43 protein-coding genes (2 of these 43 running past the window's edge) are annotated in these 57,671 nt (G+C 46.9%); 20 read left to right on the top strand and 23 right to left on the bottom strand.

Annotated features, from left to right (window positions below; translation table 11 throughout):
- The 4 genes in view from BUB19_RS05580 to argH are tightly spaced (at most 29 nt apart) and all read left to right on the top strand, a layout consistent with a single transcriptional unit that may run on beyond the window.
- Nucleotides 1-714, top strand: the 3' portion of a protein-coding gene (locus tag BUB19_RS05580; protein WP_073093428.1) for a Rossmann-fold NAD(P)-binding domain-containing protein. It extends 228 nt beyond the left edge of the window; the window shows 714 of its 942 coding nt (coding positions 229-942); its start codon lies off the left edge, out of view; the stop codon is at nt 712-714.
- A gap of 14 nt (nt 715-728) precedes the next feature.
- The gene (gene argB, locus BUB19_RS05585) at nt 729-1,529 is read left to right on the top strand and encodes an acetylglutamate kinase (RefSeq protein ID WP_073093433.1); all 801 of its coding nucleotides are present in this window, start codon (nt 729-731) and stop codon (nt 1,527-1,529) included.
- 29 nt (nt 1,530-1,558) lie between these two features.
- Nucleotides 1,559-2,644 carry a M20 family metallo-hydrolase gene (locus BUB19_RS05590; protein WP_073093437.1) on the top strand — a complete coding sequence of 362 codons (1,086 nt, stop codon included), beginning with the start codon at nt 1,559-1,561 and terminating at the stop codon, nt 2,642-2,644.
- Nucleotides 2,641-3,969: an argininosuccinate lyase gene (gene argH, locus BUB19_RS05595; protein WP_073093440.1), complete on the top strand. Its 1,329-nt coding sequence runs from the start codon at nt 2,641-2,643 to the stop codon at nt 3,967-3,969. The genes BUB19_RS05590 and argH overlap by 4 nt, the downstream gene beginning before the upstream one ends.
- A 331-nt stretch (nt 3,970-4,300) precedes the next feature.
- Here argH and BUB19_RS05605 read toward each other — a convergent pair whose 3' ends face one another.
- Nucleotides 4,301-5,581, bottom strand: a complete 1,281-nt coding sequence (locus BUB19_RS05605) for an MFS transporter (protein WP_073093449.1) — start codon at nt 5,579-5,581, stop codon at nt 4,301-4,303.
- 307 nt (nt 5,582-5,888) lie between these two features.
- On the opposite strand from BUB19_RS05605, the gene BUB19_RS05615 reads away from it, so the two are divergent.
- The 4 genes from BUB19_RS05615 to BUB19_RS05630 all read left to right on the top strand — a co-directional run bounded on the left by BUB19_RS05615 (nt 5,889) and on the right by BUB19_RS05630 (nt 10,098).
- Nucleotides 5,889-6,320, top strand: coding sequence for a hypothetical protein (locus tag BUB19_RS05615; protein WP_073093455.1), 432 nt, complete (start codon nt 5,889-5,891; stop codon nt 6,318-6,320).
- A gap of 6 nt (nt 6,321-6,326) precedes the next feature.
- Complete coding sequence (locus BUB19_RS05620) at nt 6,327-6,542, top strand: DUF3820 family protein (protein WP_073093458.1); 216 nt, start codon at nt 6,327-6,329, stop codon at nt 6,540-6,542.
- Nucleotides 6,543-6,692: 150 nt separating this feature from the next.
- Entirely contained in the window at nt 6,693-9,011 is a 2,319-nt protein-coding gene (locus BUB19_RS05625; RefSeq protein ID WP_073093790.1) for a TonB-dependent receptor, read from the top strand.
- Between the two features lie 118 nt (nt 9,012-9,129).
- Nucleotides 9,130-10,098, top strand: a complete 969-nt coding sequence (locus tag BUB19_RS05630) for a DUF4625 domain-containing protein (RefSeq protein ID WP_245802782.1) — start codon at nt 9,130-9,132, stop codon at nt 10,096-10,098.
- 106 nt (nt 10,099-10,204) lie between these two features.
- On the opposite strand, the gene BUB19_RS05635 is transcribed toward BUB19_RS05630, so the two are convergent.
- Both BUB19_RS05635 and BUB19_RS05640 read right to left on the bottom strand, forming a co-directional pair.
- Entirely contained in the window at nt 10,205-10,411 is a 207-nt protein-coding gene (locus BUB19_RS05635) for a hypothetical protein (RefSeq protein WP_073093462.1), read from the bottom strand.
- Nucleotides 10,412-10,681: 270 nt separating this feature from the next.
- Nucleotides 10,682-11,206 (bottom strand): hypothetical protein, encoded by a 525-nt coding sequence (locus BUB19_RS05640; RefSeq protein WP_073093467.1) that lies wholly within the window; start codon nt 11,204-11,206, stop codon nt 10,682-10,684.
- A gap of 569 nt (nt 11,207-11,775) precedes the next feature.
- Between BUB19_RS05640 and BUB19_RS05645 the strand changes: the two genes are divergently transcribed.
- The 7 genes from BUB19_RS05645 (at nt 11,776) to BUB19_RS05675 (ending at nt 22,751) form a co-directional block, all read left to right on the top strand.
- Nucleotides 11,776-13,368, top strand: coding sequence for an ATP-dependent DNA ligase (locus BUB19_RS05645; RefSeq protein WP_073093472.1), 1,593 nt, complete (start codon nt 11,776-11,778; stop codon nt 13,366-13,368).
- The gene (locus BUB19_RS05650; protein WP_073093477.1) at nt 13,358-15,802 is read left to right on the top strand and encodes a ligase-associated DNA damage response DEXH box helicase; all 2,445 of its coding nucleotides are present in this window, start codon (nt 13,358-13,360) and stop codon (nt 15,800-15,802) included. Before BUB19_RS05645 ends, BUB19_RS05650 begins: the two co-directional genes overlap by 11 nt.
- 83 nt (nt 15,803-15,885) lie before the next feature.
- Nucleotides 15,886-17,010 (top strand): PQQ-dependent sugar dehydrogenase, encoded by a 1,125-nt coding sequence (locus BUB19_RS05655; protein ID WP_073093482.1) that lies wholly within the window; start codon nt 15,886-15,888, stop codon nt 17,008-17,010.
- A gap of 104 nt (nt 17,011-17,114) precedes the next feature.
- Complete coding sequence (gene betA, locus BUB19_RS05660) at nt 17,115-18,785, top strand: choline dehydrogenase (protein ID WP_073093487.1); 1,671 nt, start codon at nt 17,115-17,117, stop codon at nt 18,783-18,785.
- Nucleotides 18,785-20,260: an aldehyde dehydrogenase family protein gene (locus tag BUB19_RS05665; RefSeq protein WP_073093490.1), complete on the top strand. Its 1,476-nt coding sequence runs from the start codon at nt 18,785-18,787 to the stop codon at nt 20,258-20,260. The genes betA and BUB19_RS05665 overlap by 1 nt, the downstream gene beginning before the upstream one ends.
- Nucleotides 20,245-21,792, top strand: a complete 1,548-nt coding sequence (locus BUB19_RS05670; protein WP_245802783.1) for a high affinity choline transporter 1 — start codon at nt 20,245-20,247, stop codon at nt 21,790-21,792. Before BUB19_RS05665 ends, BUB19_RS05670 begins: the two co-directional genes overlap by 16 nt.
- Nucleotides 21,789-22,751, top strand: coding sequence for a nucleoside hydrolase (locus BUB19_RS05675; RefSeq protein WP_073093494.1), 963 nt, complete (start codon nt 21,789-21,791; stop codon nt 22,749-22,751). Before BUB19_RS05670 ends, BUB19_RS05675 begins: the two co-directional genes overlap by 4 nt.
- A gap of 809 nt (nt 22,752-23,560) precedes the next feature.
- Here the strand turns inward: BUB19_RS05675 and BUB19_RS05685 are convergent.
- From BUB19_RS05685 to BUB19_RS05775, 19 genes are all read right to left on the bottom strand, one after another.
- Nucleotides 23,561-24,259, bottom strand: coding sequence for a DUF3307 domain-containing protein (locus BUB19_RS05685; protein WP_073093500.1), 699 nt, complete (start codon nt 24,257-24,259; stop codon nt 23,561-23,563).
- Nucleotides 24,256-24,870, bottom strand: coding sequence for a hypothetical protein (locus tag BUB19_RS05690; protein ID WP_073093792.1), 615 nt, complete (start codon nt 24,868-24,870; stop codon nt 24,256-24,258). The genes BUB19_RS05685 and BUB19_RS05690 overlap by 4 nt, the downstream gene beginning before the upstream one ends.
- Nucleotides 24,871-24,957: 87 nt before the next feature.
- A complete protein-coding gene (locus tag BUB19_RS05695) occupies nt 24,958-26,661 on the bottom strand; it encodes an L-lactate permease (protein ID WP_073093502.1) in 1,704 nt (567 codons plus the stop codon).
- Nucleotides 26,662-26,684: 23 nt separating this feature from the next.
- On the bottom strand, nt 26,685-28,571 hold the full coding sequence (locus tag BUB19_RS05700) for an aldolase/citrate lyase/malate synthase family protein (protein ID WP_073093505.1): 1,887 nt from the start codon (nt 28,569-28,571) through the stop codon (nt 26,685-26,687).
- 196 nt (nt 28,572-28,767) lie between these two features.
- Nucleotides 28,768-29,703 (bottom strand): RraA family protein, encoded by a 936-nt coding sequence (locus BUB19_RS05705; RefSeq protein WP_143155918.1) that lies wholly within the window; start codon nt 29,701-29,703, stop codon nt 28,768-28,770.
- 114 nt (nt 29,704-29,817) lie between these two features.
- The gene (locus tag BUB19_RS05710; protein ID WP_073093507.1) at nt 29,818-31,293 is read right to left on the bottom strand and encodes a mandelate racemase/muconate lactonizing enzyme family protein; all 1,476 of its coding nucleotides are present in this window, start codon (nt 31,291-31,293) and stop codon (nt 29,818-29,820) included.
- Between the two features lie 29 nt (nt 31,294-31,322).
- A complete protein-coding gene (locus BUB19_RS05715; protein WP_073093509.1) occupies nt 31,323-32,600 on the bottom strand; it encodes a mandelate racemase/muconate lactonizing enzyme family protein in 1,278 nt (425 codons plus the stop codon).
- Between the two features lie 102 nt (nt 32,601-32,702).
- Nucleotides 32,703-33,554 carry an RraA family protein gene (locus BUB19_RS05720; protein WP_394333876.1) on the bottom strand — a complete coding sequence of 284 codons (852 nt, stop codon included), beginning with the start codon at nt 33,552-33,554 and terminating at the stop codon, nt 32,703-32,705.
- 300 nt (nt 33,555-33,854) lie between these two features.
- A complete protein-coding gene (locus tag BUB19_RS05725; RefSeq protein WP_073093511.1) occupies nt 33,855-35,435 on the bottom strand; it encodes a SusD/RagB family nutrient-binding outer membrane lipoprotein in 1,581 nt (526 codons plus the stop codon).
- Between the two features lie 5 nt (nt 35,436-35,440).
- On the bottom strand, nt 35,441-38,974 hold the full coding sequence (locus tag BUB19_RS05730; RefSeq protein WP_073093513.1) for a SusC/RagA family TonB-linked outer membrane protein: 3,534 nt from the start codon (nt 38,972-38,974) through the stop codon (nt 35,441-35,443).
- 86 nt (nt 38,975-39,060) lie between these two features.
- Complete coding sequence (locus tag BUB19_RS05735; protein ID WP_084096993.1) at nt 39,061-40,068, bottom strand: FecR family protein; 1,008 nt, start codon at nt 40,066-40,068, stop codon at nt 39,061-39,063.
- Between the two features lie 139 nt (nt 40,069-40,207).
- Nucleotides 40,208-40,792, bottom strand: a complete 585-nt coding sequence (locus BUB19_RS05740) for an RNA polymerase sigma factor (protein WP_073093517.1) — start codon at nt 40,790-40,792, stop codon at nt 40,208-40,210.
- Between the two features lie 245 nt (nt 40,793-41,037).
- Nucleotides 41,038-42,351 (bottom strand): enolase C-terminal domain-like protein, encoded by a 1,314-nt coding sequence (locus tag BUB19_RS05745; protein WP_073093519.1) that lies wholly within the window; start codon nt 42,349-42,351, stop codon nt 41,038-41,040.
- Nucleotides 42,352-42,384: 33 nt separating this feature from the next.
- Nucleotides 42,385-43,263: a 2-hydroxy-3-oxopropionate reductase gene (locus tag BUB19_RS05750; protein ID WP_073093521.1), complete on the bottom strand. Its 879-nt coding sequence runs from the start codon at nt 43,261-43,263 to the stop codon at nt 42,385-42,387.
- A 64-nt stretch (nt 43,264-43,327) separates the two neighbouring features.
- Nucleotides 43,328-44,488, bottom strand: coding sequence for a mannonate dehydratase (locus tag BUB19_RS05755; protein ID WP_084096995.1), 1,161 nt, complete (start codon nt 44,486-44,488; stop codon nt 43,328-43,330).
- Nucleotides 44,489-44,513: 25 nt separating this feature from the next.
- Nucleotides 44,514-45,944, bottom strand: a complete 1,431-nt coding sequence (locus BUB19_RS05760) for a GntP family permease (RefSeq protein ID WP_073093796.1) — start codon at nt 45,942-45,944, stop codon at nt 44,514-44,516.
- Nucleotides 45,944-46,717: an HpcH/HpaI aldolase family protein gene (locus BUB19_RS05765; protein WP_073093523.1), complete on the bottom strand. Its 774-nt coding sequence runs from the start codon at nt 46,715-46,717 to the stop codon at nt 45,944-45,946. The genes BUB19_RS05760 and BUB19_RS05765 overlap by 1 nt, the downstream gene beginning before the upstream one ends.
- 63 nt (nt 46,718-46,780) lie before the next feature.
- Entirely contained in the window at nt 46,781-48,304 is a 1,524-nt protein-coding gene (locus BUB19_RS05770) for a SusD/RagB family nutrient-binding outer membrane lipoprotein (RefSeq protein ID WP_073093525.1), read from the bottom strand.
- 149 nt (nt 48,305-48,453) lie between these two features.
- Nucleotides 48,454-51,765, bottom strand: coding sequence for a SusC/RagA family TonB-linked outer membrane protein (locus BUB19_RS05775; protein ID WP_394333877.1), 3,312 nt, complete (start codon nt 51,763-51,765; stop codon nt 48,454-48,456).
- Between the two features lie 581 nt (nt 51,766-52,346).
- Here BUB19_RS05775 and BUB19_RS05785 point away from each other — a divergent pair.
- Genes BUB19_RS05785 through BUB19_RS05805 form a run of 5 tightly spaced genes read left to right on the top strand, consistent with a single transcriptional unit; the run spans nt 52,347 to nt 56,421 of the window.
- Nucleotides 52,347-52,586: a MoaD/ThiS family protein gene (locus BUB19_RS05785; RefSeq protein WP_073093529.1), complete on the top strand. Its 240-nt coding sequence runs from the start codon at nt 52,347-52,349 to the stop codon at nt 52,584-52,586.
- 1 nt (nt 52,587) lies between these two features.
- The gene (locus tag BUB19_RS05790; RefSeq protein ID WP_073093533.1) at nt 52,588-53,001 is read left to right on the top strand and encodes a molybdenum cofactor biosynthesis protein MoaE; all 414 of its coding nucleotides are present in this window, start codon (nt 52,588-52,590) and stop codon (nt 52,999-53,001) included.
- A 30-nt stretch (nt 53,002-53,031) separates the two neighbouring features.
- A complete protein-coding gene (gene moaA, locus BUB19_RS05795) occupies nt 53,032-54,021 on the top strand; it encodes a GTP 3',8-cyclase MoaA (protein WP_073093537.1) in 990 nt (329 codons plus the stop codon).
- Nucleotides 54,022-54,069: 48 nt separating this feature from the next.
- The gene (locus BUB19_RS05800) at nt 54,070-55,263 is read left to right on the top strand and encodes a molybdopterin molybdotransferase MoeA (protein ID WP_073093540.1); all 1,194 of its coding nucleotides are present in this window, start codon (nt 54,070-54,072) and stop codon (nt 55,261-55,263) included.
- Between the two features lie 9 nt (nt 55,264-55,272).
- A complete protein-coding gene (locus tag BUB19_RS05805) occupies nt 55,273-56,421 on the top strand; it encodes an XdhC family protein (RefSeq protein ID WP_073093544.1) in 1,149 nt (382 codons plus the stop codon).
- Nucleotides 56,422-56,438: 17 nt separating this feature from the next.
- On the opposite strand, the gene BUB19_RS05810 is transcribed toward BUB19_RS05805, so the two are convergent.
- A protein-coding gene (locus tag BUB19_RS05810; RefSeq protein WP_073093798.1) for a hypothetical protein crosses the window boundary here: on the bottom strand, nt 56,439-57,671 show its 3' portion. The gene runs 99 nt beyond the window's last position; 1,233 of the gene's 1,332 nt are visible here — the last part of the coding sequence; its start codon lies off the right edge, out of view; it ends in the stop codon at nt 56,439-56,441.

Genomic DNA, 57,671 nt, shown 5'->3' on the forward strand with positions numbered 1-57,671 from the left:
CTGGAGATGCAGGATGGAGCATTAATGAACAAAAACAAAGTGGAGCACATCAAGGATGCAGCAGCAGTATTAGGTGGCTACTTTGACATGCTGGCTATTCGGGCATTCCCCACGCTAACCAACAAGCAGGAGGATACGGAAGATTTCATCATCAACCAATTTATAAAGTATGCAGGTATCCCAGTGATAAGTCTGGAAAGCGCCATCAGGCACCCGTTACAAAGCCTGGCTGATATGGTCACTATCCGGGAAAACTTCAAAGAAAAAAGGAAGCCGAAAGTAGTACTTACCTGGGCTCCGCATATCAAATCCATTCCCCATGCAGTGGCCAATTCCTTTTCCGAATGGGCCCTGGGTTGCGGACATGAACTTACCATCACCCATCCGGTAGGATATGAACTTGACGAACAGTTTACAAAAGGAGCCACGATAGAGTATGACCAGAAAAAAGCACTACAGGATGCTGATTTTGTGTACGTAAAGAACTGGAGTGCTTTTAATCCGTATGGCAAAATTCTAAAAGTGGATGAAAACTGGTTGTTGAAGGAGAATAAACTAGGCACCAACGCTAAGGCCAAAATCATGCATTGTCTGCCGGTGAGGCGAAACCTGGAACTGAGTGATGAAATGTTGGATGGAGAACGCAGTCTGGTACAGGTCCAGGCAAAAAACAGAATATATGCAGCACAAGCTGTCCTGGACAGCATGCTTTAAATCCGCTTGAGTCAATGGAGATCAGTGTAATCAAAATAGGAGGAAATGTCATCGATCATCCTGAGAAATCCACCCGGTTTCTGAAGCTATTCGCAAAGTTTCCGGGCACGAAAATACTGGTTCATGGAGGAGGAGTATTGGCCAGTAGAATCGGAACATCTCTGGGCATTACACCCAACATGCACCATGGCAGGAGGATTACCGATAAGGAAACACTGGATGTGGTGACCATGGTATACGCCGGCCTGATCAATAAAAACCTGGTGGCCAGCCTGCAAGCCTTTGGGCAAAATGCTATCGGCCTCACCGGTGCTGACGGGAATGCGATCAAATCCATCAAAAGACCGGCTGGAGAAGTGGACTACGGTTTTGTCGGTGATGTGGAAAGTGTAAATACCGGCTTATTAGAGACGCTGTTGAAGCAAAACATCGCGCCTGTATTCTGCGCCATCACCCATGACAGGAAGGGGCAACTGCTCAACACCAATGCAGACACCATCGCATCGGAAATTGCTACTGCTTTGGCGAAAAAGCATCAGGTAAAACTATATTTTTGTTTCGACAAGACAGGAGTGCTGATGGATGCCGAGAATGAAGCTTCTCTGATTCCACTGATCAATGAGGATATATACAAAGAGCTGATAAAAGATAAGATCATACACTCGGGTATGATCCCCAAATTGGAAAATGCCTTCAATGCAATAAACAAAGGGGTGAACCATGTTTGGATGGGATTGCCGGAAAACCTACTTCTGGCTTCCAGGGGAAAAAATGCGGGCACCATCATCGAATCCCTGAAATACGATTTGTACTGAACAATGATCATCTTAAAGCAATTGCTGCCTTGGAAAACCTGGATAAACTAACGAGTGAAGCCTTAGCATTATTGAAGGAACTGATCCGTACTCCATCATTTAGCAGGGAGGAAGACAAAACAGCCGATCTTTTGGCAGGCTTTATGGAGGAAAAAGCCATATCCTGGCATCGAAACGGAAATAATGTCTGGGCCTGTCATCGTGAATTTGACCCGGACCTTCCCACTATCATGCTCAATTCTCATCATGATACCGTGCGCCCCAATCAGGGATATACCCTTGATCCCTTCTTACCCGTAGAAAAGAACGGTAAGCTTTTTGGGCTGGGGGCAAACGATGCTGGTGGCTGCCTGGTGAGCCTTTTGGCCACCTTTATTTATTTTCAGGGAAAAAAGTTGCCGGTTAATCTCCTTTTTCTTGCATCCGCTGAAGAAGAGATCAGCGGAAAGGCCGGCATGGAGTCCATGATTGCCGAATTGCCTGAATTGGCTTGTGCTATTGTAGGAGAACCCACGAAGCTGAAAATGGCAGTGGCGGAAAAGGGCTTGCTCGTCATTGATGGGGAGGTAAAGGGCAAGGCAGGCCACGCGGCAAGAGAAGAAGGCATCAATGCCATTTACGAAGCACTGGACGATTTAATCCTTATCAGGGACTTCGAATTTAGCAAAACCTCTGCCTTTCTGGGACCGAATAAGGTAACGGCGACCATCATACAGGCGGGCAGCCAGCACAATGTGGTTCCGGATCTTTGCAGTTACACCCTGGATGTACGGGTTACGGATGCCTATACACTGGAAGAGGCCCTGGCAGAACTGCAGCAAAAGCTAAAAGCAAAACTCCAGCCCCGGTCCATGCGATTGAGATCCTCACGGATAGATGTGGAGCATCCCCTGGTGAAAGCAGCAGCATCATTGCATATTGCAACCTTCGGAAGTCCTACCCTGTCTGACCAGGCGCTTATTCCCTATCCTTCTGTAAAAATCGGCCCCGGAGACTCCGCCCGATCCCATACTCCTGATGAATTTATCTATACCACAGAGCTCGGTGAGGGGATTACCACCTATATCCAGCTGCTGGAAACCTATTTTTCGCTATTAACCGATCCTAAAAAATGAAACTTTGGCAGAAAGACAAAACCAGTAAAAAGGAAGTAGAAATTTTCACCATCGGCCGGGATCCGGAATTTGACCTCCTCCTGGCTCCCTTCGACCTGAATGGCTCTATGGCCCATGCGGTCATGCTGAACAGTATCGGGCTTTTGACACATGAAGAACTGGAGCTGCTGAAAAAGGGCCTGCGTGAAATACGGAAGGAAGTTGAAGAGGGTAAATTTGGTATTGCGCCGGGAATTGAAGATGTACACAGCCAGGTTGAATTCCTGCTGACTGAGCGGTATGGAGACGTTGGCAAGAAATTACACAGTGGACGGTCCAGGAATGATCAGGTTTTGGTAGATCTGAAACTGTACTACAGACACGCCATCCGGGAGACCGTATCAGAAATTGAAAAACTATTTGACTTGTTGCTGGACCTCGCAGAAAATCACAAAAATGAGCTGATGCCGGGATATACCCACACCCAACTGGCCATGCCTTCCTCATTTGGCCTTTGGTTTGGTTCCCTGGCAGAAGGATTGGCAGAGGACATGCATCTCTGGCAATCCGCCTATGCGCTGGTAGACCGCAACCCGCTGGGATCTGCTGCAGGATATGGATCTTCTTTCCCCCTGGACAGGGCGATGACCACCAGATTATTGGGATTTGCTGACATGCATTACAATGTGATCAATGCCCAGAACAGCAGGGGCAAAACGGAAAAATTCCTGGCCTTTGCCTTGTCCGGCACAGCCGGAACTCTGAACCGGCTGGCAACTGACGCCATCCTGTATATGAACCAGCATTTTGGCTTTATCCATTTTCCGGATGAGCTCACCACCGGATCAAGCATCATGCCCCACAAAAAAAACCCGGATGTGTTTGAACTGATCCGGGCAAAGACCAACCAGATACAGTCCTACCCCCAAAGCATCATGATGCTGCTGACCAATCTCAGTACTGGCTATCACCGGGACCTCCAGTTGCTCAAGGAGACCATATTTCCGGCTTTCAGACAGTTGAATGACAGCCTGAAAATAGCCAGATTAATGCTGGAAAACGTTAGTGTGAAAAAAGATCTCCTGACAAATGATTTCTATGCGTATCTTTTTAGCGTAGAAGAAGTAAACCGCCTGGTACTGGAAGGAATACCCTTCAGAGATGCCTATAAAAAAGTAGGGAGAGACATAGAAAAAAATGAATTTGTACCCGGCACCAGCATCAAACATACCCATGAGGGCAGTATTGGTAACCTTTGCCTGAAGGAAATCCGGGGAAAAATGGAGGCCTCAGCGATAGACTTTTCCAGGGCTGTGGAGGCAGAAAAGGAGCTGTGGGAAGAGTAAAAGTTAACTACAGTGAATCCTGGATGAAGTATACCATACAGGATGCCAGGATATAACCGCCCAGGAAAGAAATAAAATAGGGCCAGGTCAAATCATATTGGCGATAGACTGTGTTTTTTGCCGAACGGGTCAAATGGTTAAATCTTTTAAATTGCCTGAGCGGAAAAAAGGACAGGAAGAATAGTCCGTAACAACAGGTAAATAATGTAAGAGCTACGAATGTCTGCATGACTACTTGAGATTCATACAAATATAAAATCAGTAGAATAGAACACCAAAAATCGGCGACTCAATCGAACCGAAAATAGAGATTTTTTCAGCATGAAATAACCTAGTGTTTTAAGTTAAAAACATTGAAAAAATCGAATCTCCTGTGCCGTTTTTTAAACCTGTATTTCATCTTGGCATAGGTATAAACCGGGATGATCCTGAAAGACTGCACGATCACCAGCAGCATGAGAAGGGAAGAGCCGATAAAAATAATATCAAATCCATACCCTGCATCTACCACCACGCCGTAGACAGCAGGTCCGACGGCTGAGCTAAGCACCATTATTGAGGCAAATATACTTCGTACCTTTCCGATGTAGGTAGCTCCGAATAACTCTACCTGCAGGGCAGACATAATCGCATTGCCAAAGCCTGCAGAGGCACCCATCAGTATCATGTAGGGAAAAATGACAAGCTGGTCATTGAGCAACCATATACATAGGATGGCCGCCAGAAATGGAATAAGGTAAAAGGGAAAAAATTTCCTGGCCGTATACCTGTCGATAAGTGGCCCCGCAAACAAGATCGCCAGGGATCCGGCAACAGCGTAAAAGGTAAGCCCTACAGCCATCCATTCCAACGTCCAGCCTTTGAACTCGGCAATGGCAAATTGGTAAAAGAACAATCCGGTGACGGTAAAAGATAGTACAAACAGGTTTGGGGCCAGCAGCCAAAAGGTACCGGACTTCATGATTTCCCACTGGGAGACTTCCTTCTTTGGGCTATCATCGCCGGAAGGAGTGGATTCTTCGTGCACCACGAGCTTTTTCTCGTCGATAAAGAAGTACAGGTATACGGGCACCATGATGATGACAATAGCGGCATTCACCAGCAACGATTGCCTCCAGCCTACCAGGTTGATAAGCGCTACTACCAGAATGGGCAATGCTGCTTGTCCCAGCGGGTGCCCAAGAGAAGCCAGACTAATGGCTTTGCCTCTGCCTTTGAAGAAGTATTTGGACATGCTGGTAATCGCAATGTGGCTGAAAAGCCCTTGTCCGGCAATACGCAAACCAAAAAAAGCTACCGGCAGCAGGTACCAGTGGACATTATAACTCATCAATATCAGCGCCAATAAGAAGATCAGAGTGGACACCAAGGTGTACTTTTTCAGGCTGACCTTATCGATGTATTTACCCACTTGAGGAAGTAAAAAAGCACTCGCAATGGTTGCAATCATATAGTAGACACTGATCTGGGCATTCTGCAGGGAAAATTCTTCGATCAGGTACGGCACGTACAAGGCCAGGAGATAGGTTTGTCCATATCCGGACAAACAGGTCATCAATAATCCGAATGCCAGAAGTTTTCTGTTTTCCAATACAAAATTCCAATAATTCATCGCTTACTTGGTTGGTACGCACTACTTACTGATAAACCGGTCACTCAGGTCATTACAAATATTATTTGCAAAATTACCAATATATTTATCTGTAAAAAACTCTTCCGTATAAAAATAAAAGATAATTCCATATTTATGCTTTTTGGCCGCTTCTAAGGCAGATGCACCTCTGAAAAAGATCGATCCGGCCTGTTGCAGAAACACGCAACGGCTGAGGAATATGCTACAAAGGCAGCCCGTAAACATGGAAGAATGGTTTTTTTTTCCGTATTTAGGCTTTTGTTAAAGAAAACCAATTGATAATTATATGACCACCGGATTTCAACACCTGCATTCCTATCTGGCATACCTCGTTTTGGCTGGAATAGTCTTTAGTTTCATCCTGGCACTTTTTGGGGCCCTGAGCGGCAAGACATTTGGTGAAAAAGACCGCAAATTCGGATTGATAGGGATGATACTCGCCCATATTCAATTGCTGGTGGGTATTGTACTTTATTTCCTCAGTCCACTTGGCTTCTCCAATCTAAGTGGTGAAACCATGGGTGACAGCATGAGCCGTTTGTACGCATTGGAACATCCCCTGATTAATATCCTTGCCGTGGCGCTGATTACTGTAGGATACAGCCGTGCAAAAAAACTTACAGAGAGTCGTAACCAATTCAGGAGTATATATATGTTTTACGGGGTTGCCCTCATCCTGATTCTCAGCCGCATTCCCTGGGCTTCCTGGCTAAATTAAACAGTAATGGACCAAAACATACTGCTGGATCTGGTATCGAAAAAAATGCCCTTCGGAAAATATAAGGGCAGTTTGATCTGTGAAATTCCGGAACATTACCTGATCTGGTTCAAGCGAAAGGGTTTTCCGGAAGGCAAACTGGGCATGTGGCTGGAAACCATGTATGAGATCCGGCTAAACGGTCTGGAACACCTGTTGTACAGACTTAAAGCCAAAAGCTAGGCCGCTCTTCTATATTCTGCCATATTGTTGCAATAATAAATTTATAGGGATACCTTTGTACCTGAAATGCGGTACAAATCATCCTCCACCACTATAAGTCTTTTCTTTCTGTCCTTTTGCGGCCTGCTTTTATTTCCATTTTTTTCTGGGATGGCTCAGGATCGGGCAGGCTATGCCATCTATGGCACTGTCGTTGACCAATCTGGTGAACCGCTTCCCGCCAGCATCCTGATCCATGAGCTGGGAAAAGGAACGGCGGCATCATTGGATGGCAGTTTTCGTATCTCCGGATTAAATCCGGGCAACTACCACCTGCATATCACTCATGTGGGCTATAAATCATTGACCAGAACTATCAGCCTGGAATCATCCGACCAGGAGCTTCAATTTGTAATGGCGGAGACGGCCATCACTTTGCAATCTCTTACCATAGAGGCCAACCCGTTTAAAAATGGGGCAGTCGAGCAATCACAAAGCATCGAGGTTGTTGACAGGGACTTCATCGAGAAAAATAATTCCGGCACCTTCTCCAACGCCCTGGAGAAGCTCCCCGGCATTAGCACCATCAATACCGGAGTGGGAATCAGCAAACCGGTAATCCGTGGAATGAGCTTCAACCGGATCATGGTCAATGATCGCGGCATCAAACAGGAAGGACAGCAGTGGGGTGCTGATCATGGACTGGAGATTGATCCATTTGATGTGGACAGGGTAGAGATCGTGAAGGGACCGGCTTCCCTGATCTATGGATCGGATGGTATGTCAGGCGTGATCAACATCTCCCCTGCCCCTCTGCCAGACGAGGGCACCATTAGGGGGCACCTGATTAACAGCTACCGCACCAACAATAACATGCGAAGTCACTCCGCAATGGTGGAAGGAAATGAAAATGATATTGTATTCAAAGCCAGGTTCACTGCCCAGGATTTTCAGGATTACCGGGTACCGGCCGAGCGCTTTACCTACGCCGGGTTTGAATTGCCGGTATACGAAAACCGACTGAAAAATACGGCTGGAAGGGAAAGGCATTTTTCGCTGATGGCCGGAATGAGAAAAGACTGGGGCAAATCAACAATCACCGTCAGCCAGTTTAACCAGAAGGCCGGCATATTTACCGGAGCGGTAGGCATACCCAACAGCTACAACCTCCGGCACAACGGGGACTACGGCAATATAGAATTCCCCCGGCAGGACAACATGCATTTAAAGGTGATTTCCAACACCAGTGTACAATGGAAAAAGCACTGGCTGGAGATTGACCTGGCTTACCAGCGCAACAACAGGCTGGAGGAGTCTTTGCCGCATATACATGGGATCGGACCTACCCCTGAAGGCAACCTCGCTTTGGCCTTGTTTCTGGATACTTATACCGCCAATGCACGGCTAAACTACCATATCAATCCCAAACACCAATCCATCCTGGGCATTCAGGCTACACTGATGGAAAATAATTTTGGGGGTTTTGAATTTCTTCTTCCCGAATTTAACTCCCTGAGTACGGGCTTGTTCTATTTTCACGAATACCGCAAAACTGACAACCTGATCCTGAATGCAGGCCTTCGGCTCGATGGTGCCAGACACGATATTCAGGCCCATTATCAGCCCGTTTACGATAATGCACTTAACCCCACCGGTGAAACCGTGCAACGAAATCCTGATATCGACCGAAATTTCTTTAATCTCAGTGGATCCACAGGATTATCCTGGATCATCAATCAGGTAAACAATGTCAAATTCAATTTTGGCAGCAGCTTCCGCATCCCCACTCCTATAGAACTATCTACCAATGGGGTACACCATGGAAACTTCCGACATGAACTTGGAGATGCCAATCTTAACAGTGAGCGGAGCTTTCAGGCAGACCTGAACTACACCTATTCCCGTCAGAATTTTCTGGTAGGCATCAGCCCCTTTGTATCCTATTACGATGGCTACATTTATCTCGCACCCACCGGCAGGTTTTCTACTTTACCGGGAGCCGGAACGCTCTGGGAATACAGACAAAACAACGCCTTTTTCACCGGCGGGGAGTTAAAATTAGAATGGGTACCGGTTTCGGGGCTAACAGCTACCATAGCCGCCGAATACGTGTACAATTACAACCTGGACAGCGGCCTTCCCCTACCCCTTACTCCGCCTGCAAGCCTGTTGTCCGGGATTGAATGGACCCTGCCCGACGGTTTTAGCCGCGTTGCCGACAATGGATATCTGTACCTGGAGTATCGGCAGGTCGCTGCTCAGCAAAGGGTCGACAGAAACGAACGCGTCACCTCCGGCTACGGTCTGCTTGCGGCCGGAATCGGATGGGAACTTCCTGTCCGGCAGCAGACCTGGAAATTACAAATAAGTGGTGAAAACCTGCTGGACACCTTCTATTTCAACCACCTGAGCAGATACCGGCTGCTCAACCTTCCCGAACAAGGAAGGAATGTCAACATCAACCTGAAAATACCCTTTCGGATTAAATAAGTATATTTTTCCTATAACAGCTTAGGAACTTTGTTATTTATGCCTTATTATTGCAACATTAATGCATTTGCAATAATATTGTAAATAAAGAAGTAATCCGCTTTTAACTTCAACCATAATGATTAACATGAAATTTATTCATCCAAGGTATTTCATTCCCGTCCTCTCAGTGGCGGGCATGCTTTCCTGTGAAACAGCAGAAGAAACCCCTAACGACCTTTCGGCACCTGTGATTGGCCAGGCTGATGGAAGCGAACACATTGAACCTGAAAATGGTGAGATCTATGGCATAAACGCCGATCACATGCATGTAAAGTTTTCCGTAGAAGATGCTTCCGGCATCGGACAGGTGAGGGTCAATGTACATGCCAATTTCGATGGCCACAGTCATGCAAGAATCAATAATTCTTTTGCCCGTCTGGAGACGAATAATATATTCAGCCCCACCGCGGATAACCCGGCATTAAGATTTCCGGAAGGCAGTACTCGCATCAACATTGATGGGCATGAAACCGATATATTTTGGGCGGGCGAGAACGCTGACCTGGCAGGTCCTGTAATTGCAGGTTCTTACGATGTAGGAATTGAAGCAACAGATATTTTTGGCAATCAAACCAGTTATGCAGATGGCAGCAGTTATATTGCGACCATACAGATAAAAACGCCTTATGCTCCGGCAATCTCCGTTTCAAACCTGCATGAGGGAGAGTTGGAGGCGGAAGCCGGAATGCCGCTGACGATTCAGGGTACAGTTTCCAGAACTGACCATGAACTGAGTTCGCCTATTACCTTCCTTTGGGTCAGACTGGCGGAAGAGGGTGAGCATCATGACGACGATGACGATGGACACAATCATCGAATGGCAGATGAGGATTTTTTTGACAAAATGTGGGGAAGCTCAGCCTGGCTTGAAGATGGTAACGGACCCGATCTGCCCCATGACGAGATGCTTGATTTAAATAAAATACTTAGCGGAGAGAACGCCATCATTGTACCGGCAAGTGAGGATCACCTGGATCTTATCATCCGGGCTGAAGACAGCAATGGCAATACTACAGAGGAAGTATTTACCATACACATAGAGTAATCTCATAAATTTAATTGCTGTAATCGCAAAAAAGCGCACTTTCGAAGGTGCGCTTTTTTTAGTAACAGTTGGTTCAGCTAATTTTTTGTTTACTATATTGACTTGTTTATTCTACAAATATTTTTGTATGGGGCATTTCAAATATTTTTTTGAGATCACCTGTGCCATGCTGGGGAGTACCATCTTCTAAAAAAGCCATTACGCCGTTTTTGAATACTTTCTCTACAGTAGCATCCAAATCAATTAAAAGTTTGTTTTGACTGATTAACACAAAGGATAAGATCAGCAGGATATATTTAAGGGAGATTTTCATGGCTTTCTGTGTTTAATAATATACCAACAAAAGTTAAACACAAATGTTTTTTATCTTCCAGAAAAATAAGAGATTTCTGCAATTCAGCTTTTCATGTGTTTATAATTTGCTTTTTAGCTGTCACATAGCTTGCCCCGATCCTAAATCGGGGGAATCTCGCTACTATAATCATCTCAGTGTGGGACGGGTACGTCATGCTCGATTTCATTGCATAAAAAAAACCGGGGAAACCGGTTCGATTAACATTGTCAATAAAGAGCGAAACCCTGATTAATAGCTGCTATCGGGGAAATGTGGAACACAAAGTGACAATTTCGACGAATTAAAAGCTTCCCTGGAATTGTCATTCTTTCCTATATTCCCACTCGCGAGGATAATATTGTAATCAGGCCCCTGGTCGGCCAGATGTATTTTGATATGTCCATCAAAATCGATCAAATCTTCAACATTCAAATCAGACCCATCGGACAGTCGGCCTATGATTGTCCTGCTGCTCAGGGTTCTGCTGTCGATAGGGTTCAGCAGGTGTGCAATTGGTGCCTCTGCCTGATCAAAACTTCCAAAATGGAGATGGCCCGTGTAGAAATAGGGGTCTGCAGATGGCGCTCCAAACAACTCTACCAAAAGTTCAATATCTCCATTCTCCAATTCCTGAAAGGTAGCTTTTCCGTCGAAATTGAAATCACTTGACTGGTAAAGGTCATAGGAAATCCGGTTGTCGTCTGGTCTTATTGGATCCTGCTCACAGGAAGTGATTCCGCACAACAACAGTGCACAAATAAGGGTATATTTCATGTGTCTATAATTTGTTCTTTAATGGTCACATGCCCGCCCGGATGACACCAGTCGGACAGGGAAGCTCGCATGCTTTATTATCATCCCTCTGTATGTCGCCTCCGGCAGGCTCGATTTCATATTTTTTTAATTTAAAATGTCAGACTTATGTCTGCCGTATATTTTTCTGAATACAATTATCCGGTGATGTCACACCATGACGATTCGTCTCAGTCAGGCCTGATCTCAGGTTCTGGTTATAATCCCTTTAACAGTCATTTCACCTTCCCGATACACAGCAATCTGTTTCAAATGGCAACGATCATTTTCTCATCATGCTTTCCTTTACAGTGGATATTGAAGTTTACGTGTCATACCTGCCAGGTATTTCGCAAATAATCCAGCTCAACCGTTGTTGGAGCATTGTACCCTGGAAATGATGCGCGATCAACGCTGCTATCCATGCCTTTTCGCTCATGATTGTTTCAACAGAACAGGAATATATTCTCCAATCAAAACGAATAGGTATATTTTTTGGTTTAACAAATGGTTGTTTTTCTACCTATACTTGACGAATATCATTCAATTTAATGAAAAGATTCTCAATTCTATTCAATCAACTTGACCAAACCAACAAAACGGGAGATAAACTCAAACTGCTGGAATCATATTTTTTAGAAGTTTCCGACCTGGACAGGCTATGGACCCTGGCACTTTTCACCCACAAAAGACCTCGGAGGGTAGTGAACACCAGGCAGCTACGAGAATGGTGTTGCGAGTATGCAGGTATTTCATCCTGGCTTTTTGAGGAGTCGTATCATACTGTGGGCGATTTGGCAGAAACCATTGCTTTACTTTTGCCTTTAGCGGGCAAAAGCTCCGATCAGCCGCTTCATCATTGGATAGGCTTCCTGGCTGCTTTAAAAGATAAGGAAGAATCTGCAAAAAAATCAGCCATCATGGAGTCCTGGAGGGAACTTACCAAAGAAGAACGGCTCGTTTTCAATAAATTGATCACCGGTGGTTTTCGTGTAGGCGTAAGCCAAAACCTGATTACCAGGGCCCTTGCAAGTGCCTTTGGACTGGAAAAAACGGAAGTGGCCCACCGCATAATGGGCCAATGGGATCCCTGGACAGCAGATTTTAAGTCCATGCTCCTGGAACCCGACTTTGCAGACGACCTTTCCCGCCCTTACCCGTTTTTCCTTGCCCATCCCCTTAGTGACACGGCCGAGCTAGCCGGTAACAGGTCTGACTGGCAGGCCGAATGGAAATGGGACGGCATACGTGGCCAAATCATCAAAAGGAAGGGTGAAACCTATATCTGGTCCCGCGGTGAAGAATTGCTCACAGAGAAATTTCCGGAACTGGAGGAAATGGCCAGAGGTCTCCCTGACGGTACGGTTTTAGACGGAGAAATATTGCCCTTTGAAAATGGCAAACCCTTACCTTTTGCTCTGCTGCAAACCCGTATCGGCAGGAAAAAGGTAAGTTCCGGTTTGCTCAAAAAAGCTCCATTGAGCTTCATGTGCTACGATCTGCTGGAATGTAATGGAGAGGATATCCGCCACTTGCCCCTATCGGAGCGTAGAAAAAACATGGAAAAAATCGTAGGGGACTATCCATCTGAAAAACTAGAAATCTCTATGCTGATTGAAGCGGGTACCTGGCAAGAACTGGCGCTCGTTCGCAATCAATCGCGGGAAAATAAAGCGGAAGGTCTGATGTTAAAAAGAATTGATTCTGTATACGAAACCGGCAGGGTTCGTGGAAGCTGGTGGAAATGGAAAATTGAGCCACTGACGATTGACGGTGTGATGATTTACGCCCAGAAGGGACATGGACGAAGGGCAGATCTCTATTCGGATTACACCCTTGCTGTCTGGAAAGACAAGGACCTTGTCCCCTTTGCAAAAGCCTATTCAGGGCTTACCGATAAGGAAATGAAAGATGTAGATACCTTTGTAAAAAAACATACCAGAGAGCGCTTCGGACCGGTACGAACCGTAAAGCCAGAACTGGTATTCGAGATAGCCTTTGAAGGGATTCAGGAAAGTCCCCGGCACAAATCCGGGATTGCTTTAAGGTTTCCCAGAATCCACCGCTGGAGGAAGGACAAACCCATCGACGAGGCAAACACCCTGACAGACCTGCAATTACTTCTGGAAAAGTATGGAAAATAGCTGGGCAGAAAAATGGTTTGCCCGAAAGGGCTGGGAACCCTTCGATTTCCAGAGAGCATGCTGGCAACATTATCTTGGGGGAAAAAGTGGCCTGCTCAATGCGCCTACAGGCTCGGGAAAGACGCTTGCACTTTTTGTGCCGGTATTGATGGAATATGTACGCGAAAACCAGGGAAGCTGGCACCAGGAAAAGAAAAACGGACTGCAGGCAATATGGATTACTCCCCTGAGGGCTTTGGCCCAGGATATTCAGCAGGCCATGAATCAGGTCTGTGAGGAGACGGGCATACGGTGGCGGATCGCGGTAAGAAACGGAGATACCAGCGCATCGGAACGACAAAAACAAAAGCGGTCCATGCCAGAATGCCTGGTTACTACTCCGGAAAGTCTGCATCTTTTGTTTACCCAGAAAGACAATAGCCTGCTATTCAAAGATCTGAAGACCGTAATTGTTGACGAGTGGCACGAGTTGCTGGCAAATAAACGGGGCATTCAGGTGCAATTGGCCCTTCAGCACCTAAAGACACTGCGCGCTGAGCCACTGAAAGTATGGGGCATTTCCGCCACCATCGGCAACCTTGACCAGGCCCATGAGGTACTACTGGGAGCATCCGCTCCCAAACTCATTGTACGGTCTTCCATAAAAAAAGAGATAAAGGTACAATCAATTCTCCCTGATGAAGTGGAAAAATACCCCTGGGCGGGCCATCTTGGCGTTAAGTTGCTGAAAAAGGTAATCCCGATTATCGCCTCCAGCCAAAGTGTGTTGCTTTTTACCAACACCCGGTCCCAGACTGAAATATGGTACCAGAAAATACTGGAAGCAAAACCGGACTGGGCAGGAATCATGGCCATGCACCATGGATCCCTCGACCCGGCGGTTAGGGCCTGGGTAGAAAACGCGTTGCACGAAAAAAAACTAAAGTTGGTCGTTTGCACCAGCAGCCTCGATCTGGGGGTCGATTTCCGTCCGGTAGACACGGTGATTCAGGTGGGAGGGCCAAAGGGAGTGACCCGATTTGTACAACGGGCGGGCAGGGCAGGTCACCATCCTGGTGCCAGCAGCAGCATCTATTTTGTGCCAACCCATTCGCTGGAATTGATCGAAGCCAGTGCCTTGCGGCAGGCCATTGAATCGGGACAATATGAAGAGCAGTTGCCCCTGGAAGATTGTTACGATGTATTGATTCAGTTTCTGGTAACGCTTGCCGTCGGAGAAGGATTCTATCCGCAACAGCTCTATCCCATAATCAGAGAAGTGCACGCCTTCCGTACGCTCAGTCCTGAAAAATTCGCCTGGCTTCTGGAGTTTGTGACCGTAGGTGGGAAAGCGCTGGGAAGTTATGAGGAATTTTCAAAAATCGACATCCTTGCCGACGGATTGTATAAGGTAAGCAGCCGGAAAACAGCCATGAGACATAGATTGTCAATGGGCACTATTGTGAGCGACCCGATGATCCAGGTCCGATACCTTACCGGCGCTTATGTAGGTGCGGTGGAAGAAAGCTTTATCAGCAAGCTCAAACCGGGAGATGTATTCTGGTTTGCGGGCCGCAGCCTGGAGTTTCTGAAAATAAAGGAAATGAAAGCCCTTGTCAGAAAATCCAAAAAGAAAACAGGAACGATTCCCAGGTGGATGGGAGGCAGAATGCCGCTTTCTTCACGCCTGGCAGAATTGATTCGTGATGAACTCCAGAAAGCAGCAAAAAATCAACTAAATTCGATAGAACTTCAAACCATCCATCCTATACTCGAGTTACAGCAAAACCTTTCACGGATTCCCGACCAGTCATCCCTTTTGATCGAAACCTGTAAAAGCAGAGAGGGCTATCATGTGTTTATGTTTCCATTCGAAGGGCGTTTTGTTCATGAGGTGCTGGCTGCATTGGTAGCCTACCGCATCAGTATCAGTTTCCCGATAAGCATCAGCATTGCCATGAATGATTATGGATTTGAACTGCTCTCCGACAGCCCTATTCCTATCGAAGATGTATTGGAAACAGATCTTTTCTCAGACAAGGATTTAATGGAAGATATCCTGTCCAGTATCAATGAAAGTGAAATGGCCCGCAGGCGGTTTCGGGAAATCGCCGCCATTGCCGGGCTGGTATTTCAGGGCTATCCCGGAAAAGGCATACAGACCAGACACCTGCAAGCCAGTTCGGGCATTTTGTATGGCGTATTTGAAACCTATGATCCCGACAATCTGCTGCTGGCACAGGCCCGGAGTGAAGTGCTCCATATACAAATGGAAAAAAGCCGGCTGCAGCAAGTCATTCAACGCATCAACCGGCAAAAAATCCACCTGCTTAAAACTGTGAGAATAAGTCCGTTTGCTTTTCCCATAATGGTAGACCGGCTCAGCAGAAACAGCCTTAGCTCAGAAAAAATTGAGGACCGTATACATCGGCTGCAAGCCGAACTATTGGCTTAAAATTTGTTTTGGAGCGATTTTAGACGTAAATTAGAACTTTATTTGTCGAGACATATTATATCTTTCCATTTATACCGATTCCTATGAAATCAACATTTCTTGCAGTATTCATGACCATCCTCTATGCGGCGTGCATGGGGCAGACTCCTCCAAACGGCCCGGAAGTAACTGATCCTGAATGGACCAATTATGAGGTCCAGACCGTTGTAGATGACTTGAAAATCCCATGGGGTTTGACCTTTCTGCCAGATGGCAGCATGCTGATCACGGAAAGATCAGGGGAGCTGATTCATTTCAGGAATGGGCAAAAAACTACCATCAAGGGAGTTCCTGAAGTAAGGGCCAAAGGACAAGGTGGTTTGCTGGACATTACCCTTCATCAGGACTATTCCAGCAATGGCTGGATCTACATGTCTTATTCCTCAGAAGAAGGACCCGGAGATGGGGCACATACCGCCATCAGCAGGGCAAAACTGGACGGGGATCAACTTACCAACCTGGAAGTACTGTATAAAGCCACGCCCAATACCGAAGCCGGACAGCATTATGGCTCCAGAATCATATTTGACCGCGATGGATATATGTTCTTTTCTATTGGAGAACGGGGCAACCATGAGGAAAATCCACAGGACATCACCCGTGATGGTGGCAAAGTGTACCGTTTAAAAGATGATGGAAGCATTCCGGCGGATAACCCCTTTGTGAACGAGCCCGGTGCCAAAAAAGCCATTTATTCTTATGGACACCGAAATCCTCAGGGAATGATTTTGCATCCGGAAACCGGAGAAATCTGGGTACATGAGCATGGACCCCGGGGTGGAGATGAAATCAATGTGGTGCAGAAAGGTGCCAACTATGGCTGGCCGGAGATTTCCTACGGAATAAATTATAATGGAACCATACTGACAGAGGACACCGCCAAACCAGGAATGATGCAACCGCTCTATTATTGGGTACCTTCCATCGCACCGAGTGGTTTTGTGGTGATCACGGGAGATACCTATCCGGCCTGGAAGGGTGATCTGCTTGTGGGATCGCTTAGCTTCGCGTATCTGGAGAAACTCACTCTTGAAGGCCAGAAAGTGGCTAAACGAGAAAAGGTCATAGATGGTATGGGCAGGGTTCGCAACGTGGTTCAGGGACCTGACGGCTATATTTATGCCGGTATCGAAGGCAAAGGAATTGTCAAAATTGTTCCTACAAATTAAATAGACCCCTAATTGTAAACCGAAAGTAAGCGCTGTGCAGCCTGCCCGGATCAGGTAAGCAGCACAGCGTTTTCAGGTATATTCATCGCTACAAATTGTAAAAAATGTCTACCGATAAGTATGACTTTATCATTATTGGCGGCGGCTCTGCCGGAAGTGTATTGGCCAATAGACTTAGTAAAGATCCAAAAAACAAGGTACTTGTGATAGAAGCCGGAAGGCTTGATCATGGCTGGGATTTCCGGATCCACATGCCCGCAGCCCTGACTTATCCGCTGAGTAATAATTTCTATAATTGGGGATACACTTCCGATCCGGAACCTTATATGCACAACAGACGGATCTATCAACCCCGCGGCAAGGTGCTGGGAGGATCCAGTTGTATCAATGGCATGATCTATATACGGGGCAATGCCCTGGATTTTGAGAAATGGGCTAAAGAAGACGGCCTCGGTGAATGGAGCTATGCCCACTGTCTTCCCTACTTTAAGCGCATGGAAAACAGGCTTATCGGTGGAGATAGTTACCGGGGAGAAGGTGGACCACTTCACCTGACCACCCCAAAATGCGATAATCCGCTATTCGATGCCTTCTTTGACTCTGTGCAGCAGGCGGGCTACCCGCTTACCGAAGACGTGAATGGCTACCAGCAGGAAGGTTTTGGGAAATTCGATGCCACTATCTACAAAGGTAAACGGTGGAATGCTGCCCGCGCATATGTACATCCTGTCATGGATAGAAAGAACCTGACCATCAGCTTGAAATCAAACGTTTCCAAAATTCTGTTTGATGGTAAGAAGGCAACCGGGGTGACCTATATCAAGGGCGGTAAACAACATACTGTACAAGGTGGTCAAATCATTTGCTGCGGTGGTGCAATCAACTCCCCGCAGGTTTTGCAACTATCCGGTATCGGAAATGGTGCTGAACTGAAACGACTCGGAATACCTGTAGTATCGGACCTGAAAGGAGTGGGCGAAAACCTCCAGGATCACCTGGAAGTATATGTACAGTGGGCTGCCAAAGAGCCTGTGAGCCTATACCCTTCCCTGAAATTCTACAACCAACCTAAAATAGGCCTGGAATGGCTGTTTAATAAAAGCGGTATCGGTGCCAGCAACCATTTTGAGGCGGGCGGTTTCATTCGCAGCAATGATGAGGTCGCATATCCCAACCTACAATATCATTTTCTACCGATTGCGATCCGGTATGATGGCTCTGCACCCAATGAGGGCCATGGGTTCCAGCTGCATGTAGGCCCCATGAACACAGATGTCCGCGGGCATGTGAAGATCAAATCTGCAGATCCCACAGAATATCCCAGCATATTGTTTAACTACCTCTCTACAGCGCAGGAGAGGAAAGAGTGGGTGGAGGCAATCCGCTGCACCAGAGAGCTGATCAATCAGCCTGCATTCGATGCGCTTCGTGGCAAGGAAATTTCTCCGGGTGCTGCAGTAGAGACCGATGAGGAAATCCTGGATTTTGTAGCCCGTGAAGGGGAAAGTGCCTATCACCCAAGCTGTACCTGTAAAATGGGCTATGACGAAGGCGCTGTCGTGGACAGCCAGTTGCGGGTACATGGGGTATCCAATCTGAGTGTAGTAGATGCTTCCGTCATGCCGTACATCACCAATGGCAATATTTATGCGCCGGTTATCATGATTGCCGAGAAAGCTGCGGACCTATTGCTGGGCAACAGCCCGGAAGCACCGCAAGAGATGCCTTTTTACCAACATTCGAGCAAATCGAAAAAAAATCAGTTTACGCATTAATGGACACCCACAATCAATTTATTGCCGGGCACTGGGTTTCGGCAAAGACCGGAAACCAGCGGTCCATCTATAATCCTTTTGACCAGAAAATTATAGCACATGTGGCAGAAGGTGACCGGGAAGATGCCAGGGCAGCGATTAGAAGTGCTAAATATGCGTTTTCCCAGGGAGAATGGTCGGGCCTGCCAGCTACAGTACGAGGCAAAATGGTATATGAGCTTGGTAATCTAATTGAGGCAAACAAAGAAAAACTGGCTGAGCTCGAGACCCTGAATACCGGAAAAACCTACACGGAAAGTTTGTGGGACATGGATGACATAGCCGGTATATTCAGATACTATGGAGGACTGGCAGACAAGCATGCGGGCGAAGTTATCGATAGTCCCAATCCAGATAGCTCAAGCCGATTGGTGAGAGAGCCCATCGGTGTGGTCGGCATGATTTGCCCCTGGAATTACCCCTTGCTGCAGGCTGCCTGGAAAATTGCCCCTGCTCTTGCTGCAGGTTGCACCCTTGTCATCAAACCCAGCGAATTGACCCCTTTATCCACGCTTGAGTGGACCAGATTGGCCCAACAAGTCGGCTTTCCCTCCGGGGTTATCAATACAGTACTTGGTCCCGGTCACAGCGTAGGTGCTGAACTGGCAGAAAATCTTGATGTAGACATGATCTCATTTACCGGTGGTGTCGAAACAGGCAGGAAGATCATGCAGGCCGCCTCAGGGAATGTGAAAAAAGTCGCACTGGAATTGGGAGGAAAAAACCCCCATATCATTTTTGAGGATGGAGACTGGAAAACAGCCATAGACTTTATTTTGAACGGTGTTTTTTTTCATGCGGGTCAGATCTGCTCGGCCGGTACCAGATTGCTTGTCGCCGCAGAAATCCATGAGCAAGTGGTTCAACTGCTTGAGCAGCGTATCAGCAGGATACGAATGGGAGATGGAATGGATGAAAAAACCCAGATGGGTCCCTTGATTTCAGCCCAACAATTGGAAAAGGTCGAAAATCATGTCCAAACGGCTATTAAGGAGGGTGCACGCCTTCTGGTAGGCGGACAAAAACCTGAGGAAGCGGAACTTGCGAGAGGCTTTTTTTATGCGCCCACCCTTTTGATAGACTGTGAGGAAAATATGCATATCGTTCAGCAAGAGGTATTTGGCCCTGTCATCCATGTAGAGCAGTTTGAAACAGAAGAGGAAGCTGTCCGAAAAGCAAACAATACCATCTATGGACTCTCCGGCGGCTTTTGGTCGGCTGATCCCGGACGTATCTCCCGGGTCAGCAAGTCCCTTCGCTTTGGCACCATATGGGTCAACGATTTTAATGTATATTTTACCCAGGCGCCCTGGGGCGGCTACAAACAATCCGGACTCGGCCGGGAGCTCGGGCCTGCGGGCATGGAAGAGTTTCAGGAAATCAAGCACATATACCAAAACTATAATCCCCAGCCAATGAATTGGTTTGGGAAATAAACGATAGAACTATCGATACCAGAACATTAGGCATTTTCGTTACCGTATTCTTTTACCTGATTATCCTGCTTACCGGATATTTTGCCAGTAAAAAGGAGTCGGGAGATCAAAGTTCAGAAGGCATGTTATTGGCAGGGAGGCGCATGCCCTCCTGGATTGGAATATTTACCATGACAGCGACCTGGGTGGGTGGAGGCTATATCATCGGTACCAGCGAAGCGGTTTACGACAGCGCCCGGGGCCTGGTCTGGGCACAGGCACCCTGGGGATATGCGCTAAGTTTGATACTGGGTGGATTGTTTTTTGCAAAAAAAATCAGAAGCTTTGGCTTTACTACTTTTATTGATGTTTTCGAAAATAAGTATGGCAAAAAGGTCGCTGCAGTACTTTTTATTCCGGCTTTGATCGGAGAGATTTTCTGGAGTGCAGCTATCCTGGCTGCGTTGGGAATTACTTTCGCTACCATCTTTGGTCTGGATCTGGAAACCTCAATTCTGGTCTCTGCGAGCATTGCGGTAGGATATACCATGATGGGAGGCCTTTGGTCTGTGGCATATACCGATGTCGTCCAACTGGCATTTATCATCATAGGACTGGGCATCAGTATCCCATTTGCATTGAACAAAATCGGTGGGCTGGAACAAGCCTTGATCTTATACGATCAACACATCGCCAATGGTTTCACACTATTTCCTTCCCCCGGGGTTTTCTCCGGAAATGATCCGGATTGGGGAAATGGCATTTGGGTATGGCTGGACTTTGCCTTGTTGCTCATCATGGGTGGTATTCCCTGGCAGGTGTATTTTCAGCGGGTTTTGTCGTCCAATTCAGATAGATCAGCCGTAAGGCTTTCCATATACGGAGGGATTTGTTGTGCCCTAATGGCCATTCCAGCCATCTTTATCGGTGTGGCAGGAGTGGGATTTGACTGGAGCACCTCCACGCTGGGTACTGCCCCGGAGGCGACCATGGTACTTCCCTACGTATTGTTGGAAATGACCCCGCCCCTGATAGCGGCACTGGGACTGGGAGCGGTAGCGGCAGCGGTGATGTCTTCTGTAGACTCCTCTATACTCTCTGCCTCGTCCATGTTTACCTGGAACCTCTACAGACCCCTGATACACCCCACCTGTACCGACAAACAAATCAAACGCACCATACGCCTTACCGTATTGGTAATCGGTATCATTTCCACCTGGCTTGCCCTCACGCTTCAAAGTGTATACGATTTGTGGTACCTGTGTGCTGATCTGGTATACGTGGTGCTCTTTCCGCAATTGCTATTGGCACTGTATTTCAAGAAAAGTAATCATTACGGCGCAATCGCCGGAATCCTCGTCGGACTGGTATTGCGGTTTGGGGGTGGAGAGCCTATATTTGGTATTTCCCCTTTCCTTCCCTACCCCATGGAAGACCCCGTAGCCGGCATACAGTTTCCTTTCCGTACGTTTGCCATGATGGCCAGCCTGCTAAGTATCATGCTGGTTTCCTATTTGACGCATCAACGGGTACAGCAAAAATCAACGCAATGAAAACACTGCTATTGTCTTTTGCAACGCTGATTTGCGCTGTGACAGCTTATGCGCAACCCACGAAAGTTATTCTGGACACAGATCTGGACTCGGCTGTAGATGACGTGGGCACTATGGCCATACTGCACAATCTGGCAGACCATGGACGCCTGGAAATTTTGGGCATTGTCGTTACCAGTAATGACCGGTATGCGCCTCAGTGTGCCGATGCCATCAATCATTATTTTAAAAGGCCTACTATCCCCATTGGTGTGGAAAAGGGCATTCCATTAAAAGATGTCTCCAAATACACCGGGGAAATTAGCCGGAATTTTTCGCACAGGCTTAAGGCATATGGGGAGGCTGAAGACGCCACCCGCTTATACCGTAGCTTGCTGGCAGGTGAAACGGATGGAGCTGTCGTTATCGTTACTGTAGGCCACCTGACCAATCTGAAGCACCTGATCCAGTCGGGCCCGGATGAAATCAGTGAGCTTTCCGGATTGGAACTCATTCGGAAAAAGGTGAAATTATGGGCCTGTATGGGAGGGCAGTTTCCCGAGGGAAAAGAAGCCAACTTTTACCGGCCTGATCCGGAGTCTACTCAAATTGCTGTCAACACCTGGCCCGGCAGGGTGATTTTCTCCGGCTGGGAGATTGGCAACGAAATCATCACTGGTGGCCCCTACCTGAAAAAATCAATTGCTCCGGAAAGCCCGGTGTACCAAGCCTACCGACTGTTCAACGATTTTTCCGGGCGGCAAAGCTGGGACCAGTCTATACTGCTGTACCTGGTTTCTCCTGAAAAATATTGGGATTTGGGTCCCAAAGGGAACGCAGTCGTTTACCAGGATGGAAGCAATACCTGGAAAATGGATAAAAACGGTCAGCAGCAATACCTGCTTCCCAAAATGGCTGCCGGAGAAATCGCCAAAGTCCTGGATGCCCTGATGGTCGGCATCTACCGTCCCGCATTTTGAGCAATTGTTTTTGGCCTCTCCCGGGGCAAACTTTTGATTAATTTTCCTATCGGCAAAAAAAGCTGAGGGTTAGCTTGGTGTTTAGGTTTGGGACGATACTGGTATAACAATCCAACAATCGACCCGAGACGTACATCGGTAATACGGCAATAAAGATGGTATATTTCGTACCCGATTTTCCTTTACCTTTTTGAAATTGTGCTGGGAAGACGCAAACAGCAGCTCTATTTTGACCGACCTGCCTGCCATTTCGGTTCCACAATCGCAACTTTAAGTTGAGACACCCACAAATGCTATAGGCTGACCTGCAAAAAAAAGGCCGGAGTTTCCATTTTCAGGAAACCCCGGACAAACCCTACATTAAAAAATAACCAACTAACCAAAAATTCTTCACTACCGATCGCCTCAATTCCCTTACGCTCAATCCAGCCCTTCAAATCCGTTTTCAAAAAGACCATGAATCTGGTCCAAAAAATCCCGTTTACCTTATTGCTATCTGACACTTCAAAAATAGTATATAAAAAATGGTATTTATAATTTTTTTCCATATTTTTTATCATTAAAATTAACAAAACAAATTTTTTATTTTGAATTACAAAAATTTTGGTATTGATAATTTCAAAGCTAACAATCTGTATTTCAAAAAGAAATTTTAGGGATTTGTCAGATAAATCGTACTTATTATCAATCAATTACAGAGAAAAACGGTGCCTAATTCGCAGTCCGGCAATTTGGTCCGGTGAGTCAAACTAAAAATAAGAGCCGGTTATGGATGATGAATGGAATAATGCCGTCCATTTTCCGATAGTTTAATACTGGTCGTACAACCAGCCACTGAGGATAGCCAGCCCAAAACTGAGCAGGGTTCCGATCAGAATATATTCAGTCAACTTTCTGTCTTTCGACTGGCGCAGATCTCCAAACCGAAATACGGATTTTGCTGCCACCAAAAATCCTATGGCCTCCCATCTGCCGGCCATAATAAAAACAAATACAAACCAGCGTTCAAGTATACCGATGTATTGTCCGGCTTTGTCCAGAGAAGCCGTGTTTGCGTCAGGTAGTGGAGTCCATTTGGAAATGGTAGTTTTGATAAGCATAGAGGCTGGAAGCGATAAAAACACAAGTATTGTAATCACAAGCCAATCTTTGTCTCTGATTTGTATCATTCCTTCGATCAGCTCTGGATTGTAGTACCACATGGCCGCAATAATAGAGATCAAATGGGCCAACTGATCGATAAAGAACCAGTACCTCCGGCTTTTTTCATGCTGCGCATGTAACTTTATCAGGTCAATGATCCCATGTACCAGTGTGATGCCCAATGCGTAGGGCCAAAAATCGGCCTTTGCAACCAAAAGCATCATCAATAAACCATGAACCAGCAAATGCAGGTAAAACTGGTATGCTCCGGCCTTTCTGCTTTCCTTAGCAACAACCCATTTTCTGGGTTGAAAGACAAAATCTCCCAATAGGTGAGCCAGTATGAGCTTGATAAGAATGGTCATGACAAGTGCCTTTTTAATTTCAGGGGAAAGTATACCAGTAATGCCCTGATCGCATCAAACCTGGCTCTGGATAAGCGGCCACTGATCGCATGCTGGCTGATGCCTTCCAGTTTGCCCAGTGCCGTTTGCGTTTTTTCAGGATGCGTCATTGCCAGATATACGGTTTTCGCTGAATGTTCAGTCCAGGTATCCAGTATCTCCATCGCTAACTTTAGCATCAGATTAATGTCCTGATCGAAGCCTTCGAAAGGAGACTTGATCAATATGTCCTGATGGCTTTCCGACAGCTCTTCAAAGGCCTCCCCGGAATGCACATAGGCTGTCCCGTTGTTTTCAAGTAGCCGTCCGGTACGAAAATCTTCTTCTCCCAGCCCGATACCTATCCGTATGTCCAGTGGAGCCTGGGATTTGATACCGGCTTTTAACCTGATGGCTGCCTGAAGTGCCTTTTCCGGCTCCGCTACCTTCAATTGAAAGCTATCTCCCCGGTAGATTTCCCAATCCTTACCGGCTTTACCCCAGGTATCCAATTCTGTCTTTAAAAGCTGCATCCATATTTTAGCCGGAACCTTTCTGGATTCCTTGATATCTCCGGTCAGAATTGCAATCATTACTATATCATGTTTATAACTGATATACAAATATATCATTATTATAAGTGATAATAAATAATATCATCTAAAAAGATGATATAAAGATCAGACATTGATCAGAAAACGGTCTACTACCCCTACCAGACCAATCAAAACGATACCGATCAATCCGGTGAATACCAAATAATACAATGTTGGCAGGACAGTTTTCCTGAGCACACTTCCTTCCCGGCCCAAAAGGCCTACGGTCGCTGAAGCAGCCACTACATTGTGTATGGCGATCATGTTACCTGCGGCAGCCCCTACGGCCTGCAGTGCCAGAATCCAGGTCGGAGGCATACCCAAATTGTCGGCAACACCATACTGAAAAAGGCTAAACATCAAATTGCTAACGGTATTGCTTCCGGCGATAAAAGCACCCAAGGCACCGATCATTGGCGCAAAGAAGGGGTAAATCATGCCCACCCTGGCTGCTGTCCACTCGGCCATCAAAATGGGCATAGCCAACAGACCGGAGTCATTTTCTCCTGAGTTGATGTACACCCGTACCATGGCTACGGCAAAAAGCAGCACAGCACCTGCCTTCAGGATCATCCCGCTACTGTCTTTTGCCGCCAGCTTCACAGCAGCAGGTTTCATCTGATGCAGCAAACAAGTCAGCAAACAAACAATTAAAAGAATGGTCCCCGGGAGATACAAGGGTGTACTGCTACCGGAAATGTCCGTCCCTAATATACCTTCCAATCCAAAGGAAACACCAGTCAGCCAACCCTTCACCGGCAATTGAGGCAGACGGCTGATAACCAGCAGGAGGGCCAGCAGAATGTAGGGACTCCATGCTTTCATCAGGGGAAGCCTGCGGTCGGACATCGCCGAATCCGAAGCCGGAATATTCAGGCTACCTTTCCAGCTGGCCGGCCAACGCTCCGAAGCTTCCATTTCCCAGACCTGTGCAGGGACAAGAAAGCCCATCCTGGCTGCCGTCACCACCAGCGCTAAACCGACCAGTGACCCAATCAAAGAAGGGAATTCAGGGCCCAGGTAGAGTCCTGTAAGCAAATAGGGAAGGGTAAATGAAAAGCCTGCAAACAAGGCAAACGGGAAAATTTGAACCCCTTCTCTCCATGACCTGTTTTTGCCAAAAAAACGACAAAGCATCAAAACCATCAGAAAAGGCATCAAGGTCCCGACCAGCATGTGTACAATGGAGGCATTGGCAGTGACCTTTAGCAAAACTTCCGAAAATTCCCAACCCAGTAAATCGAGTCTGGCATTCAGTTCCGGACTTTCCAGGCCACCCCTTATACCCACCAGTATAGGTGTGCCCACAGCACCAAAGGTCACCGCAGTGCTCTGTACCATCATCCCCAGCACGACGGCTGCCAATGCCGGAAAACCTAAAGCTACCAGGAGTGGTGCGACGATCGCCGCAGGCGTACCAAAACCTGCTGCACCCTCTATAAAAGACCCGAAAAGCCAAACAATAATGATTACCTGCACTCTTCTATCTGCGCTGATCCCCCGAAATCCATTGCGTATGCTATCTACCCCTCCGGAATACTTCAATAAATTCAACAGCAATATCGCCGCAAACACAATATAGAGGATATCAAAAGTGATAAAAAAACCCTGAATCGTGGCAGCCAGAATGGTCAGCAGGGACATTTTCCAAAACACGAAAGCCAATGCGGAGGTCAGCAAAAAAATCAGTGGCATGGTAAGTCTGGCCGAAAGGCGAAAACCAACCAACATGACAGCAGCCGATAAAATCGGAAAAAGTGCCAGGAAAAACAAAAGATCTGTGGACATGGATTGGCTGAGTAATTCGATCGCTAAAGCTTAAAATCCAGATTTTCGGTAACCCGCTCGCCCTGCTCTTTTAATTTTTTCACATAAAGATTAATCCTTTCCCTGGCTGTCTTCAAATCATGGTTATTCAGGTTGATATTCAGTAAATCGATAAACCAGGGAATTTTTATCGTCTCATTCACATAGACCTCCACGATTTCCCTTGCTATGGGAAGGGTTGTTTCTTTAGATAAAGTATGCACATCTTTATCTCTGGCATTCAATAACTTATTGTATTCTTCTTCAAGCAATTTCCGGAATATGGATTCCGAAAAAACAGTACCCTTTATTAGGCCCGTTCCTGGATCGTCTTCCGTAATTTCCGCCTTTTTGTGTAGCCATTCCCAAAGTATACTCAGCCGGATCTCCCCTGTAGCCATATCTTCCATCAGGTAGAGTACGTTGTCGTCGCCAAAAAAATCAGCCGGCTTTAGGGCTGCCGCCTGCATGCCTTGTTCGAAGGCATTGCCATATTGCAGACCCACACTAAGTAAATTTCTGGCACCTCTGATAGTTCTCGGTGCCGCTTCAAGCAGAATCAAACCAGCAGCATCACTGTCCGTGTAAGTTAAAGCAGGAAATGTCCTGCCCATTTGATTGGCCTGCCCATGCTTTTCCCACACCGGCCTGATGATATGGACCATTTTCCAATGCGCTACCCACTTCCCACTGGCGCCTTCAGCCTGTTCTCTCTCCGCTCCAGCTATGGCTTTTTTCATGCTACTGGCTACACCATCCTCCGATCCTACCGGTATGTTGGGTTCCATTCCCCCCTGCCAGAGCGCAAAATTGCCTGCGACATCCGGCGTATTGACTGCCCTTCTGACCCGGTCCTCGTAATTTCTCATGTATCCGTAGGTCATCCCAATGGACTCGATATTGGGGTTTATGAAGTCAGGATCCCAGGCCATCGCATCCGATACACTATTGATGTAATCCCACCTGCCGGTATTGTACCCCACGAAATGCTTGCCTAATGCTGCCCGGATTTCCATAAGCTGATACGTAGCCTCAAGCTGTTCTACCAACACATATACCCTGACTGTCCCTGTCTCCAGCCCAAGGTGATTCTCCAATTGCGTGATCATCCGGTTCCAAAGAGCAGCTTCCTCGGCCGTCTGGATCTTTGGCAGATAAAGTACGATAGAAGCACCTCTTTCCCGGAGCGTTTTGTGGTTATTGGTAACGTACAAAGCGAGATCTGCAATCGAGGCAGAAAATGATGCACCGTCAGCCATACGGAGGTGCCGGTCATCCAGATGAAGACCCCTGGCCCTAAAAATAATGGTAGTAAAATCCAACTGAGATTTGAAATCCCCTATCTTCTCTTCTCCAAAAAAAGACCGGGACCAGTCATTCATCTGAGAAGCCACCTGCCGGGCAGCATTTAAAAAAACCGGATCCCGGTGAATGGCTAGCTTGAGGTTGCGTTGATTGTCCAGAGACATGGTACTGGTTTGCCCCAGGGCATCCTCTCCATCAAACATCCATCCATCGGCACCTGACAACAGGGCATAGGCCACGTTGCGAATACTGCTCTCCAATGGGGCATTGGGCTTGGCCCCCGGGCCCGTACCCTGCACCCATTGCCGCTGCAGGTCAACCGGCACAGGCGCTCCCTCAAACTGGCCACTTCTGGCATCCTTCACAGCAATAGATGTACCTGGAATGTTTGTAGACGGATCTAAAAAATCAATTCGTTTCATTTTCTGGTATCGCTCCCGCCTTCTCTTCAAACGTATGGCCATCAGCTTCTTTACCTCAGCATTAAATGGGGCCAATGCCTCCAATGCCGCCAGCGATTCACTGGTATAAACATCCTGATATTCCTTAATAAGATTGTTGCGGACAATGATACTTTTTTCACTCATGGTTACTTTTTGGGATTAAATAAATACGTGCAATTCAGCCAGGCTTTTGAGCAAGCTGTACTAACGAATCGGGTTTGAGAATCAATTTAGTTAATTTTTTGAAAAGGATTTCTATAGCTGTTTATAGAGGTACCGGGGCAGAACGGCAACAAAAAACCCTCCCGAGTACGATCGAAAGGGTTTTACCAGAAAATTATTACCAGTTTCGGTCTTTAAGGTAAGCATCCAGCTCTTCCCTGCTCATGGGGAGATCCTGCTTCTCTTCCAGCCAGCCCAGGAAATCCTGCTTGATGGCTTCGCTCCATCGGCTGTCTATTTCTCCCGCTGTGTATTTTTGTTCTCTCAGGCGCTGATGTCCAAACTGGTCTCTCAGCGCGGTAAACTCCGCATTGATCACCAGGTCGGCGACCAAATGGGAAGGTATAAATATGACCCCCCATTTGTTGGCCAACACGGCATCCCCAGGTAAAACGGTAGCTCTGCCCATCCGGATGGGGTAATTGATGGTAGTGAGCATCATTTCCTGTATATAGGAAGGGTCATGCCCTTTGATCCATGCGTTAAACCCGTCAATTTTACTGAGCCCTGCCATGTCTCTGACCGAGCCATTGAAAATAACGCCATTACCTGAATTCGCATAAATGGCATTTCCCAGGTTGTCGCCGATAAGCGTGCCGTCAACAATTTTACCGTAGCCATCTGCTACATATACGTCACCATCTACCAATACATCTATGGGCCAGGAATTGGTTCCCCCCGACTGGGCTCTGTTTTCTGATTTACCGATTTCCTTGACCAAAGTATTGACATCTTCCCTGAAGGGCATGTACTGGGCAGTAACTGCCCTGCCTGTCAATACTTCATCTTCTTTCAGGATGATCCAGTCATTTTCAAACTGGTTGTTATAGCCCTTGTTGCGCAAATTGCCCCAGGCTTCTTCCATAGAAATTCCTTTGAGCCTCTCCAGCAAATCATCCGGAATTTTCGGTCTGCCGTCTGAAAACCGTTCTCCCTCCCATGCTGATGTCAGGGCAATGATTTGATCCGGTGTGGGTGTAACCTGCTGGGAAAATCCCATTCCTGAAAAAGTGAAGCACAAAACCAAACATACAAGTGTTAATTTATCCATCATTTTAGGTTTAAATAGTTTTTTTGGTCAATTTCTTGAAAAGATGCTAAGAAAGCAACCCGAAACCATCCTTTTATCCGAATGATTTCTGCTCTGCTGTCTTTGATTATAATAGCATCAGCTCCACCACCTGTCGTTTGAACGGTCCGTATTCCATTCTTCAGTTGGCGCAAAATATTCCGTGCCCTCCACCAGGTGTTGTTTGATCACCTCTTCATTCAGCTCGACACCGAGTCCCGGTCCTTCTGGCACTCTGGCAAATCCATCTATCACCAATGGCTTGGGAATACCTTGCACCAGGTCTTCCCACCAGGGAATATCTACAGAATGGTGTTCGAGTGAAATGAAATTTTCGGTGGCTGCAGCGCAATGGATGTTGGCCATAAAGGAAACGGGCGTACCTGCAAAATGCATGGCCATGGGTATGCCTTTTTCTTCTGCATAGTCTCCGATTTTTTTGGTTTCCAGTATACCCCCGGAGGAAGCCAGATCCGGCTGTATCATGTCAATAGCCCTTGCGTCAATCAGTTTGATAAATTCTTCTTTCAGAAAGATATCTTCGCCGGTTAGCGTAGGCGTTTTGATCGCATCGGTAATTTGTTTCCATTTTTCTGTATAAAACCAGGGCACCATATCCTCGAGCCAGGCCAGGCGATATGGCTCCAGCGCTTCTCCCAGGCGGATGCACTCTTTATAATCAAAATGACCGAAGTGGTCCGCAGCCAAAGGTATGTCATAGCCCACTTTTCTTCTTACCGCGGCTACGTACTCCACCATCTCCGACACCCCTTTGTCCGTGAGTTGCACTCCGGTAAATGGATGTGCTGTCCTGCCATAGCTGCCATACTCCGAGTCCCATTGGTTGCCTTTTTCAAAGGCTTTGGTATTCACCACTGAGCCTTCATTTTCCCGAATCATCTGCACCCCAAAATCCATTTTGAGAAAGGTGTAGCCCATATCCATTCTTGCTTTCAGGCGGTCAGCGAAAACTTCAGGATCTCTGGATTGCGTGGTATCTGAATACAAACGAATTTCGTCGCGATATTTACCCCCCAGCATTTGATAAACCGGTATATTGTATGCTTTTCCTGCCAGATCCCAAAGCGCCATTTCTACAGCGCATACGCCACCGGCCTGCCGGGCGTGGTTTCCAAATAGTTTGATTCTTTTAAAAATCCTTTCAATCTGGCAGGGATTTTCACCCAGCAAGCGGCTTTTTAAAACAAGGGCATACCGGGCACTGGCACCGTCTCTTACTTCCCCCAATCCATAAATTCCCTGGTTGGTATCTATTCGGATGATGGGACAGCGCATCGGGGCACCGGCTACCTCCGCAATGCGAAGATCGGTAATCCGCAGGTCTGACGGACTTGAGTTTCTATTTACGTTTTGGGTACTGTGGGCCAGGGTTTCCTCTATGGGTTGAAACATAAAAGCGCCAAGGCTCAGACCGCCAATGCCGGCTTTCTGGAGAAAATCCCTTCTTGAAGGTACTGACTTCTCATGGGATCCGGCCTTATTTCTCTCTTTGGCAGCGCCGGCTGCACGAAAAGAGAATAAATCGTTAAATTTGGGATTGTGATATGGTTTCATGGTATCTGGATTTGTTTAATGCTATTTGGCTATTCAAAAAAGGGAACGCCCTTTACCGCATACTTTCTCATGCCTTCTTCGTTGATTTCCACACCAATGCCGGGTTTTTCTGAGAGAGTGATGAATCCGTTTTCGGTTCTCGGTCCGTCGTAGCTGACTATATCCTGCCAAAGCTGATCGGTATCCATATAGATCTGCCACTCCATGATCTGAAAATTGGGTACAGAGGCACATACATGACAAGAAGCCATGGCACCTAAAAAGGATGCCACCATATGCGGACTGAACGGTACGTAGTACAGATTGGCCAGGTTGGCAATGCGCTGCGCTTCACCCAAACCTCCCGCCTTTTGAATATCCGGCATGATGATGTCTGCCCCGCCCTGTTGCAACAAATTGACAAAGCCGTACGCCAAATAGATGTTTTCACCTGTACAGATCGGAGTGGAGGTTTCTTTGGTGAGTTTCTGGTACAGGTCCGGGTTGTCTGCCGGAAGCGGCTCTTCCAGCCACATCAGGTCCAGGTCCTCATATTTCTGGGCCATTTTCACGCCTGTAATAAAATCATACCGGCCGTGCATGTCCACGCATATATCTATATTGGGGCCCACTTCCTCCCTCACTGCGGCAATGGCATTGTACATCCTTTCTATTTCGGCAGGGCTGGCGGTCCAATTGAACCGATCGTATTTATTGGGATCACGGGCATCGTCTACATCGAATTTGACTGCAGTATATCCCCGATCCACGGCTCCTCTGGCAGCTTTGGCATAGTCTGCCGGAGAAGGATTAGTGGCTGTGTAAAGAGCAGTATCACAGTACACCCGGATCTGATCCCTAAATTTCCCACCAAGTAATTGATATACAGGTACATTGAAAACTTTTCCGGTAATATCCCATAGTGCTGTTTCTATGGCCGTAAGCACGGCGACAAAAACCCCGGACTGCGCTCCACCAAAAAATGCCCCCTTTCTCAATTGCTCTGCAAGCCTGTTGGGGTTGAGGGGATTTTGCCCTTTTATCTGGTTACCCAATCGCTGCACCAGGTGGTAGGTACCGTGAATGGCATCGACTGCCTCGCCACATCCCCATATATCCTGATTGGTGTATACTTTCACATACAGCGCGCCGCGTACATATCCGCATTTCACATCTGTAATTTTCAAATCGGAGGGATTGGAGGCTGAAGGCATTCTTTCCACGGCAGCGGATAGTCCTGAACCGTATTGGGACAGGAAGGCTGCGCCGGTTATCCCGGCCAAAGCAGTCTTGGAAAGAAAAGATCTTCTGTTCAATTTGTTTTTCATTCTGGTATATTTTGAGGTTCACAAAACTGCCCCTATGGCCTGGCTCTGCCTGGCGCTACCGGGGGAAGGATGGTTTGATTCAATCAATTGAAGACATAAGGATTACCAGGTTCTGTTTTTCAGAATCTCCTGAATCTGTTCTCTGGGCACCGGCAGCTCATCAATATGTTCGTTTAGCCAACCCGAAAAATCCCGTTCAATTTCCTCAGACCAACGGGTATCGATCTGGCCGGCAGTGTACACGCCGGCACGTAATCTTTCGTGACCAAACATGTCTCTCAACCGGACAATTTCTGAGGTCACTACCACTTTTTCTGCCAGATGGGGCGGAATAAAGGAAACGGCACCGTCCCGGCCCAGCACTACATCTCCTGCCATTACGGTCACCTGCCGGACCTTTGTCGGTTTGTTAATGCCGGTGAGCATGGTGTTCAGATTTCCTCTCTGGTTATGGTGAGATGGGTGATAGCTGGTAAAAAAAGAGGTAAATCCGGCTATTTCCTTTAAGCCTACGATGTCCCTGATGGCTCCATCGTATACGATGCCATTTCCTGAGCGCGCATAAATGGCATTACCCACGTTGTCTCCTATCGTAGGCCCGTCCACATGCGCTCCAAACTGGTCGGCTACATACACATCTCCCTGTACAAGCAGATCTACCGGCCAGGAGTTTTGGCCTTTTTTCCCCTCGGCTTTCCCTCTTTCATCAATGGCATCATGAATATCCGGTCTGCCGGGCATAAATGTAGCGGTCACTGCCCGGCCGACCAGTATACTGTCCGGATGAATGGTTTCCCAGCCTTCTGCGTACTGATAGCGGTAGCCTTCATTTTTCATCACCGCCCAAGCCTCGTCATGAGTCACCTCTTTCATGCGTTCTATAATATCATCCGGCACCTTAGGTCTGCCATCTTCAAATCTTTCCCCCTCCCAAAGAGGTGTTAGAAAGAGCATTTCCTCTTTGGATATTTGTTGGCTATTCGCATCTATCGATGAAAAGATCAATGTTGTAAGAAAGAAAAATCTGGTTAGTAAAAATGTCTTCATTTTCATAGGTCTGTATTTATTTTTTTCAATATTCATGTTCCCCTGCCTTTGGAAAAACCTCCACCTGAGACTTACCCCTGAGTGCGCCATTTCCCTATCCTTTGGCTGGATCATGGGAAAGGGCAAGTAATCTGTCAGGGAATCACTGCAACGCAATTTAAAGAGGGCAATTTGATAGAATCAAACTGCCCTTTAAGGTACATCTTTTTATTGGATAATGGCCATCTCACTACCGGAGTTCGCATCCCACCAAACTCTTGAGTCAAGGTCATCGGGCCCTTGCCGGCTCAATGCTGCCTGTACATTCTCGTTGTTTACGGAAAATTCAGAATCGGGATAAGAGAGCCTTCTGATAAAATCTCCATTGATATCGCTTCCGGGATAGGGATTTGGCGTCAGGTTGGGATAGCCTGTCCGGCGAAAATTGGCAAAAGCTTCATAACCATTCAAAAAGGAGGCCACCCAATACTGGTTTCCGATCTGTTCCATGGCATCCGCCATGTTCAGCGGATGGGCTTCAATATAGGCGGAAATGGAAGATTCGGGTATAGCTACATTATCGCCATAGGTAGCATATTGTTCCATATTTGCGCGAATTCCCTGAGCAAATAAATCAGCCGGATCAGCTGAAATCCAACCTCTGACAGCCGCTTCGGCAAGCAGAAGTGAAGTCTGCGCATAGGTTACATGAAAAATAGGTGCATCTCTTGCCACCATTCTGGTCCTGTCTACCTGAGAGAATTCATAGAAACTTCTCAAACCCAGATTATTGACTACCGAGCCTATTGTCTGATTGTCATAGCCCATTGGCATACCGAGCTGGTCTGCCGGATCTCTCGATAAAGTTACACCGGCAGGCGGGTTTCCATTCAGCGCACTGTTCTGATCCGGTCCGCTGCCCGCTCCGATAAACCGGACCGCTATTGACCCCAGCCTGGGGTCGTCATTTTCACTCAGAAATTGTTGGAAGGGAGCCGCCAGGTAATAGTTATTGGCTTCTGTGGCATTCAAAGTGTTTCCAATTTCGTTGGCATAGTTGAAGTCATGGATAATTTTCATATTGTCCTCATTTGAAGTCATTACACCACCTGCAACAGCTTTTTCAGTCCATTCCCTGGCCCTGGCCAGATCCACCTTGGTGTGTCTCATGGCTGCGCGGAGCATGAGAGAATACCCCAGCTTTTTCCACTTTTCAATGGTGCCGCCGTAAAAAATATCGCCGGTCTCGATGGTGCCGTTGGCACTCAGGCCGGCAGTAGCCTGCTCCAATTCCGCAAGAATATCGAGATATATTTGCTCTTGCGGATCATATACCGGATCTATTTCTCCTTCCAGATACCCGAGACTGGCCTCCGAATAGGGTACGTCACCAAAGGTATCGGTCAGTATCATCGCTGCCAGCGAGTGGAGGATCCGGGCCATGTGGTATAGGTTTGCCCGTTCAGGATCATCTGCGGTCATGCGCTTTACATCCGTGGTATGCTTGAGTACATCCCGGTAATATTTGTTCCAGGTACCGATAGAAAAAGCCCTGTTGAGCTGATTGAAGTTTCCACCAGCTAACACCCCGCCGTTGGGAGATACGATCTGCTGCACAATGGCAATCTCATAGGTAAGGGAAGTGCCTGAGGGTGTGGAAAACAGGGCGGCCCTGTTCATCAGGTAAATCGGGTCAAGCGATGTAGGTTGTACGGGATTGATATTCATCTCATCGAACCCATCATCGCAGGCTGGCAATACATTGAGGACTATAAGAAAGACCAGCAGGTTTTTTAGTATACCTTTCATGTCGATTAAAATTTAAAATTTAAATTAAATCCAATACTTCTAGTGATCGGAAGCCCATGCGCCTCCATTCCGATAAGGTTGTCAGAGGCAAATCCCAATTGTTCCGGATGAATGTTGGGGGTCCATTTCTTAATGAACAGCACATTGTTGCCAACGATATTCAGTCGCAAATTCCGGATAAAAAAGTTTTCGGGCAGATGTGGGGTAAAATTGTATCCCAGCGATACCTGTCTGAGATTCCAATATCCTGCATTGTAGATAAATTCTTCTACCATATTGGCCGAGCGTACGGTTTCGTAAAAGGTCTGTGTCTCTGCCTGGACGTCATTGGGTGCATAAACCGTATTGATCACCTGTCCATTTTCATCCCTTTCCTGACTTACGATTTTGACGCCGTCGCCAATGACAAAACCCTCTTCTCTTCCCTCCAGGGTGCCTTTGTGCAATCCATGCCTCCAGACATTGAAATTGGTACCGGAAAGCAGCTTGTGGCCAAGCTTGAAATCAATAAGCATGGACAGGGACAGGTTTTTATAATGGAAAGTATTCATAAAGCCACCCACCCATACCGGGATTGCAGATCCAAAAGGTATCTGCAGAGGGGTCCGCAGGGGACGTCCATTATTGGCATCAAACACCATATTGCCTTCCGGATCACGCAGGTATCCAAAGCCGTAAATCTGTCCCATGGGCTGACCGACCACCTGGCGCAGCTCTCCACCGAAAATAGCCGCTCCGACGGTGATGACGCTATCACCCTCCGTAAGACCAAGCCTCAGTGTCTCGGTTTGGTTGTAGGAAGCATTGATGCTGGTTTCCCACATGAAACTGCCGGCTTGGACCGGAACCCCCGAAAGCAAAACTTCAAGCCCCTTGTTTTGGCTTTCGCCCACGTTGACCAGTTGATTGGTATACCCGGAAGCATCAGACACCTGGGCACCCAATATCTGATCGGTGGTCAGCTTGTTATAATAGGTCAGATCAAGACCAAGCCGATTGTTAAAAAACTTCATTTCCAGTCCGGTTTCCCATTCAGATACGCGCATCGGTCGCAGGTTTGCATTGGGGACAGTAGATGCATTGATTATTCCTATAGGCTGCATTTGTCCTGATGGATTGGGAAATTGATTGTTTTCCACCCGGTAAAAAAGGTTATCGGCATAGGGACTTACATCGGTATCGCTACCCACTTCTGCGTATCCCGCCCGGATTTTTCCGAAGGAAATCCATTCGGGGAAATTGGTCCATGGCTGGGAAAAAACGAAGCTTCCGGTCACCGAGGGATACAAAATGCTTCTGTTTTGCGGTGAAAGGGTAGAAAACCAATCGTTTCTTACCGTACCATTTAAAAACAAATAATCTTTATACGACAGCTCCATCATGCCGTAGAGGGAATTTACCTGTCTTTCAGAAATTTCGTATATGGGATCTTTGATTCTCCCATTCATGACCGTGTACAGGTCCCGTACTACAAAATCGTTGACAAGCACGTTGTTCCGATCCATTCTGCGGTACATTTGGTTGCCTCCCAGCGTAAGGCTGGCAGCAAAATCACCAAAAGTATGGTTGGCCCCGATTAAAAAGTCGGCGTTGACCTCCCGGAAGCGGCGGTTATCCTGAACGTACTCACCATTTACGAAACCCTCAGGGGCATTTGGCAGAGAGGCCGTTCCGGTGGGAAAATTGTACTCCTGATCGCGTGCGTAAAAATCCTGCCCAATCCTGCCCTGGACAAATAACCAATCGGTGAGATTGTATCTTGCCGTGATGTTGCCAAAAACCCGGTCTTTGCGAATGTTGTCAAATTTTTCGAAGGTAGCCCAGTAGGGGTTTGTCCGGTTTCTAAATCTGGAAAACACATATTCATTGCCATTAGCATCCGCCATTTTCTCTCTCATCAACCACAGCGGCATGGAATTGGCCAGCGTATTCAATGTAGTAGGCGTACTCATGTCCTGCTCTGCAATCTGCGGAGGATTTTTGATCTGCTCCAGAGAATAATTGATATTTCCAGAAACCACCAGTTTCTTGGCGATTTCCTGGGTAAAACCCAGATTGATCGTTTTTCTATTGTAGTCCGAGTTGGGCACGATGCTCTTGTTATCCAGGTTGGACACAGACAAATTGAAACCACCAAATTCTCCCCCCGAGGAAACAGTGACCGTATTGGTAAAGGTATGTCCTGTTTCGTAAAAGGTTTTTACATGGCTCGGTTGGGCAACGTAGGGAAGCTCAACCCCGTCAAACAATACCTGTGTCAAGCCCTGGTCCAACCGTTCTCCAAAGCTCCAGACTCCGGAAGTGGGATTGGGGGAGGTAGGTCTGGAACCATTCTCTCCCTGCCCGTAGATATATTGAAAATCGGTAAAATCTACCGGAGAATCGGTGGTGAAATTCGTGTTGAACTCTACGCCGATCCCTTCTTCTCTGCTTCTCTGTTTTGTAGTGATCATGATGACGCCATCTTTGGCCCTGGCCCCGTAAAGGGCAGAGGCCGCCGCACCTCTCAACACCGTCATCGATTCGATATCATCCGGGTTGATACTGGACAATCCGTCCCCTCCGTCAGACACCCTGGTCCTTCCCCGGTCTGTATTCGCGGCATCTGAGCCCCGGTTATTCTGTTGGGCACCAAAATTGGTATTGTCTACCGGAACCCCATTGACGACCACCAAAGGCTGGTTTTGACCTCCAAAGGAGGACTGGCCCCGGATCCTAATTTTGCTGGTACCCGCTGGCCCTGTACTCATGCTGCTGATATTGACGCCTGCCACTTTACCCTGCAAGGCATTCATGAAATTGGGCGTCCTGTTTATCGTCATCTCCTCGGAATCAACACTGGAAGTGGCGTAACCCAGACTTTTGGCCTCCCGTTCTATACCCAAAGCGGTAACCACCACTTCCTCTAAGGCGGCAATGTCCTCCACCAGTGTGATATTGATAATGGACCTGGAATTTACCTGCACCCTTTGGGTGGCAAATCCTATATACGAAATGACCAGGGTGCCATCTTCCGGTGCAAGGATCTGATAATCTCCGTCAATATTGGTAATGGTCCCTACGGTAGTCCCTGCAATAGAAACGGCCACCCCCGGGAGCGGCTCTCCTTCCTGGGTAGTTACTTTGCCGCTGACCTCGATATCAGCTGGAGTTATCCTCACCTCAATACTTTGGGCTGCAAAAGCCTTTTTTGAATACCTGACACTGATATTGTTGTTGACCTGCCGGAAATGTAATTTCTTTTTCTGTGCAAGCTCCTTTAAAATGTCAGCAACACTTCCACTAGCGATTGGTATTTTGAAAATTTCGTCATCGATCAGTCCCTGATCGGTATAGAAAAACCGATAGTCGGTTTTGTCCTCGATACTGTGGAAGAATTCCTGAAGTTTACCCTCTTGCTTTTCCAGGGTAATCATCACCTCCTCAATACTTTTTGCCGGCTCTTTGGCCGCCAGGCTGTGGGGCAATACCAATAGGGATGCCCATCCCAAAATGAGAATTGAATTTAGCCTCGCCTTGTGTAATAGTTTTTGGTTCATAGGATTTGGGGTTTACTGAAATGATCTGTATCAAATACGCGCGGATGTACCGGTATTAATCAGGGGGAATAATTTTTCATAGGAAACTAATTGTAAATGATGACTTTACTACCTTCAATTTCAAAACTGAAACCAATAGAATGTTCCAGTACCTTTAAAACATTGCTTAAGTATTCTTTTTTCTCAAACCTCCCGGTACACCTGTCATCCGGCATGGTCCCACGGATTTCTATATCTACGTTGTACCAGTTTTCCAACAGCGGAATCAGGTCTGGAAAGGGTTTTTTCTCGAAATAAAGAATTCCTTCCTTCCAAAGGGAAATTTTATGCGTATCTACAGGCAGCACCTTCAATTTCCCGCCTTCGGGCTGGAATTCCGTAGATTGTCCTGGGTTCAGGAATACGCTATTTCTGTTTTCCTGGTGTTCGACCAAAACTTTGCCCGAAGCAAGGGCTACTTGTACCTGCTCTTCTCTATATGCATTGATATTGAATGCTGTGCCCAGAGCTACGGTTTCGATCTCTCCTGTTATCACCCTGAATGGATTTAAGCTGTCATTTGCCACCTCAAAATAGGCTTCCCCCGTAAGTCTGACCACCCGGTTGTGACTGAAATTCCTGGAGTAACTCAATTCACTAGATGCATTGAGGTATATTATCGAACCATCCGTCATCAGGATTTTTGATTTTTGACCTCTGCCGTTTGATTTGATGACTGTTTCTGCTTTTTCCAGATTCTCGCCATCTGACTGAGTTTCATTGAATCCGGAAAGAAAACCTGGCGCATGATATACCATCATGATTGCACTACCTATACAGGCCGCCCAGATCAGTAAACCCTTTCCCGGCCAATGATTTTTATTTTTTGATGCTTGGACAGCATGTCGCTGGTTGCGTTTCTTAAAATTTTCGATCACCGAGGCAATTTCACTTTCATAACCTTCCTCCTCCTTCTGATCCATAAATTCCGAAATGCCGCTTTCCATTTCCTTTTCGCCATCTTTTGTAAAAAGGAAATGCAGAAAACGCCGCGCTTCAGCCCTGTCCATGCGCCCCGTTAAGAAAGTTTTCCACTTGTCTTTAAATCCACCCATTATCTGATCTAGAATTTGCCAGATATATCCACAGGTCTCATTATTTACTCAGACAGTTATGAAGATTTATATTATTTTTATAGAATTAGAAAGATAGCTGCGTAATAACTAAAAATCATCTCTCTCAATTATGGTTTTGTCAAAGACGTTGCAGAAAATCAGAAAACCGAATATGTCTGGCCGACAGGTGGTCACTAAGCCTTTTTGTCGCTTTGTACAGTTGGTTTTCTACTGTTCGTTTGGAAAGATGAAGTTTTGCCGCTATTTCATCAGCCGTTAGGTTGTCCATATATTTCAGGTGGATCACTTCCTGTTGCCCTTTTGGAAGTTTGGCAATGAGCGTTTCAGAAAAATCAGCCAATTCTTTACGAAATATGTCGTCTTCTGTCGGCGAATAGACAAAGGAGCTGTCTTTAATGCGGTACTTTCGAAAGGCTATTTCAAGGGCTAGTCTCCTGGATTTTTTGAAAATGAGTGAGCGCATGATGGTAAGGAGATAGGCGTTGAAAGACAAAGCTTCATTGAGTTCCTTTCGGTAATGCCATACCTTGAGAAATACCTCCTGCACAATTTCTTCTGCATCTTCATGCCCCAGGTTCATTTTCCGACTGCTGCGATAGATTTTGGGGGTAAAAAGTTCAAACAGCTCCATGTAAGCAGCTTCATCACCGCCTTTCAGCATTTTTACCAATTTAGGTATATCCTGGTCAGTAGCCTTGTACATTGTGAGCAGATCGCATTAATCTATACAATTAAATCAATTTTCATGATTCCCACAATTTTATTGGGCAAATATTGTGATACAAAACTGTAAATTGTAAAAAATATAAAAAATTCAAGTAACTATAAAATATTACATAAAACTTTAATTCACCAGACCGTTATTTCTTGATTTTTTAGTTTAGATTTCTCTTTTCTTCGGACAGAGTAAATGATTTGAATCACTCGTGATCGAGATAAATCAAAAGGCTACCACCTGGTTTTTTTAAAGGTCCATTTGGGGTGGATTTTCTGCATTTCAATTTCATCATTCCTCATTTTCAAGCCGCAGTCCAGATACTGCTGATGAAGTCTTGCCAGGGCATCCCGATCCAGGTCCACTCCTAATCCGGGTCCTGCCGGTACGGGCACCTCCCCATCCTGAAATTTCAGTGGGCCACCAGCGATGATTTCTTCTGATTGCCAGGGATAATGGGTATCAAGGGCATAGGGAAGATGGGGCAGCGCCGCCCCAAGGTGGACCATTGCGGCCAGGGATATTCCCAGATGGCTGTTTGAATGCATAGAAAGCTGGCGGCCGAAAGTAGTGCAGAGCCTCGCCAATTCCATGGAAGCCCTTAATCCGCCCCAGAAATGATGATCGCTCAAGATGATGTCTTCTGATCCAAGGGCTATACTTGCAGGGATCTCATCAAAGGAGGTAGTACACATATTTGTCGCCAGTGGTGTCCGAAGTTTTTGGCGCAGCCAGGCCATGTTTTCCTGACCACGTACCGGATCTTCCAGGTATTCCAGTATGGACTCCATTTCTCTTCCATATTTCAATCCGGTTTCCGGCTTCCATATGGCATTAGGATCAAAGCGCAGCGGCATTGCTTCCCCGAATTCCTGATGGAGCGCATGCATGCAGGCCACTTCTATATCCGGTGCAAAAGCACCTCCTTTGAGTTTGATAGATTGAAAACCATAGGCCTCACACATGGCACGGGCCTGCGCAACAATTCCCTCCGGATCTATCGCTTGTTGCTGTCTGGCTGCCGCCCAGCCAATTGCATTGGGGTCGACGGAAAAGCCGAGCTTCCCTCCCGCACCCTCATATTTGAAGAAAAGGTATGCTGCAAAGGGTACCGCATCCCTCATTCTTCCCCCCAAAAGATCTGCAACAGGCCTGTTGACAAGCTTTCCAATGATGTCCAGACAGGCCACTTCCAATGCCGAGAAGACATGCACCAGTCTTCTTTGATCCCAGGGTGCATCTCCACGATCCTTGCTGGTATCTTTACCGAACCTGACTTCGAGTTCCTGCTGAAGCCTACCCAATTGGTACACATCTTTACCCACCACAATATGCTCTGCCAGTCTTAAAGCTTCGTCGGTGGATTCATTACCTGGAATCTCGCTTACACCCACGATGCCGTCCGCAGTTTCCAGTTCTACAATTGTTCGCAAGGCATAGGGTGCATGTAGTCCTGCTGCATTGAGCAGTGGAGGGTCTGTAATGGCAATGGGAGTAATCCGCATTTCCCTGATCACAGGGCCATGACCTGAATTCTGTACGTTCATAAATAAACCTATGGTGTATAAGATGGACCCAGCCTATTCTCCGAGTCCACTAAGTTTTTCCATCAATAAAGCCAGAGCACTATGGTCTTTTTCATCCAGGCCGGCTGCCAGGACTGCATCCATATGGCTGGCGACCAGGGCTGAACCATAAAGCGGCACCTTAAATTCCTTACCAGCCATTAAAGCGATATTCATGTCTTTGCGGTGCAATTTCACCTTAAATCCCGGATCAAAATTCCGGTCGATTATTCGCTGCCCATGCAGGTCCAGGATCCTGCTTTGTGCAAACCCGCCCAGCAATGCTTCCCTCATTTTTTCCAGATCTACACCGGCCTTTTTGGCAAGTGTAAAGGATTCTGCCACCGCCTGTATGGTCATACCAACAATCATTTGGTTGCAGGCTTTGGTCATCTGTCCTGCTCCGGCATCGCCGATCAAAACAGCGCTTTTACCCATTATTTCAAACAAGGGTTTAACCTGATCAAAGGCCTGCTGACTTCCACCTACCATAATGGAAAGATTGCCTGACTCTGCTCCAACCTGCCCTCCTGATACCGGGGCATCCAGCGCTTCCACACCCCTCTCTTTCATGGCCGCAGCCACTTCCCTTGCGGTTGATGGCGCGATCGTCGACATGTCAACGAAAATGCTCTTTGGCTTTATGCCCTGCAATACTCCCTCCTCACCAAAAACCACTTCCTTTACTTCGGGAGAATCGGGCAACATGGTAATCGTAATTTCTGCGTTTTCAGCTAATTCTTTACAGGTGGAAAATGCCGTTGCACCCTTGTGCGTCAAATCGCCGGCAGCTTTATTGGTTTCCAATACCAGCAGTTCATAACCCGCGTCAATCAGGTTAATCGCCATGGGTTTACCCATAATTCCCAAACCTATAAATCCTACTTTTGTCATAATTACTTACAATTTATCCGTACTATATTAAATTTAATTCTGAACGATACCTATTCAACGGACCTCAGGACTCATCCCTGACCGCCTGTAGCAATCCGATAATATAACCGTAGGCAAAGGCAAAGGCCTGTAATCCGGCACCCTCTGCCTCATGCTGGGGAACATGATCCGGCATCACCATGCCATCAAATCCAACATCCCGTAAGGCACGGATTACATGAAAGAAATTCATTTCCCCATTATCCGGATACACTTCCTGAAAATTGTTGTAGCTCCCTTTGATATTCCTTAAATGAATATTGAAAATCTGCTTTCTTTTTCCTACCCAGTCAATAATCGGGAAAATATCATTCTTTGGGTCTCTCAGTCCTTCTGCAATCGAACCGATACAGAAATTGAATCCATGATAAGGGCTATCGTACAATTGAGCAAACCTCTTGATACCTTCAAAAACCTCCGGGCTGTTCCACCGCATGACGCCATTATAGGCATCGGGCACAGGGGGATCGGCAATGTGGTTTCCCAATTTGACCTGATATTCTTCAGCTACGGGAAGAATTCTGTCCAAAAGATAGGTAATTCTTTCGAAAACTTCATCTGCATCGGCTTTTCCTGCTTTGGTTAGCTGCTGCTCCCGCTTCAGGGCCTCCTCATAATTCCAGGTGCTGTAGGAGGCATTTCCCCTGGCCGGATCTATCGTTCTGCCGGTACGCAAAACAGGTAAGATGGTGGTGTTGTAGTTCAATAGCTTAACACCGGTTTTGGCAGCTACTTCAATCATTTGCTGTACCATTTCTATTTCCCGATCTCGTTCCGGGCTTTTTCCCATCATGATATGGGGAATGATCACCCGGTCTATTCCGGCAGAAGTTAAAGGTAGGTGATACGCATCCAGGCTGATGCCGTATTTTTCACAAGCCTCTCTTTTCTTCAAAGAATCTTCCAGGTCCCATCCCTTTCCCTCAATGAATTTGGGCATGCCACCATCCAGGTTGAATACGCCATGCCGGGCTTTGAAAGCGAGGTTTTCCTCCGAGGTACCACCCGACTGGCAGCCCACCTTCATCAATACTTCTTTCTTTGCGCCGGCAGATCGCCCGGAATTTTTAACTTCGGTATATTGCGTGCCAAAAGCAGTCGAACCGGCCGCAAAGGCTCCGGCAGTGCCAGAGGCAAATAATTTCACAAATTTTCGTCTTTGCAAATCTTTCAGGAAATGTCTCATCTTTATAAGGGTTTATTGTTTTTTTTTATACCAATGGGAAAAGCTTTGCTGCCAACAAGATAGTCAACAATCCAACTACTCCCATAATTGTCAGTAAAGGTGAAAAGGTCTTCAGGGCCTCCTTTTCTGTAAGGTTACTCATCTTGCATACGATCCAGAAACCACTGTCATTCATCCAGGGAATAAGTTTGGAACCACAGGCAATGGAAAGCCCCAGGTACAACTGATGGTAGTCCAATGAAGCTGTTGACATTCCGGAAAGTATACCAGAAGCAGTTATCATGGCTACAGTGGCAGATCCCTGCGCGGTTCTTACCAGAGCGGTAATAAAAAATGCCAGGGGTATCAGGGCCATTTGAAAACCTTCGGTGATCGATTCTATCCGCATGCTTATCCCGGTTTGCTGTAGCATTGCACCAAAGGCACCCCCTGCTGCGGTAATCAAAATGATCACCCCTCCACTCGTCAGCGCCGCCTGAACAGCCCCCTTCATACCGGATCTCTCCCTGTCTTGCTGAAAATACAAAGTCAACAAAGCGGCCAGAGCGCCCAGGATCAAAGCCATGTTTTTTTCTCCCAGAAAATGGATGATATTGAACAGCATGTTCAAAGTACCTGCATCTGCCTCCGCCCAGAACGTACTGATGGTGGCACTCCCGGTAATCAGGCCCAGGGGGATAAGGATGGGAGATAAGGATGCCCCAAGCGATGGCAATTGGGTACTGCCTTTTTCTGCCAGTGACTGGATTTCAGCCAGTGGAGCATCCAATGAATCTCTTAGCGGAATTTGATTCTTTTTATTGGCCCAGAGGGCAAAAATATACCCTACCGCGATGGTGACGAGGCCAACCAAAAAGCCGCCTACCATCATCATTCCAATAGGAATGTTCATCTCAGCAATCAGGAACAACGGACCAGGTGTAGGGGGAACCAGGGAGTTGGCCATGGCCGCCCCGGCAGTAATGCATAGCACAAGCAGCAGGTAACTTCTCGTCAATCTCATGGCCATGGCCTTTGCCAGAGGTATCATCAGATAAAAAACGGTATCAAAAAAAACCGGTATCCCAAGGAAAAAACTGCCACTTAAAAATGCCAGAGGCGCATTTTTTTCACCCGTCAAGCCCAGAATAGCCCGCACTATCCGCTCTGCCGCACCACTCATGAGCATGGATTTACCAATGATCGCCGCCATAGCGATCAGTATTCCTATTTTTCCCACCGTATTCCCAAATGCGCTGGCAATTCTTTCTCCGATAGCGGTATTCGCAAGGGCATTGGCAGCAGCTTCAGATTGGCCTCTCCCAAGTGCAAACTCAACTATTGCATCGTAGGGAGTCATCCAGGCCACCACAAGGGCTGCAAGCAGCAAAGCAATAAAGGGATTTAGCTTACCAGCCAAAATGCCGCCTACCACAATCAGCATGCCTGCCAACAAAATAAAAAAAGGATCCTGCATCATTTTGTCTGCTTTTTGAATCGGCTAAGCTTACTGTGTAAATCGCGGGCGCCATTGGCCACAAAGGTGGCATCAGACCCACAGGCAATGAGTTGGATGCCCAGGTCCTGGTACTTTTCAAAATCCTGAGGATCAAAGATCAAAATCCCTACCGCCTTGGAGGCTTTTTTAGCCGCACCTACGATCCGATCTACTGCTTCCAGAAACAGGGGATGGCTGGTCTCCCCATCAATTCCCATGGCCACCGTCAGATCAGCGGGGCCAATGAAGAGCACATCCACTCCGGGAGTAGCGGCTATTTCATCAAGATCGTCCAGTGCCGATAGGGTTTCGATTTGAATGATCCCCAAAAGTTCATTCCAGGTATTGGCTTTGTAACGGTTAAAATCCTTACCGAAACCCGTTGCGCGCACCATTTTGGCGACACCACGGATTCCCTTTGGTGGATAATGCATACCCTGTACGGCGGTCCGCGCTTCATGAGCTGAATTGATTCGGGGGCACATGACACCCTGGGCGCCCAGATCAAGTACGCGATGAATGCGTTCTTTCTGGTAACTTTCTACCCGTACAATGGCCCCTGCCGCCGTATGCTCAAGGGCCTGTAGCTGGTGCAGCAGATCCTTAGGTTCACCGGCACCGTGCTCCAGGTCTATCAATACCCAATCGAAGCCGGAAAGTCCTACAATTTCAGCGGTAACTGAGCTGCCTAAATTCAGCCAGCAGCCTATCAGGGTTTCTCCGGATTTTAATCTCTTTTTAATTTGCTTCATAGAAAAACTATCGCGTGGTTATTTGGAAGAAAGGACTAAAGTTAGAATTTTATTAACAAAAACCTACTCTACATCCCACCAAACCCGCGTATCCATGTTATTGGGACCCTGTCGGCTAATGGCCGCCTGGACATTATCGGCGTTGACATTGATTTCTGCATCGGTATAGGAAAGCCGCCGTATAAATTCTTCGTTTTGCAGGTCCGACCCCGGATAAGGGTTGGGCGATAAATCCGGAAACCCACTTCTCCTGAAATTTGCCCAGGCTTCAGGCCCTAAAAGGAAAGTAGCCACCCAATATTGGGTATTGATCAGTTCGAGTTCCTCTCCGGCGAGCAGCGGATGGGTCTGCAGATAAGCCTGTATGTCGGCTTCTGCTATAGCTACTGAGGGTCCGTAGGAAGCCAACTGTTCCATATGGGCCCTGATGCCATTGGCATACAAAATGGCTGCGTCTCCCGGCACCCAGTCCCGCACCACAGCTTCAGCCAGGAGCAGTTGTGTCTGTGCATGCGTGACCAGAAAACTAGGCGCCTGTGGATTGGCCATTCTGGTCCGGTCCAATTGACTGTAATCCCAAAGGCTGGCCAGGTTGCTGGCGGCCACGGCTTCACTGATCGTGGTATTGTCATACCCCAAAGGCATACCAATCTGCACGGCAGGGTCTCTGACGGCGGTGCCTTCGTTCTGGGAGGCACCACTTGTAGCACCGACATACCTGACCGCAATTGACGCCAGCCTGGGATCATCATTTTCCGACAGAAAGGAAACGAAGTCTTCGGCAAGGTAGAAAAAGGCGGATTGTCCGCCATTCAGTTGTGCCCCGATATTATTGTTATAATTGGCCGTATGCCGGATGATTGCATTGTCGTTGTTGTCCAGCATCAGTCCTCCGTTCACAGCTTTGACTACGTACTCTCTGGCTTTTGAAGGGTTTATCTTGGTTAGCCGCATGGCCGCCCTAAGCAGCAGGGAATTCCCCAGTCTTTTCCATTTCTGAAGGTCGCCGGAATATAACACTTCACTGGGGACACCAGGACCAGCCGGGTCAATAGACGCGGTGGCATTTTCAAGTTCCTGCAGGATATCGTCGTAAATTTGCTCCTGGGGATCGTATTCAGGATTGGTAATCCCCTCCCGAAATACTTTTCCTGCGTCAAAATACGGAACATCCCCATAGGTGTCTGTCAGCATCATAAAGGTGTAAGCTTTCCAGATCCGGATCAATTGATACAAGTTGTTGTATTCGGGGCGACCCTGCGTTACCACCAGGGCATCTGCCAGGTCCTTGATGATGTCCCTGTAGCCTCGCTGCCAATTTCCGGCAGCCACATTCCTGTTGTCCTGATTGTAATTGCCGGCAGCACCTACTCCACTGAATGGCGTAATCATCTGCTTGACAATGGTGGTTTCATAACTTAGATTGCCATAAACGGGAGCACTGGCTACAATCGCCGTATTCAACTGATAGACCGGTTCTATGGAAGTAAGCGCATTGGGATTGACATTCATTTCATCAAACCCGCTGTCACATGATATCCAGGACAGGACACTGAATAGGAGGAGGTATATTGGAAACTTTTTCATGTGTTTATAATTTGTTTTTTTATTGGTCTGAGATCCGCCCGCAGGACGCCAGTCAGACAGGAAATGTATGGCGATTAGAATAATCAATATAATGTGTGTTTGATGGTGATTTTGATCGCGTCGATTTCATCTCGCGATGGGTTACTTTGTTAAAATTTCAAATTGAGATTGAAGCCGATACTTCTGGTGATGGGTAATCCCGTAGCCTCCAGGCCCATCATATTATCTGAGGGAAATCCAAACTGGTCCGGATGGATATGGGGAACCCACTTTTTGATGACAGCCACATTATTTGCCACTGCATTCAGCTTCAACCCGCGAATGGGAAAGTTGGCGGGAAGCTTTCCGGTAAAATCATAACCCAGAGAGATCTGCCGCAATTGCCACAAGCCAGCGTTGAAAACCGATTCTTCCGACAACCTGAGGGAACGTACCGATTCGTAATAAGCCTGAACTTCCGATTGCGTCGTATTGATCTCACCATTCGGATTGACACCTTCTCCTACCACATAGCCGACATCTCTGCCGGGCAGGGTACCTTTGTCCAGCCCATGTCTCCAGGCATTGATATGTGTACCTGAAATCATCTTGTGTCCCAACTTGAAATCAATCAGGAAAGAAAGGTTTACCCCCATGTAATCGAAGCCGTTTGTAATTCCGCCAACCCACAAAGGGATGGCACTTCCGAAGGGTATCTGCTCTGGAGTTCGCAGCGGACGTCCATTACCTGCGTCGTGTACAATTCTACCCTGTTCGTCCCGGAGGTATCCAAAGCCATACAACTGGGCCATGGGCTCGCCCACTACATGCCTGAGTTCACCATGGAAATCTGCAGTCCCCACGGTGATGGAGTTGTCGCTGACATCATCGCCCAGATCCAGCACCTCAGTAATATTGTAGGCAGCGTTCATATTGGTATACCACTTGAACTTCTGGGTAAGGACCGGCTGGAGGTTAAGCATCATTTCTACTCCTGTATTGCTACTTTTGCCGACATTGATCAGTTGAGTCAAAAATCCCGTCGCATCTGAAAGCTGCGCCCGTAGGATCTGGTCGGAAGAAAGTTTATTGTAATAGGTAAACTCAAAACCTACCCGATGGTCAAAAAGCTGCATTTCGAGTCCAAATTCATGTTCTGTTACGGTCATTGGCCTGAGATTGGCATTGGGAACCACAGAACCGCTGATGCCTCCCAGGGGCTGGGATACACCATTTGAATTGGGAAACTGCTGGGCATTGATCCCATAAAAAAGATTGTTCGAATAAGGCTGCACATCTGTGTCGCTGCCGACCTGAGAATATGCCGCTCTTAGTTTTCCGAATGATATCCACTCGGGAAGGGTCGCCCCAAAGGCCTGGGAAAAGACAAAACTTCCTGTCACCGACGGATACAAGATGCTTCTGTTGGCAGGAGATAAGGTAGAAAACCAATCGTTTCTAACTGTGCCATTGATGTAAAGAAACTCCTTGTAATTGATTTCAGATGCTGCGTAGAGAGAGTTAACCTGTCGTTCGGAAAACTGGTAAATGGGATCTCTTAGCCGGCTGTTTCCAATAGTATACAGGTCTCTGGAAAAAAAGTCCTCAACGAACACGTTGTGTCTGCTGAATTTCCTGTACATCTGATTGCCACCCAGGTTGATATCCACGCCGAAATTTCCGAATTGCCTGTTGGCTCCCAGTAAAAAGTCCGTATTTAACTCCCGCACCATGCTGGCATCCTGTACGTATTGTCCATTGACAAAACCCGGGGGAGCCGGTACCTGGCGCTGGGTCCCGTGCGGCAGATTATACTCCTGTTCCCTGGCATAAAAATCCTGCCCTACCCTACCCTGCAAAAACAACCAATCCGTAATATTATACCTTGCTGTCAGGTTTCCAAATATCCTGTCCCGGTCAATAAGATCAAATCGTTTCAGGGCAAAGTAGGGATTTGTCCTGTTGGTAAACCTGGACCATATGGTTTCATTCCCATTTTCGTCTTCCATATTTTCCCTCAGTACGTCCAGGGGCATGGAGGTGGCCAGCGTATAGATGACTACCGGACTATAATCCTGTTCGGCAATATTGGGTGGATTTTTGCGGTGCTCTTTCGAATAATTGATATTTCCTGACACGGTAAGTTTTTTCGCAAGGGTCTGCGTGAAACCCAGATTGACTGTTTTTCGGTTAAAATCAGAATTGGGTAGGATCACCTGGTTGTCCATATTGGAAATCATCAGGTTAAATCCACCATTTTCTCCTGAGGAAGCAAGGCTGATCGAATTGGTCCAGGTATAGCCCTGGCGGTAATAGTCCTTTACATGATTTCGCTGAGGTTCGTAAGGAACCTCCAGCCCGTCAAAAAGTATGTGCGTCATCCCCGGTTCAAATTTCTCGCCAAAGCTCCATACACCAGAAGTAGGAAATGGAGCAGTGGGCCGATTGCCGTTTTCACCCTGTCCATATTCAAATTGGTAATCTCTGTAATCAAGTGGAGTATCTGTAGAAAAATTACTGTTGATTTCCAGCCCTACCCCTTTGCCTTCTCCCTTGTTTTTGGTAGTGATCATGATCACTCCGTCTTTTGCCCGGGACCCATAAAGGGCCGATGCAGCTCCGCCTTTGAGGACTGTCAGGGACTCGATATTGTCCGGATTGATGCTGTTCAGCCCGTCACCGCTATCTGATGTCCGGTTACTCCCCCGATCACCATAATCTCCCCTGGCTCCAAAATTGGTATTGTCGATCGGGATTCCATCTACCACAATCAGAGGAGAATTGTTTCCCCCAAAAGAGGATTGGCCCCGGATTCTGATCTTGCTGGTCCCGGATGGACCGGCTCCCAATGGTGTGATGTTAACTCCCGCCATTTTCCCCTGAAGCGCATTCATGAAATTGGGTGTCCTGTTGATGGTCATTTCCTCTGATTCCACCGTTGAGGTAGCATATCCCAGACTTTTGGCTTCCCTTTTAATACCCAATGCCGTTACCACGACCTCATCCAGACCTGAAATATCTTCAGCCATGGTTACATTGACCAGATCGCTGGAACCAACTGTTATTCTCTGGGTTTGGAAACCAATAAATGAAAACAACAATACCTGACCCGGATCTGCTTCAATTGTATAATCTCCATCCAGATTGGTAACTGTTCCCTGGTTACTCCCTTCCAGAAGCACAGATACTCCAGGCAAGGGAATGCCGTTGGTATCAGTAACCTTTCCCTGTATGGTAATAAAAAACAGGTTTTCTTCCAGGTATTCCGCTGAAAGAGAGGAGGGCAGCGGAGGCAGGTTTTCGGCAACTGATAAAATGCCGTTACCCTTATCTGCTGCATTTACTGCTGAATGGAGCAGCAAAATAATACAGCAGCAAATCATTCGGCCGAATTTTAATGGACCGGGTTTCGATAACACTTTTTTCATGGCATATTGGGTATAATTTGAAGAACTGATAAAGTCGGGTCCCCAGGACTGCATCCATCGGGACGATGACACAATTGGTTATGGACTCAGGGAACCTACACAATATTAATAGGCTATTTTATTTTATTTCAAATGATATTACCTATATATCTCTATAAATTAAAATTTACTGATGTATACTAGCATTTTTACAGTAATTTTAAAAATATAATTATTTCAATAAAAAAATTTTATAATTTGGTATGAGTTTTTGTGAAAATGGCAAGCATGTCGCCAGATATACCTTCGGAGAAACCGCCGTTCACGGGCAGAATAGAAATTTGTAGGGACGGACGATCCGGACAATTGTTCTGGACAATCTGAAACTCCAAAGTGAGCAATCAGCCGCTGCAAATCTTATTCAGACCGGTCAGGTTCAAATGAGAGGTCGCAAATAATGCATACCGGGCTGACTTCCATCTGCGAAATTAGCCAGAGATCCGGACAGCCATATAAAATCAGGCTGGGGGAAAGCTGCTGGCCAGGCAAAATCAAATAAAGCGATATGAGTGTGCCCCAGATTGGTTTCTTGCTGATAATATTTATATTTTTACGTATTGCAGGGTAATGGGAAATACCATAAAGCAAAGTAAAAAATGGACATATTACTATTCGGAATTGCCAGGGAAATAATAGGCGATCAGAAATTACGGCTTCCGGGAGACCATGGCATCGATACCGTGATGGGATTGAAAACCTGGCTGCTCAATAACTACCCGCAAATGGGTAATCTTAATAGCCTGGCCATAGCTGTGGATCAGGAATATGCACAGGATGACCTGAAAATTCACGAAGGGCAGGAAATAGCCTTGATACCTCCTGTAAGCGGTGGCTGAAATGAAAAAAATAAAGCTGGTAAGTAAAATTGAGCTCGCCGGGCTATACGACTGGCTCCAACACCCTGAGGCAGGTGGCATAGACCTTTTTATAGGCAGCGTCAGAAATCACGCCCAGGGCAAAGAGGTGCTCAAACTCGTGTTTGAGGGCTACGAACCCATGGCCCTTCATCAAATGGAAAAACTTGCCGATATAGCAGCCGGACGCTGGCCAGTCAAGAAACTATTGATGGTCCATGCACTCGGGATAAAAAACATAGGTGAGCCTGTGGTCGTGATCGGTGTGGCCTGCGCCCATAGAGATGATGCTTTTGAGGCTTGTAGATTCCTGATTGACGAGCTAAAAAAGACGGTTCCCATTTGGAAAAAAGAGTATTTTACCGATCATACGGTATGGGTCAATGCCCACCCCTGAGCGCGTTTCGGTGATGATATAATTGTTACTATGAAAAAAGAGTTGATTGACCGGTATGGACGTAAGTTGGATTACCTGAGACTATCGGTTACTGACCGGTGTAATTTCAGGTGCTACTACTGTATGCCGGAGGAAGGTATGGACTTTGTTCAGCGAAAGGAGCTACTCAGTTATGAAGAGCTGGACTATCTAACCGGAGTATTTGTGAGGCTGGGCGTCAGAAAGATCCGGATTACAGGAGGGGAACCCTTTGTCCGCAATGGAATTATGGATTTTATCACAACACTGGCTAAAAATCAAGGCTTACGGGAAATTACGCTTACCAGCAACGGCTCTATCACCGATTCACAAATCCAGCAATTGTACCAACTGGGAATCCGTAAAATAAACATTTCACTGGATGCACTGGACAAACAACGATTCTTTGAAATTACCAGACGGGACAAATTTGATGAGGTATTTCAATGCATCCTCACATTGCTGAAGAAGGGGTTTAGCGTCAAATTAAATTGTGTGGTGGATGGTAAAAAGAATATTGCTGATATAGTGCCTTTCGTACAGTTAACGGAAAATCACCCCTTATCCGTCAGGTTTCTGGAAGAGATGCCTTTCAACGGCACTGGTAAATTTGAGGTACCAGAATGGAACCACCTGGCACTATACGACTACATCGCAGCTCACTTTCCCACTATACAAAAGGTCTTAGACGAAAAAAACAGTACCTCGGTCAATTATCAAATTCCCGGTTATCAGGGTACATTTGGAATTATTCCCGCCTTTAGCAGAACCTTTTGCGGTACCTGTAACCGTATCCGGCTTTCTGCCACCGGAGAATTGCGAACCTGCCTATACGGGCCTCCCGTCGCCAATCTGAGGGATGTATTGAGGTCCGGGGCAAGCGAGGAATCGCTGGTGTCAGAAATCCTGGATGCTGTAGCTAAAAAAGAGAAAGATGGATTCAAAGCAGAAGAACTGAATGCCAAAACTCCAAAAAAGTCAATGTCATTTCTGGGTGGTTAACGCCAATGAAAATAGTCACCATCCCCTAACACGATAACCCCTTTTTGCATGAAAAGCGTAGCAGAAGCTTTGCAACAAGTCCTGTCACAGCCCTTACCCCAAACTACCGAAATCATAACCCTGCCAGACACACTGGGGCGCATACTGGCTCAGGACATCCGGGCAGATAGGGATGCTCCGCCATTCCACCGTGTTACCATGGATGGCATCGCCATTGACTGCGCAAGTCTGCCGAAGAAAACCAGTTTTCCGATAGAGGCCATACAGCCAGCAGGTGACCCACAAGGGAGATTAAGCAATAGCGCCAATTGCATAGAGGTGATGACTGGAGCCATCCTACCGCACAATAGCAATTGTGTGATTCCCTACGAAGCGCTTGATATCGCTGAGGGGATTGCTACTTTGAAGCGTTCAGATTATACGGAAAATCAAAATGTACACCTGAAGGGAACGGATGCCAGAAAGGGTGACCTGCTGATTGCTCGAGGAACAGAAATTCAGCCTGGTACCATCGGACTGATGGCATCGGTAGGCCTCTCTGAGGTACAGGTTTTCAAGTTTCCAAAAATCACGGTTTGCTCCACAGGCAATGAACTGGTGGATATTGCTGCCAGTCCCCTTCCCCACCAGATCAGAAAATCCAACGTGTACATGCTTCAGGCAGCACTAAAATCGATGGGTATTGAGGCCTGTCAGTCACATATTGAGGACGATAGACAGCAATTGAAGGAGGCGGTAAAAACCTTGCTGGCAAAAAGTGATGTCCTGATGTTTTCAGGAGCCGTCTCTAAAGGTAAATACGACTTTCTTCCTGAGATTTTGGAAGAGCTAGGTGTCAGGAAATTGGTACACGGGGTAGCCCAAAAACCGGGAAAACCCTTTTTTTTCGGCAGAACTGAAAACACAATCATCTTCGGATTCCCAGGAAATCCTGCTTCTACGCTCATTTGTTTCCACCTGTATTTCAAATCCTGGTATCAATCTCACTGGGGCGTTGAACAAAGGTTACAGGCCAGGCTGACCGAGGACATCACCTTTCAACGCCCCGTTACCTACCACCTTCTGGTAAAAGTCCGGTCTGAAGACGGTATTTTGCTGGCAGAACCGATTGGCAATTCCGGATCTGGTGATTTGGTCCAACTTGCAGGTGCTGATGGCATTATTTCGCTCCCTCCTCATCTGGATACGTTTGCGAAAGGAACTACTTATCCGCTCACGCTCTTTGCAGCACCCTGGCTGTGATTGTCTACTATGAAGGAAATTAGAGAAATAATAAAAGCAGCATCGCTTGCGCGGCAAAAAGGAGAAAAAATCGCCTTAGCCACGGTAGTCCGGGTCGATGGATCCTCCTACAGAAGACCAGGAGCACGAATGCTGGTCACCGAGAATGGTCAACTTACCGGAGCCATCTCCGGTGGCTGTCTGGAAGGGGATGCCTTGAAAAAAGCGCAACTGGTGATTTTCAAAAAAACCTCCATGCTGGTAACCTATGATACGACTGATGAAGACGATGCCAAGTTTGGAATAGGACTGGGATGCAATGGAATCATTCATATACTGATAGAACCAATTGATGAAGAACAGGAAAACAACCCTTTGGCTTTGCTAAGGCAATGTCTCTCGGACAGAGAAGACAAGATTCTGGTCAGCCTTTTCGATCTCAAACATAAAAGATCAGCTCAAATTGGCACCTGTATGCTTTACCATAAGCAACATTATTGTGTAAATTCGAAATTGGCAGTGATTGATGAATTTGGACAAAACTTTGTCAGCATGAAATGCCGCGAAGTATCCGCCGTAAAAAAATCGACCATCTTACCTCTTCCGGATAATGAATACTTGCACGCATTCGTCGAGTATGTTCCGCCGGCCATCAAGCTGATCATGATAGGAGCCGGCAATGACGTGCAGCCCCTGACCCGAATGGCATCCGTACTGGGCTGGCAGATGGAGCTGGCAGACGGACGTGCAGATCAGGCCACCAGAAGCCGGTTTCCTTTGGTAGATCAGATTTATATTGGAAAAGCACTGGAAATTCTTCCAAAACTCCATACTGACGAAAGAACGGCAGTGGTATTGATGACGCACAATTTCAATTATGATCTCGAAATCATGCGTGGTCTCCATCCATACAACTTTCCCTATTTGGGGGTTTTGGGTCCAAAAAAGAAGCTGGAAAAACTCATCGACAATCTACTCCGTTCGGGAATTGCACTTGGCCGGAAGGATCAGGAGGTAATTTTCGGGCCAATGGGACTAAATATTGGTGCAGAGAGCCCCGAGGAAATAGCGCTATCTATCATCTCTGAGATCAAAGCGGTGATTTCAGCCCAAACGCCAGCACACTTGAGAGCAAAAAACGGCCCCATACATGCGGATGAAAAAACGACCTTTGAATAGGAAACAAAAAACGTTTTTCAGATCGCAATCTGCAGTTGCATGACCAGCATACCCTTTCGATCGGTTTGCAAAATCTCTGAAGTTTGCGCCTCAAAAACTGGTCGGCTTTGGTAGTGTACTGAAAGTTTGGTCTGGTTGCCCTTGATCAGCCAGTTCAGGCCATATTCATACATGAACATGGGATCATCAAGGCCATCAAACAGCGACAACTGACTGGTTACGAAGGGCTGTAGGGTACCCCAGTCGGCAAGAAGGTCTCGTTTCATCAAATAACCCAACTGACCATAATAGGTCTGCCCGGTCCCCATCATCGGAAAGCTATTTCCTGCCCCGTTGAAACTACCTGATGCCCCGATTCCATTGGCAGGATTCATCACGCCCAGATTTCGGATGTAATTTTTCCCGTAATCATTGGAATGAAACGCCGCATAGGCCGTAAGGGCAGTTCCTCTTTCCCGGTCAAGTGGCTGGTCATAAAAGACATCGACAGCAAAAAGAGATAAATTACTGAAGGTAACCATGCCTTCAGGGACATCCTGAATCCACATGGCATCCTTTTGAAAGAGAAAACCTGCTCCCAGATTAAAGACACTTTTGCTGCCAAGGTAGCTTCCAGTGTTGTATGAAGTCAGGTTTGATTCCTGCTCACGAAACTGATACATATAGTATCCATGCCATTGAAGACCTGGGGGTGTGGCAGCAAAAAGCGCATTTTCTCCGGGACTGTCGGGCTGTATTGTTGATCTGCTTATGGCCATGGGTTTACTCATTGCCATCCGGTAATCCAATTTCCCCAACTTCCCCTTGATGTAAGCGGAGTATTTTCTTAAAAACTGGTCAGTGGCATCGTTTGTGGTCTGCTGGTACAGCGGAGCATCAAGGGAAAGAATCGATCCTATTGAAGGTGAAGCGTACCTCGATACACCATTCCAACCGGTAAGACCGGCACCAATGGACAGTTTATTTTCCACCAGCTCCAATTCACCCAATGCATCGTGAAAAAACAAGCCCTGCTTGCGCTCTCCCAGATAGGTGAGGTTATTGTTTCCAAACTGTGTATAAAAAAATACCTTGTCAGAAATCTTCCCAAAAAGCTGTATACGGGTGCGGCGCAGGCCAATATCAAATGTATTGGTTTCCGGATAACCATCCACGGTAGTGCCGGGATTGTTCCAGGTATTCCGCAGCCAGATCTGATTGAGAAAAGTCGCCTTTACGTATTGGCTACCATCTTCGTTTAAGAAAAAAGT

It is taken from the genome of Cyclobacterium lianum, from assembly GCF_900143075.1.
GTDB lineage: Bacteria > Bacteroidota > Bacteroidia > Cytophagales > Cyclobacteriaceae > Cyclobacterium > Cyclobacterium lianum.

What these genes read in the sequence shown, in the direction of transcription:
- BUB19_RS05745 (WP_073093519.1), bottom strand. Translation starts at nt 42,351, where the DNA reads ATGAACGTACAGAATTCAGGTCATGGCCCTGTGATCAGGGAAATGCGG.
- BUB19_RS05730 (WP_073093513.1), bottom strand. Translation starts at nt 38,974, where the DNA reads ATGAACCAAAAACTATTACACAAGGCGAGGCTAAATTCAATTCTCATT.
- BUB19_RS05635 (WP_073093462.1), bottom strand. Translation starts at nt 10,411, where the DNA reads ATGAAAATCTCCCTTAAATATATCCTGCTGATCTTATCCTTTGTGTTA.
- BUB19_RS05695 (WP_073093502.1), bottom strand. Translation starts at nt 26,661, where the DNA reads ATGTCCACAGATCTTTTGTTTTTCCTGGCACTTTTTCCGATTTTATCG.
- BUB19_RS05645 (WP_073093472.1), top strand. Translation starts at nt 11,776, where the DNA reads ATGAAAAGATTCTCAATTCTATTCAATCAACTTGACCAAACCAACAAA.
- BUB19_RS05725 (WP_073093511.1), bottom strand. Translation starts at nt 35,435, where the DNA reads ATGAAAGGTATACTAAAAAACCTGCTGGTCTTTCTTATAGTCCTCAAT.
- BUB19_RS05765 (WP_073093523.1), bottom strand. Translation starts at nt 46,717, where the DNA reads ATGAAGCAAATTAAAAAGAGATTAAAATCCGGAGAAACCCTGATAGGC.
- BUB19_RS05685 (WP_073093500.1), bottom strand. Translation starts at nt 24,259, where the DNA reads ATGACCATTCTTATCAAGCTCATACTGGCTCACCTATTGGGAGATTTT.
- argH (WP_073093440.1), top strand. Translation starts at nt 2,641, where the DNA reads ATGAAACTTTGGCAGAAAGACAAAACCAGTAAAAAGGAAGTAGAAATT.
- BUB19_RS05625 (WP_073093790.1), top strand. Translation starts at nt 6,693, where the DNA reads ATGGCTCAGGATCGGGCAGGCTATGCCATCTATGGCACTGTCGTTGAC.
- BUB19_RS05740 (WP_073093517.1), bottom strand. Translation starts at nt 40,792, where the DNA reads ATGTACAAGGCTACTGACCAGGATATACCTAAATTGGTAAAAATGCTG.
- BUB19_RS05720 (WP_394333876.1), bottom strand. Translation starts at nt 33,554, where the DNA reads ATGCTCTTTCTAACACCTCTTTGGGAGGGGGAAAGATTTGAAGATGGC.
- BUB19_RS05700 (WP_073093505.1), bottom strand. Translation starts at nt 28,571, where the DNA reads ATGAGTGAAAAAAGTATCATTGTCCGCAACAATCTTATTAAGGAATAT.
- BUB19_RS05750 (WP_073093521.1), bottom strand. Translation starts at nt 43,263, where the DNA reads ATGACAAAAGTAGGATTTATAGGTTTGGGAATTATGGGTAAACCCATG.
- BUB19_RS05775 (WP_394333877.1), bottom strand. Translation starts at nt 51,765, where the DNA reads ATGCAGTCCTGGGGACCCGACTTTATCAGTTCTTCAAATTATACCCAA.
- BUB19_RS05640 (WP_073093467.1), bottom strand. Translation starts at nt 11,206, where the DNA reads ATGAAATATACCCTTATTTGTGCACTGTTGTTGTGCGGAATCACTTCC.
- BUB19_RS05710 (WP_073093507.1), bottom strand. Translation starts at nt 31,293, where the DNA reads ATGAAACCATATCACAATCCCAAATTTAACGATTTATTCTCTTTTCGT.
- BUB19_RS05735 (WP_084096993.1), bottom strand. Translation starts at nt 40,068, where the DNA reads ATGGGTGGATTTAAAGACAAGTGGAAAACTTTCTTAACGGGGCGCATG.
- BUB19_RS05605 (WP_073093449.1), bottom strand. Translation starts at nt 5,581, where the DNA reads ATGAATTATTGGAATTTTGTATTGGAAAACAGAAAACTTCTGGCATTC.
- BUB19_RS05650 (WP_073093477.1), top strand. Translation starts at nt 13,358, where the DNA reads ATGGAAAATAGCTGGGCAGAAAAATGGTTTGCCCGAAAGGGCTGGGAA.
- BUB19_RS05675 (WP_073093494.1), top strand. Translation starts at nt 21,789, where the DNA reads ATGAAAACACTGCTATTGTCTTTTGCAACGCTGATTTGCGCTGTGACA.
- BUB19_RS05770 (WP_073093525.1), bottom strand. Translation starts at nt 48,304, where the DNA reads ATGAAAAAGTTTCCAATATACCTCCTCCTATTCAGTGTCCTGTCCTGG.
- BUB19_RS05630 (WP_245802782.1), top strand. Translation starts at nt 9,130, where the DNA reads ATGATTAACATGAAATTTATTCATCCAAGGTATTTCATTCCCGTCCTC.
- BUB19_RS05755 (WP_084096995.1), bottom strand. Translation starts at nt 44,488, where the DNA reads ATGAGACATTTCCTGAAAGATTTGCAAAGACGAAAATTTGTGAAATTA.
- BUB19_RS05615 (WP_073093455.1), top strand. Translation starts at nt 5,889, where the DNA reads ATGACCACCGGATTTCAACACCTGCATTCCTATCTGGCATACCTCGTT.
- moaA (WP_073093537.1), top strand. Translation starts at nt 53,032, where the DNA reads ATGAAAAAAGAGTTGATTGACCGGTATGGACGTAAGTTGGATTACCTG.
- argB (WP_073093433.1), top strand. Translation starts at nt 729, where the DNA reads ATGGAGATCAGTGTAATCAAAATAGGAGGAAATGTCATCGATCATCCT.
- BUB19_RS05715 (WP_073093509.1), bottom strand. Translation starts at nt 32,600, where the DNA reads ATGAAAAACAAATTGAACAGAAGATCTTTTCTTTCCAAGACTGCTTTG.
- BUB19_RS05620 (WP_073093458.1), top strand. Translation starts at nt 6,327, where the DNA reads ATGGACCAAAACATACTGCTGGATCTGGTATCGAAAAAAATGCCCTTC.
- BUB19_RS05690 (WP_073093792.1), bottom strand. Translation starts at nt 24,870, where the DNA reads ATGATTGCAATTCTGACCGGAGATATCAAGGAATCCAGAAAGGTTCCG.
- BUB19_RS05705 (WP_143155918.1), bottom strand. Translation starts at nt 29,703, where the DNA reads ATGATGGATAAATTAACACTTGTATGTTTGGTTTTGTGCTTCACTTTT.
- BUB19_RS05800 (WP_073093540.1), top strand. Translation starts at nt 54,070, where the DNA reads ATGAAAAGCGTAGCAGAAGCTTTGCAACAAGTCCTGTCACAGCCCTTA.
- BUB19_RS05665 (WP_073093490.1), top strand. Translation starts at nt 18,785, where the DNA reads ATGGACACCCACAATCAATTTATTGCCGGGCACTGGGTTTCGGCAAAG.
- betA (WP_073093487.1), top strand. Translation starts at nt 17,115, where the DNA reads ATGTCTACCGATAAGTATGACTTTATCATTATTGGCGGCGGCTCTGCC.
- BUB19_RS05655 (WP_073093482.1), top strand. Translation starts at nt 15,886, where the DNA reads ATGAAATCAACATTTCTTGCAGTATTCATGACCATCCTCTATGCGGCG.
- BUB19_RS05760 (WP_073093796.1), bottom strand. Translation starts at nt 45,944, where the DNA reads ATGCAGGATCCTTTTTTTATTTTGTTGGCAGGCATGCTGATTGTGGTA.
- BUB19_RS05805 (WP_073093544.1), top strand. Translation starts at nt 55,273, where the DNA reads ATGAAGGAAATTAGAGAAATAATAAAAGCAGCATCGCTTGCGCGGCAA.
- BUB19_RS05790 (WP_073093533.1), top strand. Translation starts at nt 52,588, where the DNA reads ATGAAAAAAATAAAGCTGGTAAGTAAAATTGAGCTCGCCGGGCTATAC.
- BUB19_RS05785 (WP_073093529.1), top strand. Translation starts at nt 52,347, where the DNA reads ATGGACATATTACTATTCGGAATTGCCAGGGAAATAATAGGCGATCAG.